This window comes from Nisaea sp. (assembly GCF_039990255.1).
Taxonomy (GTDB): domain Bacteria; phylum Pseudomonadota; class Alphaproteobacteria; order Thalassobaculales; family Thalassobaculaceae; genus Nisaea.
This window is the reverse complement of sequence record NZ_JBDXGG010000007.1, coordinates 55,750-113,420: the sequence shown is the minus strand read 5'-3', so window position 1 is coordinate 113,420 and position 57,671 is coordinate 55,750. Positions and strand designations below refer to the sequence as shown.

Here is a 57,671-nt window from a genome sequence, read left to right as displayed (position 1 = left end):
CTGATCGGCGAACTCGATCAGGTTCTGGCGGCGTTTGGGCTGCTTGATCTCCTCCGCCCGTGCCAGCAGCGTGTCAAGGTCGCCATACTCATTGATCAGCTGCGCCGCCGTCTTGATGCCGATGCCGGGAACACCCGGCACATTGTCCACCGAATCACCGGCCAACGATTGCACATCGACAACACGCTCCGGCCCGACACCGAATTTCTCGATCACCTCCGCGCGTCCAATCGCCCGGTTCTTCATCGGGTCATACATATCGACGCCATCGTCAACGAGCTGCATCAGATCCTTGTCAGAGGAGACGACGGTGACGCGCATGCCTTTGCGCTTGGCCTGCAATGCGTAAGTCGCAATCAAGTCGTCCGCTTCATAGCCTTCCATCTCCAGGCACGGCACGTTGAAAGCCCGGACGGCATCCCGGATCAGTGAGAATTGCGGACGCAGGTCTTCCGGCGGCTCGTCCCGGTTCGCCTTGTATTCCGGATAGATATCGTTCCGGAAGGTCAGCCGCTTGGTGTCGAAGATCACCGCGACATGATCCGCTTCCAGATCCTCGACCAGCTTCATCAGCATGTTGGTGAAACCGAAAACAGCGTTGGTCGGCGTTCCGTCGGACCGGCTCATCGGCGGCAGGGCATGGAACGCGCGGAAAATGTAGCCCGAACCGTCCACCAGATAGAGGTGGTTTTCAGTGCCGGAGATGGCGCCGGGAGTATCGGACGCGGCAATATCAGTCATCAAAGGATCCAGAGACGGGCTTCGGGAATCGGCATCGAGGCGAGTCTAGCGACGCTAGTTCCCATGACAAGCGAATTGGCGGGGCAGCTCCGTTGAACGCCCCGAAAAACCGCCCTATTCCTCAAGGGCCATCACGGCATTATGCGAACCACGAATAATGCTTACTGGAAAATTTCCGCCAGAACACCGGCGCCGCACAAAGGCAGCCGGCTCAGATTCTCAGGCGGCGCTTTCGCCAGCCACCGGCGCGCTGTAGACGAACTCGCGCGAACAATAGGGGCAAGTCACCTTGCCCTCGTCGCCGATAGTCAGGAAAACCTTCGGGTGGCCAAGCGCACCCTTGCCGCCGTCACAGGCGACGCGCTTCTGCGAAACGGTGATCACTTCGAACGGTTTTGCCATCTGACTGGTCCTTCCCCGCACCGGTACCTATACTGAGCGTAATCTCTGTTCCCGGAATGCCGGAAGATAATAGCCGCTCACCGCGTATTTTCAATCGCCTGTATAAGGTCTGCCCCAGTGTCGACACGTTCACAGCCGTCCCAGTCTGCCCCCGAGCTCGCGCTAGAGATCAAAGGCCTAGAGAAGATCTATGGAAAAGCCGGTGGATCGCAGCAAAAACATGCCCTGAAAGGCATCGACCTTGCCGTTCCGCGCGGCTCGATCTTTGCCCTGCTCGGCCCGAACGGGGCTGGCAAATCGACTATGATCAATATCCTTGCCGGCATGGTGAACAAGACTGCTGGAACAGCCAAAGTCTGGGGAATCGATATCGACGAGAATCCGCGCCAGGCGCGGGCTGCGATCGGCATCGTGCCGCAGGAGCTGAATATCGATGCCTTCTTTACCCCGCGCGAATTACTCGACCTGCAGGCCGGTCTTTATGGGGTACCTAAGTCAGAGCGACGCACGGATGAAATCCTCGATCTGGTGGAGCTCGGCGACAAGGGCGATGCCTATACCCGGTCGCTTTCCGGAGGCATGCGGCGGCGTCTGCTGGTCGCCAAGGCGATGGTGCACAACCCGCCGATCCTGGTGCTTGACGAACCGACGGCCGGTGTTGATATCGAGCTCCGCCGCAAGCTCTGGGACAATGTCCGGGAGCTTAACCGGCGCGGCGTCACCATATTGCTGACCACCCATTACCTGGAGGAAGCAGAAGAGCTTTGTGACCGCATCGCGATTATCAATCACGGTGAAGTCATTGCCTGCGAGACCAAGGAAAACCTGATGCGCCGGATTGACGTCAAATCCGTCACGGTCACGATTGCCGAAACTCTTCCAGAAAATGCCGACGCGCTGCCGCTGTCCCTCCGGCCGTTTGGTGTGGAAATCACCGGGCAAAACCGGCTGACATTCACGTTTCGCAAGAGTGAAGGTCCGATTGCAGGCATTCTGGGCGCCCTGGCCGCAGCCGGTTTTCATATCCAGGACATCAGCACCGACGAGAGCGACCTCGAGGACATCTTCCTCGCCCTCACCAGTGACAATCCGGAGACTGACCACTTTCATGCGGCGTAAATGGGCTGGTCAGGCGCAATGGGGCTGCCTTGCGCTCATGATTGCTCTGACCGGTTGCGCCCCAGGCATCGCGTCCCGGCTTGAAGAGCACAGACCGCCCGCCATCCTTGACGAAACCTTTGTCATGCAGGACGGCGCCCGATTGCCCTACCAGCGCTGGACACCGGAAGAAGCCCCCCGCGCCGCCGTCATCGCATTGCACGGCTTCAACGATTATTCCGGCGCCTATGGCGATCTCGGCCCTCTGCTCGCAAAACAAGGCCTGCTGGTCTATGCCTACGACCAACGCGGCTTCGGCGGCACGTCCATGCACGGGGACTGGCCCGGAACCGAAGCGATGACAGGCGATCTCGACACGGTCACCGAACTGCTCCGCGCGCGCCATCCGAAGCTTCCGATCTACGCTCTCGGCGAAAGCATGGGCGGGGCCGTGATCATGGCCGCCCTCGCCGGCGAGAGCCCGCCCCAGCTGGACGGCGCCGTACTCTCCGCGCCCGCCGTCTGGGGCCGCAGCACCTTGGCTCCCTGGAAACGCTTCATCCTGACCCTGGCCGCACATACCGTGCCGCGCATCCGGGTCCGGCCACAGACCCTGCCACGCCTTCCTTCCGACAATATCGAGATGCTGCGGCGGCTCTCACGCGATCCGATGATGATCAAGGAAACCCGGGTTGAGGTCGCCTGGGGACTGAGCGGCTTGATGGATGAGGCCTTGGCGTCAGCACCCGGCCTCTCCGTCCCGCTGCTGGTGCTCTATGGCGAACAGGACGGCATCATCCCGCGAGGACCGACCTGCCGCATGCTGGAGACCCTTCCCGATGGCGGCGCGGATGGGCGGCACTGGCGCCTCGCCCTTTATGAGGACGGCTATCATATGCTGTTCCGGGACCTGCAAGGCGACCGGGTCAGCGCCGACATAGCCGCCTGGCTCGGCGATCCCACGGCAGCTTTGCCGAGCGGGGCGGAAATTCCACACACGAACGACGCGCGCCCGCTGCCCGTATTCTGCCATCAGGACGATTGAAACAGACCCGCGCTTTCCCCCTTGCGCCCAAATGCGCCCGAGGGTAGTTTCCGGTCGCTCAGCCGTGCGGCTTCCGCCCGGCACACGTTAAGCACCCGTAGCTCAGCTGGATAGAGCGCTGCCCTCCGAAGGCAGAGGTCAGAGGTTCGAATCCTCTCGGGTGCGCCAATTTTCCGCAGTTTCGCCAAAAACCGCAGATTTCCTGATAGCCGACTGGGTTTTCACCGCTTTCGCCAGCCGATAATGGTACAAAGCGTGGTACAAAACCGATGCCGGTCTATCGAATTATGCATCTTTTCAAAGACAAGAACGGGAACTTCAGATACCGCCGAGGGGTACCTGCTCCCCTTCATCCGTATATAGGCAAAACGGAGATAAAACGTAGCCTCAAGACCAAGGATCGCGGAGAGGCCGAACGAAAGGCCGAGATACTGGACCGCGAGACGGAAGCCGAGTTCGAGATAGCGAGACGTGCCCTCGCCGGAGCGGTTATCCCCGTCACATCCGAACAGTTGCGTGAAATCCACGAGAAGCTCGAAAAGACCGAGGTCTTCGCAAAACGCCTAGCCGCTCTCTACACTCCCGAATTGGCACGAGAGGACGCAGCGAAAGATACGGCCGACAAGATCGCTTTCTCGCTCATCTCGCTGGACATGGGAGACACAGGGAAACACGACCTGGTCATCGACGATGTGCTTTCCCAGTATCGACTTTCGAACATTCCGGATAATCGACAGCAGGTGTTTCAGGTGATCTCCGAGGTCACATTGAAAGCCCTCGGCCAGCAGCTCAAAGTTCTTCGCGGCGAATCCATCACTCCTCAAACGACATCTCATTGGGCTCCCACCCCGGCACATGTTCATCCTGTTGCCTCTGTCGAGCCAACAGACCAAAGCCCGCCGATATCGGAGATGTCGGAGAGGTATATTCGCGAATCAGGTATGGCCGAGCAGACCGCAAACGAAACGCGGAGAATGATTGGCTGGTTCATCGAACTCAAAGGCGACAGGAGGATCAGATCGATCACGAGAAACGACATTCTGGATTTTCGTGACAGCATCGCCAAACGTCCCGGACGTGATGCAGGAAAACAGGTCTCCAGCGTCACAGTGCAAAAGTACCTGAACCTTCTGAGTTCCATGTTCAAAGTCGCCACCGAAGCCAGCGAGCTCGAACGAAACCCGGTGCAGGGGCTGAGGAAGCTGAAGGCCAATCGAACACCGAAAAAGCGGCAACCATTCACCACAGAAGAGCTAACAACCATCTTTAACGGTGACTGGTACCAACCTCATACTGAGCAAAACGCCCGCTTCTGGGTTCCTTTGCTATCGTTGTTCACGGGAGCCCGCCTGAATGAGCTCGCCCAACTTCGCGTTTCGGACATCACTGAAGAGGCAGGCATATGGTGCCTTTCCGTAGTCCGGGACGACGCGGCCGAGGAGGAAGACGACACTGAGGGGCATGTGGTGGGAGCGACATTCGTCAAGAATGACGGCTCAACGATCCGAACCGTGCCACTGCATCAAGAGCTGATCCGGATCGGCTTCATCGACTATGTGCTTAAGGTTCGACAGTCAGGCTCCATCCAGCTCTTCCCGGAACTGACTCCGGATAAATTCGGTAAGCTTGGCAAGACCCTGGGCGGGCAATTTGCGAAGTACAAGAAAGCCCTCGGCTTCGAATCACAAACCAAGGTCTTCCACAGCTTCCGCCACGGTTTCAAGCAACGCTGCCGCAGTGCACAGACGCCCGAGGACACGCACGACTACATTACCGGCCACACCAGTCAGGCAGTCGGGCGGAGCTACGGCTTTGAGGCGGATATCTCGGCGTTAAAGGAGTTCGTGGACCGAATCGAATATCCGGGTTTGGATTTGGGGCATCTGTATCGGCAATGATCAATCTGTGCCCTTTAAGCCGGCTCAATAAGGCACTCGCATTCGTTCCCTCCGAATAGCGACCAAGCTTGCAAGGCCTTCGGCTAATTAATTGATCCATGGGTCTGTTAAGCAAGGGTGTTCTTCACTAAGATCAACCGAAAGGCGAGCGTCGCAGACTGATTAAGCGTCACATTGGGGAAAATTGGTGGCCGATAAGTTCTATGAATCTCCGATCATCAATTCTCCCTATGCCGCACCGAATAGCCACTGGGAGCTCGATGAGGAGGGTCAGCCAACCAACGTGCTGCTCAGCACCCGCCGACCATCGAAACTGATCACTCCTGTTCCCAAGCCCAAAAAGACCAAAGGGAAGAGCAAGTCACAGCAAGGCGACCTGGGTCTCGGTGACGCAGAGGGCATCTCGACCGAGGATCAGGAATACAATCCGACTCCGATCATCAACGAAATTCGGAGCTACGTGGAAGGGTGGCGGCAGCTTCCGAATCCAAATCAATGGCAGGTAACACCGGAGACAGCCCGCCTGCTTCAACATTGGCGGAGCCACGAGTTTCAGGGTGTTCGTCCGTTCTTCTGCCAGGTCGAAGCTGTCGAAACGATCATCTGGCTCACAGAGGTCGCCCCGAAACTCGGCAAAAGAACAAGAAAGTTCCAAGCCCATCTTGACGGTGCGAACGCCATGTCGAACCCGGACCTGTTCCGGATGGCGATGAAGATGGCGACCGGGTCCGGAAAGACAACCGTCATGGCCATGTTGATCGCTTGGCAGACAGTCAACGCGGTTCGGCACCCGAACAGCAAGTCTTTTTCTCGCGGTTTCCTGATCGTGGCCCCAGGCATCACGATCAAGGATCGTCTTCGAGTACTCCAGCCAAACGACCCTGACAGCTACTATCGAGGTCGAGAAATCGTCCCCAGCGATATGCTGCCGGATATCGGCAAGGCAAAGATCGTCATCACCAACTATCACGCCTTCAAGCTCAGAGAACGAATTCAGCTCTCGAAGACAGGTCGGGCTTTCCTAAAGGGTCGCGGGCCGGACCTGCAAACGCTTGAGACCGAAGGTCAGATGCTTCAACGCGTCATGCCCGAACTGATGGGCGTGAAAGGTGTCGTGATCCTCAACGACGAAGCCCACCACTGCTACCGGGAGAGACCCGACAGCGATGATGTCGCAGAGGCTAAAGGCGAGGAAAAGGAAGAGGCCAAGAAAAACAACGAAGCAGCCCGACTCTGGATTTCGGGCCTTGAAGTCGTAAAGCGGAAGCTGGGCGTCAAGGCTGTGTATGATCTATCGGCAACCCCATTCTTCCTTCGGGGCTCTGGTTATGCGGAAGGCACGCTGTTTCCTTGGACCGTGACTGATTTCTCGCTGATGGATGCCATCGAATGCGGAATCGTCAAACTGCCGCGTGTACCCGTTGCGGATAACCTTCCCGGTACCGAAATGCCGATCTACCGCAACCTGTGGGATCATATCGGCAAAAAAATGCCGAAGAAGGGCCGAGGCAAAGCATCAAGCGTGCTTGATCCAATGAGTTTGCCCAGCCCTCTCTACAGTGCCTTGGAGGCACTCTACGGCCATTATGAGCAGACCTATGCGGCCTGGGCCGAGGCGGATATCAGCGTCCCGCCAGTCTTCATCGTCGTCTGCAATAACACTTCGACCTCGAAACTGGTCCACGACTACATCTCGGGCTTCCATCGAGAACGGGAAGACGGCTCGACGATTTTCGAACAGGGACGCCTTGCCTTGTTTCGGAATTACGACGAGAGCGGCAATCGTCTGGCCCAGCCCCGTACTCTCCTGATCGATAGTGAACAGTTGGAATCAGGTGAAGCTCTTGATGCTGAGTTCCGGTCAGCCGCCTCTGACGAGATCGACCGTTTCCGGCGAGAGGTCGTCGAACGCACGGGAGACGCGGAAGCTGGTCGCAACATCACCGATCAAGACCTGCTGCGGGAGGTCATGAATACGGTCGGAAAGGCCGGCCGACTTGGCGAAAGCATTCGCTGCGTCGTTTCCGTTTCGATGCTGACAGAGGGATGGGACACAAACACGGTAACCCACATCCTCGGTGTTCGGGCTTTCGGCACCCAGCTTCTTTGCGAGCAGGTCGTGGGTCGCGGGCTTCGGCGGCAATCCTACGACCTGAACGAACAAGGGCTGTTCAATGTAGAGTATGCGGATGTCTTAGGCATTCCGTTCGACTTCGCCGCGAAGCCGCAGGTCGTCAAACCCACACCGCCGAAAGAAACCGTCCAGGTAAGAGCTCTGCCCGAGCGGGCATCTCTTGAGATCACTTTCCCCCGCGTCGAGGGCTATCGGGTCGAGTTGCCGGACGAAAAGCTGACCGCGAGCTTCAACGAGAATGCACGACTTCCGCTGACCCCTGAATTGGTTGGCCCGTCGAAAGTTCTGGTGCAGGGAATCGTCGGCGAGGGGGTAACCCTCAGCATGGACCACCTCGCGGAGATGCGGACGAACAGCATCGTCTTCCATCTGACAAAACACCTAATCTTCAGGCAGTTTCGCGATCATGGTGACGAGCCGAAACTGCATCTCTTTGGCCAGTTGAAAGGGATCGTCCGGGATTGGGTGGAGAACTACCTCGACTGTAAAGGTGGCACCTTCCCCGCCCAGGTGCTCTATCAGGAAATCGCCGACATGGCGGCGGAGAGAATCAAGGCAGCAATCACCGCCTCGCTGGTCGGAGACCGTCCGGTCAAAGCCATCCTCGATCCGTACAACCCGGCCGGCTCGACCCGGTTCGTAAATTTCAATACCAGCAAGGAACTCCGCTGGAAGACATCCCCGAACCATTGCCACGTCAATCTCGTGATCTGCGACAGTGAATGGGAAGCACAGTTCTGCATGGTGGCCGAGGAGCACCCTCGCGTCCTCGCCTATGTGAAAAATCAGAACCTGGGCTTCGAAGTCCCCTACCTACTCGGCTCGACACCGCATCGTTACCTGCCCGATTTCATTCTGCGAATTGATGACGGCCACCCCGATCCTCTGAACCTCATCGTCGAGGTTAAGGGGCTCCGCGGAGAAGACGCGAAGGTGAAAGCAGAGACGATGAATGCCTACTGGGTTCCGGGGGTGAACAATCTTGGCAGCTTCGGACGTTGGGCCTTCACCGAGTTCACCTCCGTCTTCGAGATGGAGAAGGAGTTCGCAGAATTGATCGAGGGGCTCGTTCGGAGGCCGGCGGCTTGACCATGGCTGAATTTGGCACCCTCGATGAAGTCCCCCTTCGCCAGGCTTGGCCGCATGAGGCCCACGCTTTCACACCATGGCTGGCAGAGCACCTTGACAGACTTTCGCGTGAGGTTGGGATCGAGTTGGAGCTTGAAGGTCAGGAGGTCGCAGTCGAGAGCTTTTCTGCTGACATTCTGGCCCGGAACCTGGGAGACGGATCGCTTGTCCTGATCGAGAACCAGCTTGAGCAAACCGACCACACCCATCTTGGGCAAATCCTGACCTATCTCGCCGGCCTCGAAGCGAAGACCGTAATCTGGATCGCATCTCGATTTAGGGAGGCACATCTCTCTGCCATAGCTTGGCTCAACGAGAACACGACGGAATCGTTCGCCTTCTTCGCGGTGCGTTTGAAGGTCGTTCGCATTGGCGATTCGCCATTTGCACCGGTCTTCGAGGTACTTGCGAGACCGAACGAATGGGATCGACGGGTCAAGTCTATGGCACGCGAAAGCGGTGCTGGGCCGATGTCGGCAACGACCCAGTTTCGCGGGGCTTACTGGTCACATTTAATCGAACGCCATCCAAGCGAGGCCGAACTCGGGTACGCAAAGACCAGCAGTCGGTGGTTGGAATTTCCAAGCCTAGGCCTGGTCATCACCCAATTTGTCGGATTGGACAAGATTGGGGTCTTCATACGTGGCCCCAGAGGAGCCATTCGGGAAGATCTGGTCGAAACACTGGAAAGTCACCGTGCGTCCCTCAATGCCAACCTCGGCGTTCCCTTCGAGGACGATGGTAAGTCAGATCATTTCTACACACAGACCCTCGTGATCGACGGTCGGAACCGAGACAACTGGGATCGGATGGCCGATTGGCACCACGAGATGACGGATCGATATCGAGGAGCACTCACGAAAATCAAGGATGGGAGGAAATAGTGCCCACACTTGATCAATTAACTCCGATGACGCGGCGAGCAAATATCTATTACGCAGTTATCGAACATTGCCGGTCCCATCATTCAGATGATGTGGCCGGTCACAATAGAATTGCTGCGATAGGTGGCGTCCTGGATGCTCAAGGATTCAGGACAATAGGAGGAAAATATTGGATATCCAGACGCTTTGAGACCGTTAGCCGGCATGGCGTAATCGATGCGAACGCTGTTGATACAGCAACATATCTCAGCACAATTGTTTTGCCTCTTTGGCCGTTCGGCCTCGTCCCCCGCTCAACGTTGTGCAGCTACACGGTTATGCACGTGAAAGCTCAAGGCTGGAGTCGGGAGCGTGAATTCTCGGCGATCAGCAAATTCATGTGGTTCTTACGCCCCAAGGGGTGGACGCCCTTCGACACTTATTCGTCCACATCCCTCGGGGTCGGCACAACACATGGAGACCCTCCAATTCGCTTCGCAGACTTCTATGCAAAACTGCATCGACGGAATTTCTCCGGGGTGTCCGTCGCGATCCAATCGGCTTTGAACAACGCTGGTTTTAGCTATCTCTATGGCGAGCGTGTCATCGACAAGGCTCTCTTGCTCGCGGGAGCTCCCGGGACCCGTTGGCGGTCCAACATCATCCGGAAAGGGCGGTCCTTCCTACGGAGCCTCCCACGGAATGCAGCCATAGATCTACAAGCCCTTGCTCGCCGGATCGCTGTCAGCTTCGACCATGACCCGTTTTTCACGGCCCCCGTCTAGGCCTAACCCGTAAGAGAATCGAATGGCCCGCTCACCGAAGAAGCCCATAGACGTCGAAACCCTCACGCATGACGAGGCGAGGCGACGGAACATTCCGACTGCTGAGTTGCAGGGGGTTATGGAGGAGGAAGATCGGAAGCCGATCCCGCTCGCTTACGAGCGTCAGGCTCGCAATACCGATCTCGATCCGCAGTTGGTCTGGCGGGGGAAGGATGAGCAGGACTGGTCCGATCTAATCGTTCAGGCTCCGCCGCTCTATATCCAGGAGAAGGTCCACCCCAAGGTCCTGATCGACGACCTGATCCAACGCACCAAGGAGGCTCGGGCGGAGGAGCAGGAAGACACGCCCGATCTGTTTGCCGATTTCAATGGCATCGATCCCGATGCAAAGGCGGAATTCTATTCTCACGATCAGAACTGGACCAACCGGATGATCCTGGGGGACAGCCTCCAGGTCATGGCCAGTCTGGCGGAACGGGAAGGGCTACGTGGACAGGTGCAATGCATCTATCTGGACCCGCCCTACGGAATCAAATTCAACTCGAACTTCCAATGGTCCACCACCAGCCGGGATGTGAAGGACGGAAACGCAGCCCACATCACCCGCGAACCGGAACAGGTGAAAGCCTTCCGCGATACGTGGCGAGACGGGATTCATTCGTACCTGACCTATCTCAGAGATCGACTGACGGTTGCCCGCGATCTTCTGACTGACAGCGGGTCAATCTTCGTTCAAATCGGAGATGAGAACGTGCACCGAGTTCGAGCCGTTATGGATGAAGTATTCGGAGAGGATAATTTCGTTTCCCAAATCTTTTTTTTGAGACAACATCCAACCTTGGCGGGCAATATCTTGGTGGAACAGGTGACTTCATCATCTGGTATGGAAAATCATCTCAATCTCTGAAGTTTAGACGACTATTTCGTTTAAGCGGAATTGAAGAAGACGCGGGAAATCGCTTTACTCGTGTGCAGGAGCCAAACCTTGTACGCAGGCCAATGTATCGAGGTGAGAAGCAAGACATCGCATCGCAAGAGAGCGACTTAAAGGTATATCGGCACGACAACCTAAAATCCCAGAGTGGCGGCGGAACAACTGACTTTGATTACGAGCATGAAGGAATACTATTCAAGAAGGGAAAGGGATTTTGGAAGACGAATTTGCAGGGCATGGATCGTCTCGCAAAGTCGTGGCGATTGGGTTATCCGACGCCAAACTCCTTAGCATACGTCCGATTCATCGATGACTTTCCCGTCTCTCCGATTTCCGATCTTTGGACAGATACTCAAACTGGAGCATTCACTGATGAGAAAGTTTATGTCGTTCAGACAAACACAAAAGTAATAGAACGCTGCCTTCTGATGGCTTCTGACCCAGGGGATCTTGTACTAGACCCCACATGCGGTTCCGGAACTACGGCTTTTGTTGCAGAACAGTGGGGTCGTCGCTGGATCACAATCGACACGTCACGGGTCTCTCTAGCGTTAGCACGTGCCCGAATAATGGGTGCTCGCTATCAATACTATCTTCTGGCGGACAGCCCAGAGGGCCAGCAGAAAGAAGCAGAAGTTAGCCGGACGACACCTTCAATGAGCTTGAGCCGAAGAGATATTCGGCAGGGGTTCGTTTATGAACGCGTCCCGCACATTATGTTAAATTCTATCACTCGAAACTCTGAAATCGACGTAATCTGGAATCGCTTTCAAGAAGCATTAGACCCACTTAGGGACAACCTGAACGCCGAGCTTCGTGAGAACTGGGAAGAGTGGGAAATTCCCCGTGAAGCGGGGAAGGACTGGCCGGAATCCGCGAAGACGGCTCATGCAAAGTGGTGGGAAGCCCGAATTGAGCGGCAGAAGGAGATCGATGCGTCCATCGCCACCAAGGCCGACCAGGAATTTCTCTACGACAAGCCCTATAGCGACAATTCCCGCGTTCGGGTTGCCGGGCCTTTCACTGTCGAGAGTCTCTCACCACACCGCACCCTGGCCATGGACCAGGATGACAGCCTGATCGACACGACGACCGCATCGGAGGGCAAACATGTCCCGGAGGGAATGGGCGAAGCCGATTTCGCGGCAATGATTCTGGAGAATCTGCGAACGTCCGGAGTGCAGCAGGCCCATAAAGAGGATCGTATCAGCTTCACCTCCCTCAACGGATGGCCGGGAGAATTCATCGCCGCCGAAGGTCGCTTCATGGAAGGCGACACCGAACGCAAGGCTGGCGTGCTCATCGGCCCAGAATTCGGCACCGTATCCCGAGCTGATCTGGTCGCAGCGGCCCGCGAGGCGGGGGATGCGGGGTTCGACGTGCTCATCGCCTGCGGCTTCAATTTCGATGCCCATTCGGAGGAGTTCTCCAAGCTCGGCCGGATACAAATCCTGAAGGCTCGGATGAACCCGGATTTGCATATGGCCGACGAGTTGAAGAACACGGGCTCCGGCAACCTCTTCGTCGTGTTCGGCGAACCGGATATCGAGATCGAGCCGGTCGAGGGGGACAAAATTCAGGTGAGGATCAAAGGGGTGGATGTATTCCACCCGCAAAGCGGCGAGATCACCTCAAGCGGTCCCGATGGGATCGCCTGCTGGTTCATAGACACCGACTATAACGAAGAAAGCTTCTTTGTCCGCCACGCCTACTTCCTCGGGGCCGCCGATCCCTACAAGTCGCTCAAGACCACGCTCAAGGCCGAGATCGACGCAGACGCCTGGGCGACGCTGAACAGCGATACCTCCCGCCCGTTCCCGAAACCTTCGTCGGGGCGTATCGCGGTGAAGGTCATCAATCATCTCGGGGACGAGGTGATGAAGGTGTTTGAGGTATCGAAATGGAATTAAAAAATATTCGAATTGAGAAATTCAAAAAAGCACGAGATGTGAGTCTCGATTTAGGTCGAGTAAACTATCTCGTTGGCGGAAATAATAGTGGTAAAAGCAGCATTCTTCAGGCGATTCATTGCTCTATCACTGCCGCCCAATCTCAAGTTAGAAACGAAGGCGCAACAGTCCTCGCCGAAGAAAGCCTCATATATGCACCTTCGAGCGATTTCAGTCTTCTTGGATATCGCCGTCCCTTTGAAAACCGAGCGGACGGCCACCGAGCAAAAATTACATTTAGTGGTGAGGCAGATGATGGTGCAGAGAGTACGTATTCTATCCAACTATATAAAGGTCGAAATAATAAAAATGTAGGCATCGAACGAAGTGGAAGGGTTGGAGGATTCGGACTGCATATATACTCAAATCTGACGCCATTCTCCGTTTTTGTCCCAGGACTCGCGGGAGTTTCTCATTTTGAAGAATTTAAGACGGAAGCTTATGTATTTCGTAGAATTGCTGGAGGAGAATCAAATTTATACCTGCGAAATGTACTTCTAATATTAAAAGAAAATGGACAATTAAATCAATTAACATCACTTTTAAGGGAATTATTTCCAGAATTAAAATTACTGGTTAATTTCGAATCAAAACGTGATCTATATATTGATGTCAAAGTTCAAACTGACAACACAGCGACCATGATCCCAATTGATTTAGTTGGAACTGGCGTGCTTCAGGCGATTCAAATTTTCGCATATGCCACGTTAGCTAATCCTACATTGCTTCTACTCGACGAACCGGATTCACACCTGCACCCATCCAATCAAACGCTTTTATCGAAGGCTTTCGAAATTTTAACCGAAAGAACCGGAACAAAAATCATACTTGCCACTCACAGCCGACACTTAATAAATGCAGCACCAGAGGATGCAAAGTTTTTTTGGGTAGATAATGGCACAATAAAACAAAATGACAATTCTGAGCTAATAAAGCTTTTAATGGAAATAGGAATCTTAGACGACGCTGATTCTATAATATACGATAATAATTCGTTAATTATCGCAACAGAAGATGAAAAATCAAATCCTCTTCGAATACTAATAAAAAAAGCAACTAACAGAGAATTCAATATTATAAAATTAAAAGGTGTTACGAATTCGGAAATTGCACAGAAAATTTTCGAGCAATTGATCCCATATATTCCTGGAAATCCAAAATTTATTTTTCATCGTGATAGAGATTTTATGACCGACGATGAAGTTAACAATTGGAAAGAAAGATTCGAGAGCGACGACATAAGGTGCTTCGTGACGGCTGGCTCTGATGTCGAATCATATTACTTGAATTTAGAGCATTTAGCCGAAATTAGTAACTTGGCCGAAGCGGATATTACAAATTTTATAAACGATATTTTACAAGAGAATGCGGATGAAATCCGCTCGAAATTCAGAAACAAAAGACAAGATATAAATCTAAAATTTCATCGTGACGGTGGTGGGCCACACACCAATGATTTGTTAGCTATTAACGATCTAACTACAAATCATGCTGTTGGAAAATTCTTAATTAAAAAGATAAGGGCTAATTCTGCAGAAGCTCTAGGAATTCATATTGACCCGATCTGTCCCTCTAATATTGAACTTGCTCCAGATTTGAGGGAATTAATCGATTCTATCTTCGAGAATAATTGATTGGTTAAATTTGGGTGATCGGGCATCACGACAATGTTTATCGCTGATCTGAGAGTTGATTTCCGGGCATCCTATCCGTTCTTGTTTTCGTATCTCAAAAACGAACGTTTCTGAGACATCTCGTCGTGACCCCGACAGCGACCTCGAAACGGACGGTCTACAGTTCTCATAACTGTATCTCGAAACTCGGCCTCTCGATCCCATGCCATTTGACGTTTTCGAGAATCGCTATGTCCCTTCGTGCAGCAGGGCCAGGTATCGGTGGTAGGCATAAACCCGGCCTCGTCGTTTACCGGTGATCTCCTCGACGATGCCCATCTTCTCCAGGTCAGCCAACGCGGCGTTCACCGTTGGTGTCGTCAGACCGGTGGCTGCTCTTGTGGCGGGGCCGGAGATAAACGGACGGGTCTGCATCGCCTCATGCACTCGTAAAGTTGACCCAGCTCGAACGCTCTCTGTTGAGATGCGGTCCCGATCCGTCCGAAAGAGCTCGTCGATACCCGTAGCGGTCTCGAATGCCTGATTCGCTATCTCGATGACACCATCCAGGAAGAACTCGATCCAAGCCTCCCACGACCCTCGTTCCCGTACCTCCTGGAGGAGGCGATAGTAGTCAGCTCGATGGGTTTTCAGGTAGAGGCTGAGATACAGCAGTGGCTGACGGATCACACCCGTCACGATGAGAAACAAGGTCACGAGCAAGCGACCGATACGTCCGTTGCCGTCCAGGAAGGGATGGATGCTCTCGAACTGGACATGCAGGAGTCCGGCTTTGATCAGTGCCGGGAGATTCGGCGTCTCGTCGTGCATGAAGCGTTCGAACTGATCGAGGCACAGAATCATCTCTGCCACCGGTGGCGGGACATAGATGGCGTTTCCGGGACGTGTTCCACCGATCCAGTTCTGAGTGGTTCGGAATTCTCCAGGCATCTTCGATCCGCCGCGTCCCTCACGTAGCAATCGCTCGTGCATCTCCCGAATCAACCGAAGGGAAAGCGGCAATGAGGACAAGCGGTCGAGCCCGTACATCATCGCGTCCACGTAGTTCGACACTTCTCGGATATCGTCGACCGGCTGGCCCGCCTCGGCATTCATTTCGAACAGAAGCAGATCGTCGAGGGTCGATTGGGTGCCTTCGATCTGCGAGGAAAGAACCGCCTCTTTGCGAACATACATGTACAGGAACAGCGGCTGATCAGGCAGTCTGGCCGCAACGCCGTCGAGGCGACCCAATGCCCTCTCCGCCTCAGCAAGTCGGGTCACGATAGCCGGGGTAAGCGTGAGCGGAGGCTCCGGAGGGAGCGACGGTGGAATGAACGACCGAACGATCTCGCCCCCCACCGGCGTTTCCACGTATTTGCCCAGGCGTGAGCTGGGTTGATTATCGCTGCTCATGCAGGCCATTTTACCAACCGCCCCTCGTTAGTAAAGCGAAGCGTGTTTTATTTTACTAACGAGGGGCGGTTGGTAAAATTGTGCTCTGATCCATTATTCAAATAAAAACTCCTATAAACACCCTGTATTATTTCCTCATTATAAATTTCATCAAGAATACACCGTAAAAATATTGACTTTATCTAGAAAATATACAATAATATACACTGAATTAATAAACACAGTATGTCGGTATGCAGATCGGATACTGTCGTGTTTCCACCATTGATCAGAATCCGAATCTTCAGCGAGACACCCTAAGCAACGCAGGTTGTGAACGGTTGTTCGAAGACCGCATGACCGGTACCAAGAAGGATCGACCAGGTCTGACCGAAGCCCTCGCGTTCGCCCGTCCCGGGGACACGATCACGGTTTGGCGGCTCGACCGCCTGGGTCGATCCCTCAAAGACCTCCTCGAAATCGTTGCCGACCTTGAAGGACGCGGTGTCGGGCTCCGCTCCCTCACCGAATCCATCGATACGTCGAGCAGTGGCGGTCGATTGATCTTCTCCATCTTCGGTGCCATCGGCGAGTTCGAGCGGAATCTGATTCGCGAACGAACTCTTGCCGGGCTGGACGCAGCACGTCGTCGAGGTCGAACGGGAGGGCGACCCAAGGCACTCTCCGAACGCGATGTCCTGGCCGCAAAGGCGATACTCAACGAAGACAACCTTACAGTCGCCGAGGTAGCCGGTCGCTTGGGTGTCAGCGTACCCACACTCTATAGACATGTTCCCGGTGGGCGTGCCGCATTGACGATATCGTTGGCCGACTAATTAAGCCAGAATCACAACCAAAGAGAGGTTGAAGCGGAGGATACCCACAGGGTCACCATACTGTCGCGGGCAAGCCAAGATCGAACACAACACCACCAAACAGGTATTCACGATCTCTCGCGGCGACAGCCAGTGGGCACATGTATCGTCGACGCCACGACAGATGAGGGCAGAAAACCACTACGAGTTCACCGCAGAGCACGACGCACTCGGCACGCTCACGTGGTCCGTTTGGAAATACCCGGAAGACGTCTACAACGAACAAGAAACCGATTCGGGTCCCCATAAGGTCATCGAAAACCTGGGCGTCGGCATCAATCCCTAGAACGACGTGATCATTGACGAACAGTCGGCTTCGCGGCTGACCGCCACGAATCCACGGATGGTTGATCTACTAATCGAATGGGATCAGGCGGCACGAGTTCGTAGCGAAGGCTTGGTTCGAGGCCGAGTTTCTGGCGAAGCCCTTTCGAGAGAGACATTATTTAGAAACCATCAGCGGGTGAAACGCAGTTTCTCGCGACGATGATTTTATCCATATTGAGGTAGAGGGTTTGCGTGAGACGCTTGCGTCGGGAGCGAATGCTCTACCTCGACATGGAGAAAGGCAGGAACCACTAGCATAGTACCTACCTACTGGAGCATCTCGGCTCCATTCGCGAGAGCGATCCCTACTCAACTCATTGAATTTTAGTAATTTCGATAGTCAAAATACGTCCAGAGAGCGTCGGGCGTTCCCTTGGTGGAGACTTCGCCCGGACCTTTATTGGACTTTTTCAGATATCTCCATACATATCGAGAAACACGACCAAATGGAGAATATCGCGTATGTCCCGAACGATCACCCACAAAGACAAGCACTACGTTTCAATGACCAAAACCGAGCTGAAGGCAATCATCTCAGCCATGGCGGAGATGGCATCGATAGATGACCTCGACGACCGAACCAGCCGTAATCTCCAACTAATGCAAAAGGCAGTTCTCGTTCGAGGAAAGAATCCGAGCCGGGACACCCTCTACTACTTTTTAAAGAATTGCCATACGCTCGAAATCGATACCCGGTACCTCAAACGTGATTCCTCCAACAAGGGAGAGCGTTCGAGATTGGTGATGAAAATGGAAGCCAGTGGGCACCAAAGCGGAAGGACGACCGCGTCGCGTTCTACAACGCCCGTCGCGAGTTCTGCCTCCATCTCTATCAGAAGTCATTAGAAGCTCTCGGCTTCAACGAAACGACCGTCCCGAATCCGATACCGGGTGCGATGAATGAGGCGTTCGAGGAGGTCGCCGAGCCATATTTTCGAGCCCTCGCAGTCATGCAGGACGAAGCAACACAGGATCGCATTGAATACAGGGACCTCATCGTGGGGGTGCGACAGACGCATTCCGAATTGGCCAAACTGGCGAACGATGTACGAGAGAAATGGTACGAGAAATTCGATAAACGCCTCACAAGAGTTGAAGAAAACATCAACCTGCTGTTCTCGAAGCTAGGGGAACTAGATCAACCCCAAGCCGCCTAGAAGGCCATCCCTCGCGTCGACATGGGCGAACACTCACCAAGCTCGACAGCCCTCCCCAGCCATTGCGAATGGAGCCTGGATCGCTTCGTCGAGAGGATTTCGAAGTCCAGCGACTGCTCATCGAACACACCGCACTGGTGCCCGAGTGTGCTGTACTCGAACGACGTGGCGATGACCTTCTGTGGCCATCCTCGACCCCAGGTCCGGAAGTGATCCCAGAACAAGCGGAACGCCTTCTTGTCCATCTTGGTGAGATCGCCACGCAGCTCGGCATGGGCATCGCAGAACCGGGTCAGCATCGGCTCGCGTTCCTCCTCTGCCGCCGCGATGATCATCCAGGACAGAATCAACCCGCACATGGCGATCTGACCCGGACGCGGTGCGATGGTGAACCGGTAGTCTCGCAACCACTCCTCTTGAGCCGTCTCGATGGCCCATGACGCCCGGTCACCTTCAATCAACTGAAGACGACCGAGGATCGAGAACGCCATCATACCGTCGTCGTTCGGATGTCCTCGTCCGATCAGAATTTCCCCGGTGATCGTGCCCATGTTGGTCCTCCGCAGTCGGTGTCACCAAAAAGGGGTGACGCCACGCGGCATCACCCCTTGATCGAAAGGCGGAGCACCGACGCCGGTGTCCGCTATGATTCCTGTCAGGACCCGATATGGGTGGCGAAGAATTCGACCGTCCGGGTCAGGCCGTCCGTCGCGGCATGCCCATTGCGGCCGATGTGAGCACCTCGCTTGGCACAACCCTTCACCATTTCGCCGACAAACTTGGTCCACGACTTGCCGACCGAGACGTACTCACCGGCCCGCTCCTCGCCGTCATCGCCGATCACCTGCTGCGGACACTCGTTGAACTGCCAGGCCTGTTCGTACCACCACACATCCCGGTCGCTGATGAAGCCGTGACGGGCGTTGTCATACTTCACGATCTCGACCGTGGCACCGTTGTTCCGCATGCCCTCGGCGTTGATGTCGCAGAATGCAGGATCGGTATAGTCGTCAGCGGCACCGACCAACATCAGCACCGGAGCACCGGTCGCCACGTGATTCTCGAACTTCGATCCGCATCCCGGATAGATCGGCACATGTGCGGCGAATCTCGGTCCACCCGGCAACACCTTCGAGGTGAAGGCTTCGTTCGCCGTGAGATTGGACACCGTGCCGCCGAACGAGAATCCGGTGACGCCGATCTTCGCCGGATCGACATCCGGACACTTGGCGAGGGCGTCGAGAGCCATCAGAGCATCGACGACACGCGAGGCACGAGAAAGCTGACCCTGATTCCGCGTCGTCTCGCTGATGCCGCGACCCGAATAGCTGTCGGCGAAGAAGCTGCCGATACCCTTCGCCAGGAGTGCGTCGCGGAGATCGTCCTTCCAGGGCTGATAGTTCGGATGATCCGGCTGGCCGGACCCGTGCTGCACCACCACGACCGGATGACGGCCTTCGATCTTCGGCAGGTAGAGGGTGCCGGTCAGCGTGTGCGAGGTCTTCTTCCAGGAGCCCTGGTACACGTTCCGCATGAAGTCCATGTCGTAGCCGACATACGAGACATCGGTCTTCGTGTACGGCAGCTCGACCTTCGCGGTCTGCTCGGTCGCGACCGGCGGCGAGGACGCGGTCGATCCGCCGTTCGCCGTGGTCTGACCCGTGGTCTGACATCCGGCCAACGCCAGCATTCCGGCAACGACGACGCCCGCACCCAATCTCGATCTCAACGATACTCCGTTCATGCATTTCCTCCTGTGGTCATGACGACTGTTCGGTCCCGCCGAAGCACCCTGGCGAAGCCGGTTTAGTTGGTGATGGAAGGGAAGGACCGGCATCAGGACGACGCCGGGAATCAGAAGGAAACTCAGCCTCCAGCTTGCTTGCGAGGCAGGTACTTGCGGGGAACGCCGTCGACATAGCGATCCGGCCACAGCGTCTCCGGCTTCTCGTCGAGGGCATCGGCGATGATGCGTTCCATCTCCGGCCAGGAGACCCGCAACGCCCGAGCAGCAGAGTTCGCGTGATAACCATGGCGACGCGACAACTCGGCCAGGGACAGGCCCCGACGCTGAAGCTCGCCTTTGATCCGGATCGAATCCCAAGCATCGTCAGTTTGTTCTTGACGAAGAACATCCATTAATGCACGTTTCCCCGTATATTGAGCATCTACAAGATAGTTCGCTCATATACACGAAATTTCGTACTATGTCCATGCTCTGGGCTGGACGAGGTGTGTCCTCATGGAAGGCTTGGCTGAGCGGTTGAGAGAGGCGAGGCAACGACTGGGTCTCACTCAAGCGAAACTCGCGGAAGAATTCGGCATACCCTACAGAACCGTCCAGGATGGCGAGCTGGGCCACTCCATGCCTGGAGCAAAGGTCTTGGAGGTTTACGCACGGCACAACGTGGATGTGAACTGGCTGCTGACCGGAAAACAGGTCAACCCGGCGGACGGGGAATCAGAAACACCGACAGAGAGGCTGACGCGTCCGATCAAGGGCAAGCGCTTTCGCATCCGAAGCAGAAAACTGGTCCGAATTCCCCACTATGACCCGCTCGACCCAGACAGCTTCAATCCAGAGAACCCGGATAGTGTGCTCTCCATCGATCCATCGAGGCTGACGGCTTACAACGTCGATTATGCTCTCCTGGGACGCGAAGACGCGGAACTCGCCACCACAACGGTGATCGACGAACGAGCCAGCAATGGTCTCAAGAAGGGCACACTGGTGCTGTTCGATACGTCGGAACGCGGTTCGTTTCTAGCAGATCGCCTTGTTCTTCGCGATGGTAAGTCTCTAGCCGTATCGACGATGGAGCTTGTGCGTCAGAAGCAAACAATTCTCGGAAGAATTGCGTACGCCTTTACCCCACAGTCACAACCATCTTTACGTTAGCCTTCCGACGACACGTCAGCCTGTGGCTTGGTACATGCAGGTGGTACAAGCTCGACATACAACACGATATCCCATGTCATTTCAGTAATCCTGAAATGCGTTGATATTCATGAAGTTACAGGAAAATCAGCGCTCGATGAGACATGCTGTCTGACTAATCCTCTCGGGTGCGCCATTAAATCAAAGCATTTAAGCGGTTAACTTAAACGTTGTGGGCTACAGGTCTCGATTCCGGATGGCGCAGCTCTGCTTGAGTGATCGGATTGAGGAGAGATCAAGGGGCTTTACTCAGGCCAGAGGGCCGTGCCCGGATAGAACTGGGACCAGGCAAACCAGAAGGCTTGATGGCTGCCGAGGTCGGATCCGTCCGAACCCACGGCCTTGACACCACCGCCGTCCAGCTGCAGTCGGATATTCTCGAAAACGATCTTCTCACCCTTCGTCAGCGCAGCGACCGCTTTGCTCCGTTGAAATGCCACAGGTTGTCCGGAGGCAGTGACGGCACCGATGATATCCTCGTGCACTGGAAGCTGCGGATCGACATCGCCGACCGGAAATATCGGACCATCTTTATCCCGGCCACTGCGGAAATCGAAGTTCCGGCCAAGCGCCAACGCTTCGACCAATACCGTCGTTTCCGGGTGCGCTTTCTTCCAGGCGCCCCACTCAGCCGTGACGACACTCACCTGTTTCAGCTGCAGATTCCTCTTATGAAGCCGGCCTGTAACCGCCCTTCCGAAAAATGTGTCGAATACCGAGTATGTATTGACGTCATACATCACTTTGTTGGAACGGATCAGCAGCCCGGAAGTGCGAAGGACCGGCCGCTCGATACCGGTGGGCAAACCGTCGGTGAAATAGGCCTGGGCGGCTCCGCAGAGGGTGCAATAGGGAATGCCGAGATGCCGTCCGCCCAGGATATCGTTCACCATTTCGCGGACTTCCATGATGCGCCTTGGATAAGCTCTGTACTCGCCGTTGACCGCAATGCCGAAGACGATGTCATCATCCTTCAACCAGGTAGCATCTTCGGCGCTGCTCACCTCGGGATTGTCCGCAGCGGGGATGCAGTTGCACGGCTCATCAGTTGTATCGTAGGCGCGGTCGTCGATCTTCACTCCGCCCCAGGAGACGTGCCGCCAGTCGATATCGCCCTCAACAAAGATCTTTTCCCAGCCCGGCACAAAGCTGGTGAAAATCGCGCGTTTGGCGTCGAGATAGCCAGGCGGTGCCTGAATGTCCCAAGCGATGAGATGATCGGTTACTACTCCCCAGTGGTTCTCCTGAATTTGACCTATCCCCAGCAAACTGGACGCGACATCGGAGAAGAGCACACTGAGAGCAGGGTCATGGACGAAACGCATAAGGTCGCTGACGATCCAGGCGATCCGGGGGTCTCCCGAGACAAGTATCACTTTGAGGGCTGCAACCTGTTCCGGTCCCCAAGTTCCCTTAATGACACTGTCGATGAAGACTACCTTCACAGCGGCTTTCAGCTCTTTGGAGAAAGGCCCCTCCGGTATCACTGGGGGCATACCGAATTTCTCGATTACATGGTCAGGTAGAGTCCTTGTTTCCTGACCTGCGCTCTGCGCGCCCGACGCCTCGCCACAGAACAGAGACGGCACCACCGCCAGCAAAATCAAGAAGGCGCTAATCCGAAGCCTGATCACCGGTCGCGCTCCCAAAGTCACAAACAGTTTCATGAACAGCCCATTCCATTACCTGCTTTTCAGCGGACACCGGTTAACAATGCCGCCCCAGTTGGCGGCGTCATGAGTAGCGGCGCCAGGCCGACACGGGCTTTCGCCATTCGTGGCGAGCCAAATACTATTGGGCGGCCGTGTCGCGGCGACGGCCAATCACGATAGATCAGTAATCTGCGAGGCTGCCAGCATGGCCGCCGGGATGTTTAGACGCGTTCGATCAACTCGAACACATCGTCCATATCCTGGTCGCAGGTGCATTAGGATTTGTTCTGGGCGCGCTTGATCTTAGGCTATGAGAAGAAGCTTTTCATGTCCGCTAAACATTAAAGGCGCAATTGCTTACCCTTGGCAGCAAGGCCAATATCAGTGCGGGAGAGACTTCCAGATGCGTTTTGCGTTCTTCGTTGCGATTGTCGCGGCGGCTTTCATCTCGTTCGGCCTCGGACTTGCCGGCTTTTTTTGGGGATGGATCGTTCTCGCCATTGCCGGGCCGCTGACACTTCTCGGCATGTGGGACCTGAGCCAGAGCCGGCACAGCCTGTTGCGCAACTACCCCGTGATCGCCCATATGCGCTGGCTGTTCGAGGGCATTCGCCCGGAAATTCGCCAGTATCTGATCGAAAGCGACGCCGATGCCTTCCCTTTCAACCGGGAGCAAAGGTCTCTCGTCTATCAACGCGCCAAGCAGGCGCAGGAAACGGTTCCTTTTGGCACACAGCTGGACGTCTACAAGGCGGGGTACGGGTATTTCATGCACTCCCTCGCACCGGTGCATCCAAGGAACAACAATTTCCGCCGCCGCGTCGGCGGGCCGGATTGCACGCAGCCCTATGATATTTCCCTCCTCAATATCTCGGGAATGAGCTTCGGCGCCCTCAGTGCCAACGCGATAGCAGCGCTCAACCGGGGCGCCGCCACCGGTGGCTTCGCGCACGACACGGGCGAGGGTTCGATCTCGCCGCATCACCGGCGTTTTGGCGGCGATCTGATCTGGCAGATCGGCTCGGGTTATTTCGGCTGCCGCACCGCGGACGGCATGTTCGATGCGGAAAAATTCGCCGCGACGGCTGCCGACCCTCAGGTCAAGATGGTGGAGCTCAAGCTTTCCCAGGGCGCGAAACCCGGCCATGGCGGCGTTCTGCCGGCCTCCAAGATCACACCCGAAATCGCCGAGACACGCGGCATCCCGATGGAACAGGATTGTGTTTCACCGGCCGCGCATCCCGCTTTCTCGACCCCGCACGGACTTGTCGCCTTCCTCGGCGAGCTGCGCCGGCTGTCAGGCGGCAAGCCGGTCGGCTTCAAGCTCTGCGTCGGCCATCCGCACGAGTTCATGGCGATCTGCAAGGCGATGATCGCGCAAGAAACCTATCCCGACTTCATCGTGGTCGACGGTAAGGAAGGCGGTACCGGTGCGGCTCCCGTGGAGTTCACCAACAGTCTCGGCATGCCGTTACGCGAAGGGCTGCATCTCGTGCATATGACGCTCGTTGGCGCTGGAATTCGGGAACATATCCGGATCGGTGCCAGCGGAAAGATCATCTCCGGCGCGGACATTGCCACCGCCATCGCGCTCGGCGCCGACTGGTGCAACGCGGCCCGCGGTTTCATGTTCTCGATCGGCTGCATCCAGGCCCGCGCCTGCCATACCAACCGCTGCCCGACCGGCGTGGCAACTCAGGACCCGTCACGCCAGCGCGGCCTCTCCGTCGAGGACAAGTACATGAGGGTCGCGAACTTCCATCGCAACACACTGCGCGGCTTCGCCGAGATGCTTGGAGCGATGGGCCTGGACGAGCCAAGCCAGATACGGCCAGAAACGCTGCACATCCGCGCAACCGACCCCGCAAGCATCCTGCACCACCGGCTGGCACCGGGGCAGCTCTTCGAGGAGAATTGCCCGGACGCCTTCGCTGCCCCGTGGAACCTCGCCCGGGCCGACGATTTCCGTCCGGCTGACGTGATGGAATTCAGAGAGTCCGGCGCTCATGCGGCGACCGGGAAACAACCATAAGCACTCTTCGGCCTGCGTCGCGCAGATGATCCTTCTGGTTTAATCCGAACGATGGAGATTATCGATCGGACCGATGCCCCGTAACCGAAGCAAAATATTCCGGAGACCACGCAGCGCTCTGTAAACACAAGCCGAAAGTCCGGATGAGCGGTGCAGCATCAAACCAGCCCTTGTCAGCAGACTTGCAGGTGCACCGAACGTCGCCAGAAAAGAAATCGCTCCTGCACCGTGATAAATCGCACCGTCAGCGAAAATCACCATCCCCTCATCAAGATCAAGCCCCTCTGTCCGCGCTCTCTTGCACGCTTGATGATCTGGCGCGGCGCGGGCATTCACAAGGTTCAAAAACCCATATTCTTTCTTGATGGCGAATGCATGAGCGGTTGAACGGCAGACAGGACAGTCGCCGTCATAGATCAACCAGAAACCTTCAAGATCGGAACTCATTCTAACTGTGCGGCCATCAGCGCAAAACCAACTGGAAAGGCGACTATAGGCCAGCCCACGGAAAACAGCGTCAGGTGAATTGTCTCCGCATTGCAACGGAACGGCGAGAATTACCTGCGTCAAGCTCAACCCGCCCCATACATTGCGCCGTTCAGCCTTCGCTTTCCGGATCACATCTGTTGACCCGTCCGCAAATTCGGATATGAAACGTGCCGAATTCCATTCTACAGAATGCGACCGTTTCCCAGACGGGATGCAAATTGAACAAACATTTCGATAAGCCACAGAAAAACAATTTCCAGGAGGACACCATGAAGCGTTGGATTTTGGGTGCCGTTGCCGCGGCTGCTCTCGTTGCCGCGCCGATCCAGGCCTTTGCCGAGACGACCATCCGGGTCACGCTGCAGCTGCCGGAGAAGCACTCCCTCGGCCAGAACTGGCTTGAATTCAAGCGCATCGTCGAAGAAAAGTCCAGCGGTGACATGCAGATCCAGCTGTTCCCGTCGGCCCAGCTTTTCAAGGACAAAGAAGTGCCCGGCGCCGTCGGCTCCGGTGCGGTCGAGGCAGGCTCCGCGTTCATTGGCCGGTTCGCCGGTTCCGTCCCGACAGTCGACGTGGTTTCCATCCCGTTCATCTTCGAGAGCGAGGCGCATGTCCGCGCCGCGGTCGCACCGGGTTCCGCGATGCGCAAAGAGCTCGATGCCTCGATCCTGAAGGAGACCAACAACAAGATTCTCTGGTGGCAGGCTTTCGGTCTGAACATCTATCTCGGCAAGGATGCGCCGATCGTCGAGCCGTCCGACCTGAAGGGCAAGAAAGTCCGGACCTATGGCAAGATCCAGGGCTGGACCGTCGAGGCCCTTGGCGGCGCGCCGACCCTAATGTCCGGCTCCAAACAGTTCCTGGCCTACCAGCAGGGTGCGGTCGATGTCGGCATGACCGGCGCCTCCGCCGTGAAGTCGCGCAAGCTTTACGAAGTCATGGATCACATGACCCTGACCTATGACACCGCAATCGAGTTCGTCGCCGTGATGAACAAGGACTTCTACGAAGGCCTGACCGACGCCCAGAAGAAGATCATCGACGATGCCTCCCGCGAGGTTGAACAGAAGCTGCGCGACGAAATCTTCGCCCAGCAGGCCGCCGCCGTCGACGAAGCCCGCAGCAAGATGAATGTCGTCGCGCTGACCGACGCACAGCGCGCCGCCTGGGCACAAGCCACCGCCGGCATCGTCGACCGCTTCGTCAAGGAGAACGGCGACAAGGGTGCCGCAGCCGTGAAGGCCGTCAAGGCCGCGGCCAGCCACTAAATCGAGCGATACCGGGGGCTGGACTGGCCTGCCTCCGGCACCTCATTCCGCAACACCATCCGAAGAAAGAAGCCGGTATGTTTGTGCGCTGGGTAGACGCCCTTTCCGAGTTCGTCGGCAAGATCTGCGCCTGGAGCCTGGTCGCCGTCGGCTTCTTCATCACCTTCGAGATCGTGATGCGTTACGTTTTTAATGCGCCGACCATCTGGGTCGACGAGGTCAGTCGCATCCTGCAGATCTGGGTAGTCTACCTCGCTGCCGCCTTCGTGCTGAAACACCGCGAGATGGTCACCATTGAGCTGATCCTGCGCAATCCGAACACAGTCTGGCGCAGGCTTGCCGAAACCTTCGCCATCCTGGTCATGTTCCTGTTTGCCGGGGTCGCGATCTATTACGGATTCTCGCTCTGGCTGCACGACACGCTGGCCGGGCACACCACCGACACATATCTCGCCCCGCCGAAATGGTTCACCCAGGCACCGGTCTGGCTCGGCAACTCCCTGCTTGTCCTGCAGAGTTTCGCCCAACTCGTCCGTGTCTGGACCGAAGAGCTGCCTGAAGACGATGTGCTGGAAGGCGCGCACTGATGGAAGCCTTCCTGATCCTGACAGCACTGGTCGCCCTGCTGCTGCTGCGCACACCCGTCGCCTTCGCTCTCGGTGGGCTTGGCGTTATCCTGCTCGCCCTCAAAGGCTTGCCCATGGTGGCGGTGCCGCAGCGCCTGCACGGCTCCATGGACAGTTTCGAGCTGCTGGCCGTGCCGATGTTCCTCTTAATGTCGAACGTACTGCTGAAGGGTGGCGTCGGCCGCGATCTTTATGCCGCCGTGCAGAGCTGGGTCGGTCACTGGCCAGGCGGCCTCGGCGTTGCGACCATCCTGTCCTGCACCTTGTTCTCAGCCATCTCCGGCTCGTCCGTCGCGACGGCCGCGACGATCGGAACAGTTGCCATCCCGGAGATGGTGGCGCGCGGCTACGACCGGCGTTTCGTTTTCGGCATGCTGGCCGCCGGCGGCACGCTTGGTATTCTAATCCCGCCATCGATCCCGCTCATCATCTACGGCGTGATCTCGGAAACCTCCATTCCAACCCTTTTCCTGGCCGGGATCGGCCCCGGCCTCTTCCTGGCCGGCGTCTTCACGCTCTACGGCATGGCCTATGCACGCTTCTCAGGCTCTTACGAGCCGGTGGACCGGGCGAGCTGGAGCGAACGGGGCATCGCCACCCTGGGCGCCCTTCCGACCATCCTGCTGGCCGCCGCTGTGGTTGGCTCGATCTATCTCGGTATCGCCACCCCATCGGAAAGCGCCGGGCTCGGTTTCGTGGTCGCCCTCATAATCACGTTCGCCATGGGCCGGATGGACTGGCCAAAGCTCAAGGAAGCGGTGGAAGCCTCGCTCAGGACCTCCGTGATGGTGCTGATCATCGTTGCCGGCGCCAAGGTGTTCTCGTACGCCATCACACTTTACCTGATCCCGCAGTCGATCTCGGCGCTGCTGACCGAGAGCATCTCGACGCCGGGCCTCTTCATGCTCGCCGTCGGAGCTGTGCTGCTGATCATGGGCTTCTTCCTGGAAAGCCTGTCGATGCTACTGATCATGGTGCCGGTCATGCTGCCCGCCGTGCTCAACATGAACATCGACCCGATCTGGTTCGGCATCTTCTTCGTTGTGCTGATCGAGACCGCACTGATCACGCCGCCGGTCGGGATGAACCTGTTTGTCATCCAGGCCGTCGGCAAGGCGAGCCTGCAGGATGTCGCGCGCGGCGCTGTTCCGTTTGCCGTCATCATGCTGGCAACAGCTGTGTTGCTCTGGTTCTGGCAGGATCTGGCGCTCTATATCCCGTATCAGCTGATGCGCTAGGCCCCATCAAAACAGAACAAGCACTACGCGTCTCGGTCCGATGCGAGCCACTCGAGTGCATCTTCGAGGTGCAGAAATCCCCGTCGCTGCATGGGCACATGATCGACACCATAGACCGACCAAAGACGGGCAATGAGCATTGCTCCGCGATCAGGCAACAGACTTGCCGATCTTGTGTTCCTCCGCCCTGAGTGGCGCGCGATAAAACGGTTGGTGATTTCCATTTCCGCTATCGTGTACTGCGACAGATCGGCCTCCCGAAGATCCCATAGAACGGGAATTCCAGCAGCATACTCCTCATATTCATTAAGCGCTTCCATACCAGCCCCGACAACCGCGCCGGTCAGAACTCCCTGAACCTTGATTGTCAGGAAATGAATGCCGTTTTGATAGATGAGGTCTGTCTCTATCACCCGATTCATTAATCCATGTATTTTTTACCAGAATATGCGCGTAACATAATATGCGCAATGCCATTCCCTCTAACGAGACTTAAATTTAATTGAAAAATGAACTTCCATAGCTCTGGGGTATCTGCAGAAAGGAAATTTCTTTCTCCAGAATGGCTTTCCCGATCTTTCTTTCGCAGCCTGCCATATCACTCAGCTCTTACTCGTGACGACCGGAAACCGGATCACAATCTCAATCCCCTTGTCTGGTTCGCTTTTGCACCGAACGTTGCCCCGGAGAATCTTTGATACGAGATTGAACAGAATGTGCATGCCAAGGCCACTGCCACCCTGTCCGCGCTTCGTTGTGAAAAACGGATCAAAGATCCTCTTCACCGTTTCCTCTTCCATGCCGACACCATCATCCGCATAACGCAACTCGGCGACACCATTCGCCTCAGTGACCTCGATGACAATGCTGCCCCCGTCCCGCCCAACAAAACCGTGCAACATGGAATTCATCACCAGATTAGTGATGATCTGCGCAAAAGCTCCGGGGTAACTCTTCAGTTCGAGGTCATTCGGGCCCGAAATATCGACTGAGACCTTCTTGGGCTTCAGATTCGGACTAAGGCTGTCCGCTATCTCCTGCAGATACGCGACAAGATGGAATGTTCGCTCGGCTTCGCTGGCTTGATCCACGGCGATACTCTTGAAGCTCGATATCAGTTTGGCCGCCCTGGCCAGATTGGAATCGACAAGCGTCATTCCTTCACTGATTTTTGTCAGCGCGGCCTCGAACTCACTCCGCTTGAGGCTCCCGCCCGCAATCCCGTCCCGTAACGTTTGAGCCGCCCCCAGCACGGTCGTCCCGGCTGTGACGCAGATCCCGACCGGTGTGTTTATCTCGTGAGCGACGCCCGCGACCATTGAGCCCAGCGATGCAAGACGTTCGGATTCGACGAGGCTTTCACGGGCCTGATACAATTCCGATATATCGGTCGTCGCTCCGGCGTAACCTTCGAAAACGCCATTTTCGAAAAGTGGAATCGCATTTAGACGGTAGTACCTTTCTGTACCCGTCACATTTCGAAGAGCCTCGAAATCGCGAACCTGTTCCCGCGCTTCGTACATTGAGAGCAATGCCTGGCTGATAGTCGGCCTCTCGTTTGTTAGCTGATGATACTCCCGAAGGCTGACCCCAATCAGTTTGGACACAGGACCACCACCGGGAACCGGGAAGTTCTCGGAAAGATAGGTAAACCGAAAATCCGCATCACACTCCCAGAACCAATCCGCTGAAGCATGCGCCAAAATTCGAAAGCGGCGCTCGCTGACACGAATTTCTTCAGTTTGATCGAAAATCTCTTTCTCAAGATTGGCCTTGGCGGCTTCCAGCGCCCTTTGGGTCTCGATCAGCTCCGTGACGTCGTAGCGCAAAACGCCCAGCCCTTTGACCTCGTCATTCCGGCCGATCAGCGGAAACCTACTAAGCAAAACATATTGCTGAGCACCGTCAGGGCCAGCCCGTGCGATCAGACCTTCATCGGTCTCGCCCCGGTCCATCATCCTGATTTCCTGCGCGGTCAAATCGCCAGCATCATCCTCCATGCCAATCATCGCCAGCATTTCCGACGTAGTCTTGCCTACGGCCTGATCAGCGGGAAGCCCTATCTGCTCGAGTGCCGCCTTGTTTGCACGAACCAAACGGGTATCGCGGTCCCGAATCATGATCCCGTGACCAAAATTGTCGAACAGATTACGCAGCAGATCTTCAGCATCTTGATGCTTCTGCTCAAGCTTCCGCTGCTCCGTCACATCCTGACGCAACACAATGATACCGCCATGCGGCATTTTACTCTCGATTGTCTGGCAAACCCGGTCGCCCAGCAGTTGCTGGAACGGCACACCCGCGGCCTCTCTGTGCCGCAGCATCCGGTCCTCGGTAAATGCCTCGTACTGGTCAGGCGTAACACCGATGACCATGCCGCTCTCCAGGGTCTCTGACATCACCTGACGAAAGCTCAATCCGGCGGCGAGGCCTGGGTCGTTTCGAAAAGACGGGTTGAATTGAGCATATTGCTTGTTGCAGATGACCAGACGGTCGGACTCGTCAAACACAGCGAAGCCGGCAGGCATCGCCATGATGGCTTCCCTGAGAGTTGCCTCAAGCCGGGATGCCCGGTCACGCTCTGCAGAGAGTGCAGCTTCGGCAGCTTTTTGATCCGTCTTGTCGAAGGCTATTGTGCCGAGACCAACAGTCTTTCCTTCATCGTTAATCGCCGGAAATTTCAGGAGAAAGCGCTGGTGCGTTTTACCTGCGCGGACGATCTGAACTTCCCGCGTTACAACACGGCCGGTTTCGACGACAAGAGCCTCCATAGACTGAATATCGTTTGAGATCTCCTGCGAACTCAGCCAGCCAAAAGCCCCGCTTTTGCCAACAATTTCCCTTGAGGGTTTACCGAACCAGTCGCAATAGGCCTCGTTCACCATCAGGTAACGGCCGTCCGGATCTTTCAGATTCATGCAGATGGGCGAGTGTTCGAAGAGTGCGCCAAGCTGAAATCTTGAATTACGCAACTCCCCAAGAAGACTTTCAGCGCGTCTTGTCTTGATGAGAAGGATCAGCGCGCAAACCAATGCTGCGGCCGCCAAGCCCAAAGCGATGGTCGAATAGCTTGTGCCCGGATACCCGCTATCTACCCACTCGAGCGCGAGGGCGCCTACTAACGCAAAATTGAGACCTCCAAGCAAGATCGACAATCTGTGCATCGCGTATGCCCTTGTGAATTGCCGGAATTCAATCGCCTGAACGGCGGCGACGGTAAAACTGAATCATTGATGACCAGAAGAACCCTACCCCGCAGCCTGGGCAGCCTCAACCCGCTATAGGAAAGCTAAAGACCTGCATTCCTTTTGGTTTTTATGAGCTGCTTGTTCTGCAAACTGCGCAGAATGGCTCTGTAACAGAGCGCGGCAAAAATCTTTCACAGCGCTTTTGACGAAAATCTCAGACGAGGCCATGACATCAAATCAGCATTATGAAATCTCTAGGTCTTCCCGATTTACCCAACGATCACCGTAAGGTTGTGCTCACATCGGACAGGAAACACGGGCTCTCGATCACCTTCCGTCCATAATGTGCGCCATGTGGCCGGTCCGCCAATAATCGAGTCTCATTTCCCTTGTTCACCGCGCTCTGGCCGACTTTTACACCCATAAAGCGGTCGCAAATCGAGAGACACGATCAGTCCTGTGACGATGGGAAAGCGTAATTGGGGTCAGCTTTCGCCGAAGAGAAAACCGAGAAGCGCGAAGCGGCGCCCTTGGCGCATATGCAACACCTCGTGCAGCAATGAGCATGAGAACACAATGGCGGCGCCTGCCGGAGGCTTGTAGGACTGCTGGCTAAACTCCGGGAACCAGATCTCACCGCCTTCATACTGATCGGAGTTCAGATTAATGGTCACCGCAAATCGCCGATAGGCGACCGCTGCATCCGTATTGTCCCGGTGACCGTGCAGATGACCACCCCGGTCGCCTTCATAGCAGGCGATACGATAGCGTTCATGGCGGCTGACCTTGTAGTGGAACGATTTCTGAATTTCCGGCAACAGCCGGCCGGCGATTCGCTCGTCAATATAGTTCTGCGTTTCGGGGTTGATAACCCAGTGGTCAATCCGGTCGCCGCGGCCATATTCCGGAATGCGCATTTTGCAGTCCGTCGTGCGGTTCTTAAGCATGTTGTGCCCCGGCTCGACATATTCCTGCCCCTGCATGGCATAAACACTCATCAGATGGGCGCAGTCAGCCGGGCTGAAGACATCCGGCACGAGCAACACCGGCGGATGCATGCGGTATGGCTGCTCCGCCCGAAGCGCGGACTGAGCCTCAAGCACACTTCCCACAGTCTCCGGATGATCAGGCTTGTCCGCATCGAGCATTCTGAGGATGTGCCGGTTCGGCGCGATCAGCACAGTGGTAGGGCCCGCGTCAAGCGGCCGCCCGAACGGCGCCTGCTGACCAAAAGCCGCAAAGGTCTTGCCGTCGACATCAATCAGGATTGAGGCGTCAGTCACCGGCTTCGGCAGAACCGGTTTCTTCTTCCCCGGCGCCACATAATAAATCTGTGCGCCATGCCCGGCGAACCGATCCCGCGCGGTTTCATAAGCCTCCGCAACCGCCTTGTTCGCCTCAGCATCGTGACCCAGCAAGACCAATATATTGAAATCTCCGGACACATCGTCCGCGATCAGGTTGAACTCTTCCCCGGCGCTTCTTGGAAGCTTCACGGGTGCTGCGATGTCGCCCTGTTCGATTTTGCGGATTGCACTTCCGGCCTGCATGGACATTGTCCAACCCCATAGTTATTCCCAGCCGGAAGTGTGCCGATTCAAGCTCGGAAAGCAAGCTTCCAGACACGATATTCCGGAACGCAAACGGGCCCGCCGATGGCGAGCCCGTCACAATTCAGTGGTTGGTTCTGCCGGATCAGCTCGCCTTGGCGAACAGCTCCCCGACATAGTCCCAGTTCACCATGTTTTCGATGAAGGCCTTCACGTAGTCCGGACGACGGTTGCGGTAATCGATGTAGTAGGAATGCTCCCACACGTCACAACCGAGCAGAACGGTCTCGCCATAGGCCATCGGGCTTTCGCCATTCGGGGTCTTGGTGACCTTGAGCTTGCCGTCGCTGCCCATGGCCAGCCAGCACCAGCCGGAGCCGAACTGGGTAACACCGGCCTCAATGAACGCAGCCTGAAAATCAGCGACAGAACCGAGGTCAGCGATGATCTTCTTTTCCAGCGCGCCGGGGATCGCACCGCCACCGTCTTTCTTCATCATCTGCCAGAACTGCAGGTGATTCCAATGCTGGCTCGCATTGTTAAGCAGGCCGGCCATCTTGTTCTTGTAGGCAGTCTGCACGATCTCTTCGAGGGACTTGTCCTCAAGACCGGTGCCTTCCAGCAGCTTGTTGCCGTTGGTGACATAAGCCTGATGGTGCTTGTCGTGGTGAAACTCGAGGGTTTCCTTCGACATGTACGGCTGAAGCGCTTCGTAATCGTAGGGAAGGGCTGGCAGTTCGAGGGCCATTTCGCTCTCCTGTTCTCGCTTGTTAATCTCGCAGGAACCCGACAGCAGGACGTGCGAATGACATGCCATCCACCTATAAACACCGGATCCCTTGATATGGTGACTTAAGTCACATTTAACGAAATGCAAAGGGAAAGAAACTGGACAAGCGGGGAATAGACCCGTGCAATTGCTTCAGAAATGAGAGGGCACGGGCATGCTTCTGGCCGAGATTACCGATACACATTTGATGGATGGCGGCGTCCCGGCCTACGGCAGCATAGACACCAAGGCCTATCTTGCAGCAGCCGTCGCCACGATTGCCGCCCTGACGCCGAAGCCGGACGCCCTGCTGGTGGCTGGCGACATCTCGGAAGATGGCACTGCTGGATCATATGCGCTGTTCCGCGACATGGTCGCTCCTCTTGGCATGCCTACCTACGTGGTCCCAGGAAACCATGATGCGCGTGAGCTCATGCGCAGGGCCTTTGCCGCAGACGGATACATGCCAAACACCGGGCCACTCGACTATGTCGTCGATCTCGGCGCCGTCACGCTTGTCGCTTTGGACACTCTCGAAGAGGGAGAGCCTTTCGGTACTTTCAGTGCGGAACAATGCACCTGGCTAGGTGACACGCTCGCTTCTCGTTCCGGAAAGCCTGCGATCGTAATGCTACACCACCCACCGTTCCCAACCAGCATGAAAATGGATGAAATAGGCTGCCGCGACGGCGATGCCATTGGCGCAGTTATCGAACAATTCAGCAATGTCGAGATCATCCTGTCGGGCCATTTCCATCGCTCGATGCACCGCAACTGGGCGGGGACAACAGCCAATATATGCTCATCAACCGCCCACCAGATGGGCCTCGATCTGGCTCATCGGCCGGGTTTCAAGGTCTTCATGGAACCGCCGCAGATCCAGCTCCTGCACTGGCATGAAAAAACCGGTCTCTCTGTGCATCAGGTCCCGATAGGTCCCTTCGAATGTGTGCATGAGAGCACGTAGTGTTTCAGATTTTGCATGCACGACCGTCTACCCGTGACAAGCACCGGCCCCAATGATAATGAACAACTAGTAATAGATTAACGGCGTTGATATGGCCCCTCTCATTCAACATGATCGCCAGCGTGGCCCTGTTCATGCCCTGCAAATGCGTTTGCAGGGCTGACCGAGACACACTTCTAGCACCCTCTTCTTGGTCTGCCCTTGAGAGAGCGTGATCTTGCCGGATTCATCATCCGCAAGACACGTATTCTGAAGAAATACCTGGCTGAATGCCGGACCCGCCCTGAGCGGCATTCCGTTTCGCGTTCGCCCGGCGGACCGGAAGATATCCCATGACTTTGATCACACTGCGCGGCCTTGGCTTTGCCTATGGCGAGCCCCTGTTCAACAACGTTGACTTTACTCTTTCCAAAGGCGAGCGCGTCGGCCTCGTTGCCGCTAACGGGCGTGGAAAATCCACGCTTCTTCGTTGCATCGCAGGCACATTGGAGCCGACGTCGGGCGACGTGCTGCGCGCGCGGGGGCTGACGCTCGGCTATGTTGAACAGCATCTTTCTCCCGCTCTGGCGGACATGACGTTCAGGGAAGCTGTCTGCGATGCCATGAGCCCCGCCGAGGCGGAAGCAGAATCCTGGCGGGCGGACGTCTTGCTGGAGACGCTGGAAGTCCCGGATCTGTTCCGGAAAAGGAAACTGAAGGAACTCAGCGGGGGCTGGCAACGGGCCGCACTCCTGGCCCGGGCGGCCGTTACCGATCCGGATGTCCTGCTGCTGGATGAGCCGACAAACCATCTCGATATCGCCCGCATCGCCAGCCTTGAGACCTGGCTGGACGCCTTGCCACGCGATACCGGCATTCTCGTCAGCAGCCACGACCGGGCGTTCCTCGACGCCGTAACAAGCCGCACGCTGTTTCTCCGCCCGGACCGCTCGGAGGCTTTCTCCCTGCCTTATTCGGCTGCGAGAGCGGCACTGGATGATCTAGACCAGGCGATGGAACGGCGCTTTCAGGAGGATCAGAAGACCGCGCGAAAGCTCCGCCAACAAGCTGCGAAGCTCAAGAACATCGGCATCAATTCCGGCAGTGATCTGCTGCTGACAAAGACCAAACAGCTCAAGCAGCGTGCGGACGAGCTGGAAGTTGCCTCACGTCCGGCACACCAGGAGAGATCGGCCGGGCGCATCCGCCTCGGCAGCCGAGGCAGCCATGCCACCGTTCTTCTGACCCTGGACAACCTGTCAGTGACGACACCTGACGGTGCCCCGCTCATGAAAACCGGGTTGTGTCGGATCCATCGTGGGGACCGCATCGCCCTTCTCGGACCAAATGGATGCGGCAAATCGCAATTGCTGACGAGGATGCATGCGGCTCTTGCCACCCCGGACACTCCCGAGCCCGGCATCAAAGCAACGCCGTCTCTCGCCCTTGGTTATCTCGATCAGGCCCTGTCCCATCTTCCGGATGAAGTCGGACCGCTCTCGATCATCTGCGACCGGTTCGATATCGGCGATCAGCGCGCCCGGACCATGCTGGCCGGAGCAGGGATCGCCATCGACCGGCAGGCAAAACCGTCCAGTCTGTTGTCGGGGGGACAGAAAGCCCGTCTGGCAATGCTTATCCTGCACCTCACGTATCCGAATTTCTATCTGTTGGACGAGCCGACAAATCATCTCGATATCGAAGGCCAGTTGGCCCTCGAAAATGAGCTGACGGCGCATGAAGCAACCAGCTTGTTCGTCTCGCATGACCGGACTTTTGTTCGCTCAGTGGCTACGCGCTATTGGCGGATTGGAGGTGGCCAACTGATAGAGAGCGATGATGCGGATGCATTTTTCGAGGCGGCGCTCGACGATTAAGACGCGCGGACGGCGCGGCGGTCACCATCCCATGATTGCCGCGCCCGCAGGAGCGTGTAAACTCCGGCGCCATGTCTGATCAATATCCCCTCGACCTCACCCGCCGCCAGCCGAACATCTACGGCTTCAGTGGCCTCGACCGCAGCGCCCACCTCCGCGAGGAAGAGGGCTGGCTTGAACGGCTTGTCGGTGACGCGACGACCCGGCTGGTACCGGTTTGGCGCAGCCGATCACTTGTCTTCGGTGCGGACAGCGAAACCCCGGCTGCCTCGCTTCTGAGCGCACGGGAGTTCACTGTCCTGGTCGAACAATCTGAAACCGTCATCTTCCTCGGCAACCGGAACGGAGAGGCGCATGTCGCGGTCGATCTCTCCCACCTGGAAGAGGAAGAAGCGGCAGCAGCCGTTGACGGTGCTGGTGAGTTCATGGATCTGCGCCAGGTCGGCCCGGTGCTGGAGCGTTTCGAGGGTTCCGTCCTCGCCTATGCCCGGGGTCTGATGTACTGGCATCAACGCCATCGTTACTGCGGCGTCTGCGGATCACCCACCCGGATCATGAAAGGCGGGCATCAGCGTAGTTGCACAAACGAGGCATGCAAAACCCCCGCATTCCCGCGTACCGACCCCGCCGTCATCATGCTGGTGCATGATTCAGCCGGAGAAAAAGCCCTGCTGGGGCGTCAGGCAGTCTGGCCTGAAGGACGCTACTCCACCCTCGCCGGCTTTGTTGAGCCGGGCGAAACACTGGAAGAAGCCGTCGCCCGCGAGGTTTATGAAGAGACCGGCGTGGAAGTCTGTGACGTGCGCTATCACTCATCGCAGCCTTGGCCGTTCCCGGCCTCGATCATGCTCGGATTCCACGCCGAGGCAAAAACCAGCGAAATCATCCGCCGCGATGACGAACTGGAAGACGCGCAATGGTTCAGCCGCGATGAGCTGATGAACTTCCGTGCCCTGGGCAAAGGCCTGCCAAGCAAGGATTCCATCGCCCGCCGCCTGATAGAGGACTGGCTCGCGGGAGATGCGTGACTTTCAAGCCCCGAATTCTGCGGCTGTCGCATCCATCCGCGCCGCGAGATCGGTATCGAGACGAGTCAGACCGCCCGCATCGTGAGTGGTGAGAGTGACGTCCAGCCGGTTGTAGACGTTGAACCATTCGGGGTGATGATCCATCTCCTCGGCGATATCGGCGACCGCACTCATGAATCCGAACGCGGCTTTGAAATCGGGGAACTTGTAGCTGCGCCGGATTGCATCCCGGCCAGCCACCGCATTCCAGGCCGTGAGCGCGGCCATCGCCAGTTCCCGTTCCTGCTCGGTGAGTTTGTCTGCCAAGGCAACCTCCCTGTCCGTCCCTGGATACACTAGCGGAAAAGACACGCGGCGTTTATAGCGGAAGCATGAACCAACCTATCGAACCACCGAGCCTCGACGATATCGGAGCCCTCGCCCGGGATGCTTTCAGGACGATCCCGGAAGTGCTGCGAGCCCAGACCGGCGACGTGACATTCCTCGTCACCGACTTTGCCGAACAGGAGGTGCTGGACGAACTTGGCGCCGAAAGCCCGTTCGAGATACTCGGCCTTTATGCCGGCATTCCGTTCGGAGAGGCCGGGACACTTGCCAGTCCGTCCGACCTCAACCGGATCTTCCTCTACCGCCGACCGATCCTCGATTACTGGTGCGAGACCGGCGAAGACCTGAGTGACATTGTCCGGCATGTCCTGATCCACGAGATCGGCCACCATTACGGCTTCTCCGACGATGACATGGAAAATATCGAGGCCAACGCCGACTGACCTGCAGGCCAATCTATTCATTTTCGCAGAGCATTGCACCTCGCGCGGCCGTCTCGTGGTACTCACCTTAAGATGAATATTGATCGCACCCTCTAGAACGGGAGTTCGGGACATGACCTCCGCCCCGATCCGCAGCAGGCCTGGCTCACGGGATGATCTTCGTGCAGATGCGGCGGCAATGGGTATTACAGATACCTATATCTCAACCCTCGTTGACAGCTTCTACACGCGCATTCGTGCGGACGCCGTACTTGGTCCGATTTTCGAGCGCCGCATTGGCGATGACTGGGACCCACACCTCGCCCGGATGAAAGCCTTCTGGGGGTCGGTCGCCCTTTATACCGGGCAATATTCAGGCAAACCGGTTCCGGTGCATTATGCCATCACGGAAATCGAGGCCGGTCATTTCGATCACTGGCTCGTGCTCTTCGAACAGACACTGGAAGAAACGGCGCCAACACCCGGCGTTGTGCCCTATTTCATGGAACGTGCCCGGCGCATCGCCGAGAGCCTGAAGCTGGCGATCTTCGGTGTACCGGAACTACAGCGCGCTCGGAACCCGACGCCGTAACCGTGTTGATATCCAGTAAGTAACCACGACAAGTCAAACAGACTGTGCCGTCGAGCCTGATCACGGCACGGGCCTGCCTAGCCAGACGGCCCGTGCCGAGTCTCCTCCTTCGGGAAGATTTATCCGCTCGAACCCGGCCCGCAGCCAAAAGGCGAGACCGCCCGTGTTGCCGGGATTGACACCAACGTGGACCCGTTCTGCCCCAGCCTCCCGCGCCACCGAAAACCAGCGTTCGAGAAGCCTGGTTCCGATGCCTTGACGTTGCAGACGTGGCAACAGGTTCATGTGAAGGTGACCCGGGCATGCCGCGACAACGGCATCGGGGATCACCGCCGTATAGTGCATCCGGTGCGCCCGCTTCGTGTCAGCATCACAGTCCGGCGGCAACTCCGCCCCCGGGTCCGGGTAGCGCGCACGCAAAGACGGCCACCATGCGCGCTCAAGCAGCGCCTCGAACGGACGGGTATCAACTGTTCCGACGATGTAACCGGCAGGACCGAGATCGTCCTCGGCGACGAAGCAGAGATCCGGCGCGCATTCCGCATAGGGCCCGACATAAATATGCCCCATGAGATCCGGGTCCTGATAGAGATGCCGTGCGTCTCCGCCGCCGTCGCCGGTCATCACGGAGACCTGGTAGAGAGCGGGAAGATCCGCTTTGCGATATTCCCTGATGCGGATCACGGAGGCTCCCTCAGCGCCGGCCGAACAGCTTCTCGATATCGTTGAGGCCAAGAGCAACATAGGTCGGACGGCCGTGGTTGCATTGCCCGGAATGGGGGGTGACTTCCATCTCGCGCAGAAGCGCATTCATTTCCTCAACGGTCAGCCGCCGTCCGGAACGGACCGAGCCGTGGCAGGCGATGGTGCCGCAGATATGCGCCAACTTGTCCTTCAGGGCCATGGCCTCGCCGAACTCGGTCAGTTCCTCGGCCAAATCGCGCACCAGCCCGGCCACATCCGCTTCGCCCATCAGCGCCGGCACTTCGCGAACCACAACTGCACCGCCACCGAACGGCTCCAGCACAAGGCCCAGTTCGGCAAACTCCTCCGCCCGCGCGGCAAGCCGCTCAACCGAGGCCTCATCAAGGTCAACAACTTCGGGTATCAACAGCATCTGCCGCTTGATACCATCCGCCTCCAGCGCCTTTTTCATACGCTCATAGACCAACCGCTCATGGGCCGCATGCTGATCGACGATCACCATGCCCTCGCCGGTCTGGGCGACGATGTAATTCTCGTGCAACTGGGCGCGGGCCGCGCCGAGCGGGTGGGTCTCCAGCGCCACACTTTCCGGCGTGGGGACTTCCGACCGTGCCTGTGGCGCCTCGTCCTGCCACATGCCACCTGAAGGTTGGTCTCCGCCCCTTTGGTCTCCGTGGTATTGGCCAATGGGGGCCTGATACGCCATACCCGACTCGGCCATGCCGCGCGAGACCGTGCTGCCGTACCCCGACCGGTTCTGCGGCTGCCAGGCATAGCTTGTCTGCGGCATCTGATTTTCGACCGACCGACCGAGCGCGCCCAGCGTCGCATTAGCGACCGTGGTCGAGGCCCGGTGCCCGGCACCGACCAGTGCATGCTTCAGCGCCCCGACGATCAGCCCGCGCACCAGTCCCGGCTCGCGGAACCGGACCTCGGTCTTGGCCGGATGCACATTCACATCGACCATCTCCGGTGGCACGTCGAGGAACAGCGCCAGCAGCGGATGCCGGTCGTGCGAGATGAAGTCCATATAAGCGCCCCGCACGGCGCCATAGAGTAGCTTGTCCCGCACCGGCCTGCCGTTGACGAACAGGAACTGATGGCTGGTGGTGCGCTTGTTGATGGTCGGCAGGCCCGCATAGCCGGACAGCCGGATGCCCTCACGCTCTGCCTCGATGGGCAAAGCATTGTCCTCGAAATCCCGCCCCATGACGGCGCCGAGCCGGACGAGCCGGGCCTGGAACAGATCGCCTTCCGCCTCGTTCAGCCGGATCGTTGTGCGGCCGCCGTCGCCAAGCGTGAAGGCGACGTGTGGGTGCGCCATGGCCAGCCGCTCAATGACATCGACGGCGTGACTGTATTCCGTGCGCGGCGCTTTCAGGAACTTGAGGCGCGCGGGCGTGGCATAGAACAGATCCCGAACCTCGATCCGCGTGCCCTGGCCGAGCGCGGCCGGCTCCGGCGGCACCACCCTGCCACCCTCAACAGAGAGGCTCCAGGCGCTCTCCTCAGGCCCGGCAGAGGCTGCGCGGCTGGTGATGGACATCCGGCTGACCGCACCGATGGACGGCAGTGCCTCGCCGCGGAAACCGAGACTGGTGATGTGGGTAAGGTCTTCGCCCTTGAGCTTGGAGGTGGCGTGCCGCTCGACCGCGACTTCCAGCTCCTCCCGGCTCATGCCCATACCGTTATCGGTCACGGTGATCGCCGTACGACCTCCATCGCGCATGACCACATCAATGCGCGTTGCACCGGCATCCAGCGCGTTCTCGATCAGCTCCTTGGCGGCGCTGGCCGGACGTTCGACCACCTCGCCAGCGGCGATCCGGTTGACCAGCCCGTCCGGCAGACGGCGTATGCGTCCGACGGTTTCTTCTATTCTGGAAGCGTTATCGCTCACCCGGCCATCTCCGCCAAATAGCGCCGCGCCAGAACTTTGCCGTCCTCTACGGCTGGCTGGTCAAACGCATCGACACCGATCAGATCGGCCGCCACCATGGTCTCCAGAAAGAAATGCATCATCAGCGCGCCGACACTTTCCTCGTCGATGGCATCTGTATTGATGATCCGTGTGGGCCGCTTGTTGGCAATCAGGGTTTCCGCTGTCGCCCGCTGCTCGGCATCCATGAGATCGCCCATGGTCCGTCCGGAGAGATAGGAGAGCCCGTCGCCCATCAGCGCCGTTGCATTCGCACCAACCGTACCGCCCGAACCAGCAACCGCGCTCTGGACCAAAGTCACCAGCTTGTCGCGTGGGCCGTCGAGGAAGAGCTGAAGGCTGCTATGCTGATCGACCGCGCCCAGCGCGCCAATCGGCGTCGTGCCGTTGCCGTGCTTGCCGAGGCTTTCCGCCCAGAGCTGAGTGAACCAGTCTCCCATCCGATCCAACCGGTCGCTGTAGGGCATCAGCACGGTCTGGCTGATACCACGCTCCCGGCCGAGACCGATATTGACCATCGCACCGAGCGCCGGAGCGCTTTCCAGTGGGTCCGCCGGAGCAAGAGCAGCATCTGTCACTGCCGCCGCGCCGCGCCGGATAGCCTCCGCATCAAGCCCGACGATCATGGCCGGCAGCAGCCCGTTCAGGGTCAGGCCGGAATAGCGCCCGCCGATATCGGGGTCGTGCTCGAGGCAGCGGCATCCTGTTGTCTCCGCAAACTGGCGGAGCGCGCGCGGGCCCGGTTCAGTCACGGTGATAAAATGTCTCGCCGGGTCCAGCCCAGCTGCAACGAAAGCATCATGGCAGATCAAGGTCTGACACAGCGTCTCGGCCGTGCCGCCGGATTTGGAGATGGCAAGGACAGCCGTCTTCTCCAACGCGATCCGTTTGAAGATCGAGGTGAAGGTAGCCGGGTCGATATTATCAAGGAAATGAAGTTTCGGTGTGTCCGGAGAGAAAACCGTGCCTTTCTCCGCAAGCCGGCAGATCGTTGCCCCGCCGAGGCTGGAGCCACCGATGCCAAGCACCAGCACATGCCGGGTCCAGCCGCGCAACTCGGCTGCAAGCGCCGCACCCTCTTCCAGATCGTCCCGCCGCCAAGGTAGCGAGAGCAACGGCAAAGCGCCGCTCTGCTTCTTTGCCCGCAGCCCTTCAAGGGAACCGGTTGCTGCTGGAGCCAGCGCCTCTAGAGCGGCAGCCGTGATACCAGCCTCGCCCATCCGGCTCTCGAATGTCGCGGATAAATCATGCCGGAGCGGGCCGGCCACCAGGGGACACGTCTTCATGATGCAGGAATCTAGCAGATGCCCCGAGCGGGAACCACCATCGGAACGACGCTATTAATCATATAAATGCAGCGCGCCCTCGCCAGAAGTTTCGCCAACAGACAAACTTCAGGAACGCGGTTCAGGTGCCGGAGCCGTTGCCGTCAGACCTTTCGGTTGTCCGACGACCGAAAATGTCAGCTCATCGGTCAGAAACAGGCGCTTCGCAACCCGTTTCAGATCAGCCATGGTGACCGCGTTAATCCGTTCCTCACGATGGTCGAGATAATCGATAGGCCGCCCATTCCGCTGTAACGAGACCAGCAGTCCGGCAATCGGCCGGGAGCTGGTCAGACGCATCGGGAAGGAACCGTTGATATAAGTCTTGGCGTCCCGTACCTCTTCCTCGGTCGGACCGCTTAGTGCCATCTCCTCCCAGATTTCACGGACCAGTCTCACCGTCTCGGCAACCCTGTCGTTCCGCGTTGAGACCCCACCCATGATCATCTGCGCATCCTCAAGCGGCAAAGCGTAGGCATAGATCCCATATGTGAGGCCGCGCTTCTCGCGGATCTCCTCGGTCAGGCGCGAGCCGAACCCACCCGCCATGATCTCCATCAGAATGGAGGCCGCGAATCTGTCCGGATCATCCCGTGTAATACCCCGGTGGCCGAACACGACGACCGATTGCGGCACCGAACTCTGGACCACGAATGTCTCGCCGATGGCCGCAAGTTTGGCCGGTACAGGCTGTGTCGCGACACGGCTCTCCGGCAGTGTGCCAAAGGTTTTGTCCAGCAGCGTTCCCAAACGTGCAGGCGTGATATCGCCAACGATACCGAGTTTCAGACTGCCCCTGGTCAGCACCCGTTCAGCAAAAGTTTTCATGTCCGCCGTGGTAACGCGCCCGACACTCTCCACCGTGCCCCGGGACGGGCGGCCATAAGAATGATCCGGGAAAGCCGCCCTCCACCATACCCGGCTGGCAATGGTTTGCGGCCGATTCTCGCTGCGCTTCAGCCCGGCGGCGATCTGCGCCCGGATACGCTCCACCGGCTCGATATCGAACCGCGCCTCGGTCATGGCCAGACGCAGCAGATCGAAGGCCTCGCCCGAATTCTCCGTCAGGGTTTGCAGGCTGGCGCTAAAACTGTCAGTGCGGGCACTGAAGCTGAGACCGATGACCATGTCTTCCAGCTTACGGCGGAAGGCATCGCTGTCATAGGGGCCGGCCCCTTCATCCAGAAGGCTCGCGGTCAGGACAGCCAGCCCTTCCTTGCCATCCGGATCGGCCGCAGCCCCTCCCTCGAAACTGGCAGAGAGGGTAATGATCGGATTCTTGTGGTCCTCAACCAGCCAGGCCTCGATACCGCCGGGGCTGACAACGCGCTGGATCTCGATGGCCTCCGCCATGTCCGGCCGGGCAAGAAAAAGGGCGGCGAAAACCAGAAACGGGACGGAAGCCCGCGCAATAACGTTTCGCATCATTCTCTCCTCAGCTTGCCGGTTTCGGGCGCAGGATGCTGGTGACATGCGCAGGCGTCTCGAGAATTGCCCGTGCCGCATCCATGACCTGTTCCTGTGTCACCGCACCCACCTGATCCGGCCAGCTCTCGATATCCTCGATGGTTCGTCCGATGGCGAGCGCCTGCCCAACCGCACGGGCCGGGGCCGTCACACTGTCCCGGGCATAGACTGCGCTGGCCTTCATAGACTTGATCGCGCGCGCGACTTCCTGCGAATCAACACCATCTCGCAGAATGGCCGCGAGTTCCGCCTCGAAGGCCGTTTCAAGCGCCTCGACACTCGTCCCTTCGACCGGCACGGCGTAGAAGGAGAAAGTGCCGGGACCGATGCTACTGCCGCTGAAGGAGGCTCCGGCCGAAAGCGCGATCTTCCGGTCAATGACCAGGGATTTGTAGAGCCGACTGGTGGCACCACCACCGATCACTTCCGCCAGCACAGTGAGCGGCATAACCCGCTCACTCTCTCCGTAAAAGCGGCTTGGCGCCAGATAGCGGCGGCTCCAGCTCACCTGCCCAACCTGTGGATGCGCGAACTCAACCCGGCGGGCGCTGATCTGTTCAGGCTCCAGCGGCCGACTGCGATCAGGCAAGGCGCGCGCCGGAATGACCCCATAATATTTCTCTGCCAGCGGCTTCAGCTCATCCATGGTGATGTCGCCCGCTACGACCAGCACAGCGTTATTCGGAGCATACCATTTGCGATAGAAGGCCAGCGCGTTTTCGCGGGTCAGTGCCTTGATCTCGTGTGCCCAGCCAATCAGCGGACGTCGATAGGGATAGTTGAGATAGAGCGCCGCGCTGGTCCGCTCGCCCAGGAGTCCTCCCGGGCTGTTGTCGATCCGGGAGCGGCGTTCTTCCAGTACAACCTCACGCTCCGACTCAACCTCGGTCGGGTCCAGCGTCAGGTTCACCATGCGGTCCGCTTCCATCTCCATGACCAGTGACAACTTGTCCGATGCGATGGTCTGGAAATAAGCGGTGTAATCATATCCGGTGAAGGCATTGCCATCCCCGCCATTGCGGGAAACCGTGCGGGAAAACTGGCCGGACGGCACTTTGTCCGTCCCCTTGAACAGAAGGTGCTCAAGGAAGTGGGCAAGACCGGTCTCGCCCGGCGCCTCATCAGCACCGCCGACCTTGTACCAGACCATATGGGTCACCACGGGCACCCTTTGATCGGTAATGGCGACCACCTGCATGCCATTCGCCAACGTGATGCTCTCGGGCTCATAAACTTTGGCATCCGCCCGCCCGGCGGTCATGACGGCGCATAGAGTCGCCAGGACCAGCATCGTGCGTTCCGGGATCGTCCTTGATCTCACAATCAGTCTCCTGTCTCCGGTGACGCTTTGTCCCGGGTATCCGACATTACGAGATATGGAAAAATTTACGGCAGGAACAAGGCGCCCTCGCCGGATCACGGCCAATCATGGATTACAAAACGAAAAAGGCGCGGTCCACGGCACCGCGCCTTTCATTTCTTATCGACGTTCCTGTCGTCCAGCCTAGAACAGACCACTCCTTTTGCGCTGAATGGTCGGCGTATCGCCAGTTGTCGGAGCGTTGCCGAGCGCGGCATTTTCCTGCAAGCGCTTCTGTTCCGCCTGTGCATCGACAACAACGCCCCGCGGCGCCTTTTCGCGCCAGAAGAGCAGGTTGTCGATCAGGTATTCCTCTTCATAGACGAAAGCGCCGGTTTCCTGATTAACCGTTTGGCGGATACCCGGCTCGGCATTGGCTGTGTTCAGCAATTGCCGCATCCTAGACTCGCCCGGAGTTTGTCTGGAAACAGCTGTGCTCGGCGCCGAAGACGGGACTTTACCAGCAGTTCCAGAAACGGTGCTTTGGCTGCCGCTTCCCAGCACCAACCGCTCGGCACTCTTCGTCACGTCGCGTTCCTGCGGCCGCGGCTCTCCCGGGGTCGGCGGGCGAAGGGCGAAATTCGGCGGCACACTGAGCGGCGGACGGGCGACAACCGCAAACTCATCCGGCGCCTGTTTCGTGTTGCCGATCGCTCTCTGAATATCGCCGCACCCCTGCAAGCCGATTACCACGGCGCAAAGGGCAAAGCCGACAGTACGACTGACCCTGATCATTCCATGCTACTCCGGTCCATGACTTTCCCGCTCATTCTCCACTGCCCTTCGATATCTGGGTATCGGAGCGCTCCGAGTCACCAAGAAAGCTATCAAACAAAAGAAATACTACGCCAACCGATATCGCGCTATCGGCAAGATTAAAGGCCGGCCAATGATACCCGAACACATGCCAATCAATGAAATCGACGACCGCATTATAGCGCAATCGGTCAATCACGTTCCCGATTGCCCCACCTATGATCAGCCCCAGCGAAATACGCAGAAGCTGGCTGGGCGCCCGGGCCAGCCAGACAGTGAGTCCGATCACCACGGCAACGGCGAAACCGGACAAGTAATAGGGCGTCATAGGATTGTCGCTCGCAAGGAGGCCGAAGCTGACCCCCCGGTTCCAGACAGCAACCAGATTGAAGAACGGGGTCACTTCAACGAGAGCCCCGTCGCGAAACAGGGTCGCCAGTGCCCACTCCTTGGTCGCCTGGTCGGCGAGCACAACGAGAAACGCCAGCAGACCGCCGGTCACGAGGTTGCGTTTTGGCGAAACAATCACCTGACTATTCAGCCGCAGTTTCGAGAGAGCCGACCGCGTCCGCGCAGCGTTTGCAGACTGGCTGTTCGACAACTTCCGGCAGGACTTTCCAACAACGCTCGCACTTACCGCCACCCGCAAGAGCGGGGACCGCCGCGACACCCTCCACGTCTTCAAGTCGGAAGGCCTCTTCCGGACCTTCACCGGCAATCAATTCGGCATCCGACGTGATGAAAATCTCGGCCGGGTCCAACCCCTCGAAAGCCTTCAATGCGGCGTCGCTGACATAGACCTGCGGTGCGGCCTGCAGGGACGAGCCGATCCGCTTGGCATTGCGTTCCAGCTCCAGTGCGCCGGTGACGACACGGCGGACATTCCGAATTTCGGCCCAGCGTGCCGCGACCGCATCATCGCGCCAGCTGTCCGGTGTTTCAGGGAAGGTCCGCAGATGCACGGATTCTTCAGCGCCCAAGCCACGTGTCGTCCAGGCCTCTTCCGCCGTGAAGCAGAGCACCGGCGCGAGCCAGGCAGTCAGACGGTTGAAGATCTCGTCCAGCACTGTGCGCGCGGCCCGGCGACGAATCGAGTCCGGCCGGTCGCAATAGAAGCTGTCCTTGCGGATATCGAAATAGAAGGCGGAAAGATCGACGGCGCAGAAATTGTGCAACTGGGTGAACAGCGCATGGAAATCGAATGCCTCGATTTTCTCGCGGATCATCGTGTCCAGCTCCCAGAGCCGGTGCAGGACCCAGCGCTCCAACTCGGGCATCTCGGCGACCGGCAGCCGTTCTGCCTCGGTAAACCCGTCGAGATTACCAAGCAGATAACGCAGCGTGTTACGCAGGCGGCGATACTGGTCTGCCTGATGCTTCAGGATCTCCTTACCAACGCGCAGATCCTCGGAATAGTCCGAATTCACCACCCAGAGGCGCAGGATATCGGCACCACTCTGGCCGATGATGTCCTGCGGCGCGGTGATGTTGCCGAGAGACTTGGACATCTTGCGGCCATTCTCGTCCAGCACGAAACCGTGCGTCAGGACCGCGTTGTACGGTGCCCGGCCACGCGTGCCGCAGCTTTCCAGCAGCGAGGAATGGAACCAGCCGCGATGCTGGTCAGAGCCTTCGAGATAAAGATCAGCCGGCCAATGCAGGTCGGGACGTTGCTCAAGCACAAAAGAGTGGGTCGAGCCGCTCTCGAACCAGACTTCGACGATATCCTTGTTCTGCTCGTAATCGTCAGCGCTGTACTCGTTGCCAAGGAAGCGGGACGGTTCGCTGGTGAACCAGGCGTCAGAACCTTCCTTCTCGAACACATTGGCAATGCGATCGATCACCGCCTGATCGCGGAGCATTTCACCGGTCTTCTTCTCAACAAAAACCGGGATCGGAACGCCCCAGGTACGCTGACGGCTGATGCACCAGTCCGGCCGCTGCTCGATCATCGAGCGCAGGCGGGTCTGGCCTGCCTGTGGCACAAAGCGGGTCTCGTCGATCGCCTTCAGCGCCGTGTCCCGCAGATCGTTCGACTCCATGGAGATGAACCATTGCGGTGTGTTGCGGAAGATCAACGGTGCTTTGGAGCGCCAGGAATGCGGATATGAGTGGGTGATGCTACCCCGCGCCAGAAGACCGCCCGCATCACGCAGGATGGCAGAGATCTTCAAGTTGTCTTCCAACACATGCATGCCGGCAAAGACCGGGACGTGATCGTAGAAATAACCGTCATCGGCGACCGTCTGCGGAATTTCCAGGCCGTTCTCTTGCCCCAGCACAAAGTCATCCGCGCCATGACCCGGCGCGATATGCACGAAGCCGGTACCGGCCTCCGTTGTTACGAAATCAGCCAGCAACAGCGGGACATCGTAATCATAGCCCTCGCCGCGCAGCGGGTGCGCTAGGATGGAGCCTGAGATCTCGGCACCTGTAAGCCGCGCCAGTTCCTTGACTGCTTCGATCTTGCCAGCCTGCTTGACCGAGTCGAGCAGGTCCAGGCCGACCACCAGCTTTTCGCCGACTTTCGCCAAGCTGTTCTCAGCAACCTCAGTCACCTCAATCACGACATAGGTAAACTCCTCGCCAGCGGCGACCCCGCGATTGCCCGCCATGGTCCAGGGAGTGGTCGTCCAGATAACGACCGCCGCACCTTCCAGCGCCGGGTGCTTTGCCTCGACCACCGGGAAGCGGACATGGATCGTGGTGGACTTGTGATCGTGATATTCGACCTCAGCATCGGCCAGCGCAGTCTTCTCCACCACGGACCACATGACCGGCTTGGCGCCCTTGTAGAGCCCGCCATTCATGATGAACTTGCCGATTTCGCGGGCGATCTGCGCTTCCGCCGGGAAGGTCATTGTCAGATATGGCTGTTCCCAGTCGCCGGAGACGCCAAGACGCTTGAATTCCTCGGTCTGGACATCGACCCATTTCTGGGCGAACTCACGGCACTCCTTGCGGAACTCGATGACCGGGACAGTGTCCTTGTCGAGACCCTTCTCGCGATATTGTTCCTCGATCTTCCACTCGATCGGCAGACCGTGACAGTCCCAGCCCGGAACATAGTTCGCGTCCTTGCCCAGCATCTGCTGCGAGCGATTGATAACGTCCTTCAGCACCTTGTTGAGCGCGTGGCCCATATGCAGGTTGCCGTTTGCGTAGGGCGGGCCGTCATGCAGGATGAACTTCTCGGCACCGGCGCGGCTTTCGCGCAGCTTCTTCCGAAGGCCGATCTCTTCCCAGTGCGCCAGAATTTCCGGCTCACGGGTCGGCAGGTTGCCGCGCATCGGGAAGTCGGTCTTCGGCAGAAAGACGGTCGTCTTATAGTCCACGCTCATCGGTTTTCTCTCTTGGCGGGCACTCTTCGGCCCGCGCCTTTTATTCGGACAGTGTCTGGCGCGCGGCATCCGCGTCGCGCGCGATCTGCGCCTTTAGCTCATCAAGGCCGCTAAATTTCATTTCCGGGCGGATAAAGTCAATAAATTGCACACGGAGTTTTCGCCCATAGAGATCTGGCGAGACGTCAAACAGGTTCACTTCCAGCAATGGCCCCCGGTCATTTACGGTTGGCCGTCGCCCGAAATTTGCCACCCCGGACCACCAGAGATCGCTCTCCTCGTCCCGTGCCCGAACCGCGTAAACGCCATGCGCCGGATGCATGATGTCCTCAAGCTGCAGGTTCGCCGTCGGAAACCCGATCGTGCGGCCGCGTTGGTCACCCCGGATCACTGTCGCCGCCACTTCCCATGGCCTGCCGAGCAAGGCAGCCGCCCCGCGTGGATCGCCTTCCGTCAGGCACTGGCGGATCCGGCTGGAAGAATAGACCGCGCCGTCCTGCTCCGTCACGGGGTCGATGACGCTGACCCCGAAACCGAGCCGGATACCATATTCCTGCAGCATTTCCGGCGTGCCGCGGCGGCGGTGGCCAAAAAAGAAATCATGCCCGATAACCACATGTCGCAACCCGAGGCCGCGATGCAGGATGGCAGTGATGAAATCCTCTGCCGAGACGTGGGAGAATTCCGTGTCAAAGCCCAGTTCGAACAGAATGTTCGTGCCAAGCGCGGCGATAGCCTCCGCCCGCGCTCCGGCGGACGTCAGTCGAAAGGCCGGAGAATCCGGCTGAAACAGCATGCGGGGGTGAGGCTCGAAAGTGAGCACCGCAGAGGGTGCACCGGCGAGTTGCGCCGCATGCTGGGCCTGAGCGATGACCGCCTTGTGCCCGAGATGGACACCGTCGAAATTGCCGACCGCTGCGATTGCGCCCCGGTCATCAGTGGTTACGTCCGCAAGGCTACGTATGATCCGCATGATCCCGCCATCCTAGAGAGGACGGCTGGGTACCATGATCAGCGCATCCCCGTCGATCACCATCTGTTCGTCCACAAGGCAGCGCGTGGAGAAAAGAACCCGGCTTTTCTCGGGCTCGATCTTCACCACCTCGATCACAGCCTTCACCAAATCGCCGTAGCGGACGGGAGCCGTGAATTTCAAATTCTGTTTCAAGTAAATACTTCCCTGGCCCGGCATCACAACGCCAAACAGCGTGGAAAAGAACCCGGCCGAGATCATTCCATGCGCAATTCGGTCCTTGAAAATGGTCCCGCGTGCATAGTCCTTGTCGAAATGCAGTGGATTTCGATCCCCCGTGACTTCCGCGAATTCCTCGCCCATCGGTTCGGTCACCTGGCGCTCGAATTCGGCACGCATGCCGATCTCCAGATCTTCCAGAAAATAGCGTCCGATCTTATCTGGAGCGTGGGAAACAACAGGTGACATTAGACCTCCCAACATGATTTTTTGCACCGCAGCAGACCAACATATCCATGGAGTACGCCCCCCTCAACTGCTTAGATGAATGCGAGGAACGGGAGGAAACCAACCACATGATGGATATGGACAAATTGGCGGAATGCATTCTGGCCGCCCGGCTGGATGGGAAAATGCCCGCAGAGACCGAAGACTGGTTCGGTAGCGCCGATATCGACGATGCCTACAGCGTTCAGAAAACCGTACTCGGCGAGATGGAACGCCGCCGAGGCGGCAAGATCATTGGCCGGAAGGTTGGCTGCACCAATCAATCCGCCCGCGACCTGCTCGGTCTCGGCGGGCCGTTCCATGGTGCGCTGTTGTCGGACACCGCAATGGCAAGCCCGGCCCGGATCGCGCGCAGCGACTATCCCTTCATTGTGCTGGAGCCGGAATTCGCGCTGAGGCTCGGCAAACCGATCGGGCCGGAAGGCGCACCGCACACGGCCGAGAACGTTGCAAGCGCCGTGGACGCGGTGCTTCCGGCGCTTGAGATTGTTTCCTCCTGTCACAAGGACTGGACCCGCACCGGTCCGGCCCTCGTGATCGCGGACAACGGGTCGTCCTACGGCTGGGTGCACGGCGAAGCGATCACGGATTGGAATGTCGATACCCTGATGAATGCCGAAGTCAGCTTGCATGTCGATGGTGACCAGGTCGCGACTGGCAACGCCGGTAACGTCGATGGCGGCCCCCTTGGCGTGCTGGCATGGCTCGCCAACCGTGTATCCCTGCCTGCCGGTGTTTTCGTCAGCACCGGAACAACGACAAGTGTTCATTTCGGCGACAAGGGAGAGCGGGTGAATGCAAAGTTCGGGAATTTCGGGGAGGTCTCGGTCGAGATCGTCTAACCGTGGTGTTCTGTTCTAACCCGAACGTCCTTCCAGCAAACCCTCCGGTTGGAAAACGAGCGCAATGCCACTCAAGCTACAGGACAGAATGACATCCGGCTCGGCGCCATATCCCGGACAAGGCAGCTTGATCACACTCCATTCTGATGCACGGCCGTAGCTGGTGACGAGCCCGGAATTGGTACCGATAGCCGGAATTGAGAGGATATCCTGATAAAATGGGATCAGATTCCGCTCGACTATCGCTGGCGAGCGGCTGAGCAACTTACCTGTCTCGTCAATACCAAGGCGATCGACGAGTGCAGAGCCCCAAAGTCGGCAGCGCATTTCGAAAGGCGAGGCCGAAATGACTTCGTCGATATGGATCCAGCCATGCCAGCCGCCGAAATCATAGAAATCGAAATCCGACCAGGACGGCAACTTGCCGTCACGCCACTTATCCCGCCAGACCTGAACGAACGAGCCCAGAGCACCGAACCGCTCCAACTGCACATCAATGTCGTGCAGGCAAAACTGACGCCCCGGCGAAGGCAGTGGAGAGACAAAGGATTTCCAAGGCTTCGGCGTCACGATCATCCTGCACGCTGAACTGGGGCCTTATATACCTTACTCCAGCCGTCGCCTTCCGAACAGGACTCACCCCGAACTGGCGTCAGATCGGATCAATCGGCACCGCTGCCCCGTGACCGAGAACAGTCTCGAGCAAAGCGGAGGCCGAGAGCAAAGCTGCCTCGCCGCGCGGGCCGGCCACAACCTGCAGGCCAACCGGAAGCCCCTCCGACGTGAACCCGGCCGGCATCGAAAGTGCCGGAAAGGTTGTCAGCGTGATCGCATAGGCCATGGTCAGCCATTCGACATAATTGTCGAACGTGTGCCCGTCACATTCCGCGACATAACGTTGCTCGACCGGGTATGGCGCTACGCAGGTCGCCGGGGACAGCAGCAGATCGTAGGTCTCGAAGAAGTCCACGGCGCGCTGGATATACGCACCGCGCGCCAACTGGACGCGGGTGAAATCCTCAATGCTGTAATCGAGCGCCTTCTCGATATTCCAGACGACTTCAGGCTTCAGCTTGTCGCGATGCTCCTCCAGAAGCTTCCGCTTGGTCATGTAGAAACCTTCCGCGCGCAAAGCCTGGAAGATGTCCTGAACATCATGGAAGTCCGGATGCGCTTCCTCGACTTTCACACCGAGAGATTCAAACCGCAGCGCGGCCTCCTCACAAATCTTCGCGACTTCCGGGTCCACCGGTGTGCAGCCGAGATCCCGCGAGAACGCTACCCGCTTCGGCAGCCGTTGGGCCTTTACCGCATCGCTGAAGCTCTCAAGCGGGGAGGCCAGCGAAATCGGATCTCGTGGATGCTCGCCCGACATTGCATCCAGCATCATTGCAACGTCGGTCATATTCCGTGCCATCGGCCCCGCGACCGGCAGGTTTGAGAACGGCAGACCGCCCGGGCCACGTGCGACCCGCCCCGGGCTCGGACGCATACCGACAATGGAGCAGAAGCTTGCCGGGTTACGCAGAGATCCGCCGGTGTCCGAGCCTTGCGCCAGCCAGGCGGTGCCGGAAGCCAGTGCGGCAGCGGACCCGCCGGAAGACCCGGCAACGCTGCGCTTCTGGTTCCATGGGTTCAGCGTGGTGCCCAACACTTCGTTGAACGTATTACCCCCGGCGCCAAATTCAGGTGTGTTCGATTTCGCATAAACAACACCGCCATTCTTCTCCAGCGTCTCCACAACAAGATCGGAATGGTCAGGAATATGGTTCTCGAAGATCTGCGAGCCGAAGGTCGTACGTACTCCCTTCACTTCTTCCAGATCCTTGATTGCGACCGGTAGCCCCATCAGCGTGCCGCGTTCTTCCTTTGGCTTCTCCATCAAGCTCTTGGCCGCGTCACGGGCCCGCTCGAAGCAGAGAGTCGGCAGCGCATTGATCTTCGGCTCGACCTCCGCAACCCGCGTCTCGAGAGCATCCAGCAGATCAAGAGGCGAAACCTCGTCCTTTGCCAGCAGGTCTCGGATTTCGGTCGCTGTTTTCCAGATGAGGGTATTGTCTGACATAAGGACTCCAGTCAGGAAGATACAGTTTGGCGCATGGCGGGAGCGCAAGAGTACTCCAAACCGAGCCGGCTGCAAGCCAAAGCCAAGACAGAGTCTGTTGCCAATGGCGACCGGTCGCCATGCCGGCAAGGTCGCGTTGACAAGACCGGAGGCCCGTCGCAAGTTCGTGCACGCCTTGGCTCCCCTGGACGAACCTCACCGGAGAACGCCCCATGCAGATTTCGCTCGACGCGCTGCAGACTCTGATCGCGAAAGCTTTCGAGAACAGCAAAGTCGCTCCGGAGATGGCGCAGATCGTAGCGAAAGCTCTGGTCCGAGCCGAGGCGGATGGTATTTCCTCTCACGGTGTCGCCCGTGTCCCGCCATATGCGGAACAGGCGAAATGCGGAAAAGTCGACGGCTTCGCCAAGCCGACAGTCACCCGCGCACGGCCCGGCGTGATCAATGTGGACAGCCATATCGGGTTCGCTTTCCCGGCCGTCGAACTCGGCCTGCGCGAAGGCATAAAAGCGGCGCGAGAAACAGGCATGGCGGCCATCGGGATAGCCCATTCACATCATTTCGGTGCCGCCGGCCACCATGTCGAGGATGCGGCGGATGCCGGACTGGTTGCGCTGGCGTTTTCCAACACTCCTTCAGCCATCGCCCCCTGGGGTGGATCGCGTGCGCTTTACGGCACAAACCCGATCGCTTTCGCCTGGCCACGTACCGGAGGCACGCCGATGGTAATCGATCTGTCCGTCTCCACCGTTGCCCGCGGCAAGGTGACACTTGCGGCACAAGCGGGAGAGCCGATCCCCTCCGACTGGGCCCTGGATGCGGATGGCAATCCGACGACCGACGCCAAGGCAGCCCTTGCCGGCTCCATGGCGCCGCTCGGTGGTGCCGGCGCCGGCGCGAAGGGAGCGGCTCTTGCGCTCATGATCGAGCTGCTGTGCGGTGCGCTCACCGGCTCGAACTTCGGCTACGAGGGCACGTCATTCTTCGAGCCGACCGGAGCCCCGCCCTCCGTCGGACACATGATCCTGCTGTTCGATCCTGCCGCGTTCGGCGGTGCCGAAAGCTTCGGTGACCGGGCCGAGGAATTGTTCGGCGAGATCGTCGCACAGGATGGTGCCCGGCTCCCCGGCGATCGCCGTCTGAAGCTCCGTGAGGCTGCGGCGCGCGACGGCGTCGATATTCCCGACGATCTGCTCGACGACATCAAATCCCGTGCCTCCTGACCTGATTTATCGGAACAGACCATGACCGACTCCATCACCATTCGCCGCGCCGCCCGCGAAGACGTTCACCAGATGTTCGCGATGGTGCGCGGGCTTGCGGACTATGTGAAGGAAACCCACCTGTTGCGCGCATCCGAAGAGGACCTGCTGCGGGACGGATTTGGCCCCGAGCCGCGCTTCAAGGCTTTCGTCGCCGATGACGGCACTGGCTCGCTCCTGGGCAGCGTGATCTATTCTGCCAACTACTCGACCTGGGTCGGCCGGTCCGCCTGTTATATCGACGATCTTTTCGTCACGGAGGCCGCGCGCGGTAAAGGTGTGGGCCGCCGACTCGTGGCAGCAGTCGCGGCCGATGCGGTGGCCGAAGGGCATGGCCGGATATCGCTCACCGTGCTGGACTGGAACCCGGCGCGCGAAGCCTATCGCAGCCTTGGATTCGAGCATGAAGAAAATGCCCTCCGCTACACGGTTTCGGGCGAAGCCCTTAAAAAACTTGCGGTTTCAGCGGACTGACTTGTTCATTGGAATGCTTGACAGCGCTCGCTGCTTCGAGAACCTATTCAATCTACAGTTTTCGACAAATGGAGAGTTCGGCTCATGGAAATCGATGTTGCCGGTGAAGTGAATGTTCTCTGGGATGAAACCCAGGCCATGCTGACCACCTACGGCTTCGATGTCTTGGGTGCCATTCTGATTCTGCTGTTCGGCTGGATCGTTGCCGGCTGGGCCGGACGGGCCACCCGCAAAGCAGTGGACCGGATCGCATGGATGGACGGCACGATCAAACCGTTGATCTCCTCCATCGTACGCTATCTCATCGTCATCATTACCATTGTCGCAGTGCTGAACCGCTTCGGGGTACAAACCACAAGCATCATCGCCGTTCTCGGCGCCGCAGGCCTGGCCGTCGGGCTGGCATTGCAGGGCACCCTGAGCAATGTTGCAGCCGGCGTGATGATCCTTTTCCTGCGTCCCTTCAAGGTCGGCGATTACGTGACCGCTGGCGGCAATGGCGGCACCGTGGCCGAGGTCGGGCTCTTCACTACGGAGCTGACCACACCAGACAATGTCTTCATTTCAGTGCCGAACAGCCAGATCATCAACAGTGCTGTCAGCAACTTTTCGCGCCACGCGACCCGGCGCATCGATATCGTCGTCGGCATTGGATATGGCAGTAATATCGACACGGCCTTCGACGCCCTGACGAAGCTGGCGGAGAATGATGAGCGGGTCCTCGCCGATCCGAAGCCGGAGGTGACCGTGCGCGAGTTGGCCGACAGCTCAGTCAATATCGGTCTCAGGTTCTGGGTGAATGCATCGGATTACTGGCCGGCCCTGTTCGCCTTCAACAAAGCCGTGAAGGAAACTCTCGACGCCAATGGCATCGAGATTCCATTCCCGCAGCGCGTGGTCGAAATGCGCAACACGAACTAAGCCTGAAGACTGCGGGTCAGTAACGGGATGCGCGGACCGATCCGATCTATGCTATTGTATAGGAACGGATTTGGTCCGCGATCTGGCAGGTGACGAATGGCTAAAGACTACGCTCGTACAAAAGCCCTCGAAGCTCTGGAGGCAACCGGCAGCAATCGTCATGAGGCTGCCTTGCTGCTCAGGGTGTGGGCGGAGAGCGACGACAAGCTGAAATCCGCGCTGGTCGGACCGTTTCTGAACAATCTCTGCGCCCTTGCAGTTCAGCGGGCCATGTCAAGCAGCGCCGCGCGCCGAAAGCCTTCCAGCAAACGCGCCCGCCCCAAGGATAATGCCGCAACGCTTCTGGAGGCGATCAGCAAGGGCGGCGCTCAGACAATGTCGAGCACACGCAGCTCCGCGCCTCCGCCACCGGCCGGCAGCGCCCGCCACAAAAAGGCGGTTACTCTTC

At 57.9% G+C, this 57,671-nt stretch carries 51 protein-coding genes and 1 tRNA gene (2 of these 52 only partly in view); 27 read left to right on the top strand and 25 right to left on the bottom strand.

The features are described from left to right. Together polA and ABJ076_RS05260 are read right to left on the bottom strand one after the other, a co-directional pair. Positions 1-741: the 5' end (the start) of a DNA polymerase I gene (gene polA / locus ABJ076_RS05265; RefSeq protein WP_348187153.1), read on the bottom strand. The gene continues 2,103 nt to the left of window position 1, outside the view; the window shows 741 of its 2,844 coding nt (coding positions 1-741); the start codon lies at positions 739-741; its stop codon lies off the left edge, out of view. 219 nt (positions 742-960) lie between these two features. After that, positions 961-1,143, bottom strand: a complete 183-nt coding sequence (locus ABJ076_RS05260; protein WP_193173474.1) for a zinc-finger domain-containing protein — start codon at positions 1,141-1,143, stop codon at positions 961-963. A gap of 117 nt (positions 1,144-1,260) precedes the next feature. Here ABJ076_RS05260 and ABJ076_RS05255 point away from each other — a divergent pair, with 117 nt between their 5' ends. The 9 genes from ABJ076_RS05255 (at position 1,261) to ABJ076_RS05215 (ending at position 14,611) form a co-directional block, all read left to right on the top strand. Then, complete coding sequence (locus ABJ076_RS05255) at positions 1,261-2,262, top strand: ABC transporter ATP-binding protein (RefSeq protein ID WP_348187155.1); 1,002 nt, start codon at positions 1,261-1,263, stop codon at positions 2,260-2,262. Further along, the gene (locus ABJ076_RS05250) at positions 2,252-3,286 is read left to right on the top strand and encodes a lysophospholipase (RefSeq protein WP_348187157.1); all 1,035 of its coding nucleotides are present in this window, start codon (positions 2,252-2,254) and stop codon (positions 3,284-3,286) included. Before ABJ076_RS05255 ends, ABJ076_RS05250 begins: the two co-directional genes overlap by 11 nt. Positions 3,287-3,377: 91 nt before the next feature. Continuing rightward, a tRNA-Arg gene (locus ABJ076_RS05245) sits at positions 3,378-3,454 on the top strand. Between the two features lie 101 nt (positions 3,455-3,555). Further along, positions 3,556-5,184, top strand: a complete 1,629-nt coding sequence (locus ABJ076_RS05240; RefSeq protein ID WP_348202629.1) for a site-specific integrase — start codon at positions 3,556-3,558, stop codon at positions 5,182-5,184. Positions 5,185-5,371: 187 nt separating this feature from the next. After that, the gene (locus ABJ076_RS05235) at positions 5,372-8,407 is read left to right on the top strand and encodes a DEAD/DEAH box helicase family protein (protein ID WP_348187163.1); all 3,036 of its coding nucleotides are present in this window, start codon (positions 5,372-5,374) and stop codon (positions 8,405-8,407) included. 2 nt (positions 8,408-8,409) lie between these two features. Beyond that, positions 8,410-9,330 (top strand): hypothetical protein, encoded by a 921-nt coding sequence (locus ABJ076_RS05230; RefSeq protein WP_348187165.1) that lies wholly within the window; start codon positions 8,410-8,412, stop codon positions 9,328-9,330. 786 nt (positions 9,331-10,116) lie between these two features. Next, positions 10,117-11,001, top strand: coding sequence for a DNA methyltransferase (locus tag ABJ076_RS05225; RefSeq protein ID WP_348187169.1), 885 nt, complete (start codon positions 10,117-10,119; stop codon positions 10,999-11,001). A gap of 92 nt (positions 11,002-11,093) precedes the next feature. Beyond that, complete coding sequence (locus ABJ076_RS05220; protein WP_348187171.1) at positions 11,094-12,938, top strand: DNA methyltransferase; 1,845 nt, start codon at positions 11,094-11,096, stop codon at positions 12,936-12,938. Further along, positions 12,929-14,611, top strand: a complete 1,683-nt coding sequence (locus ABJ076_RS05215) for an AAA family ATPase (RefSeq protein WP_348187173.1) — start codon at positions 12,929-12,931, stop codon at positions 14,609-14,611. Before ABJ076_RS05220 ends, ABJ076_RS05215 begins: the two co-directional genes overlap by 10 nt. A 228-nt stretch (positions 14,612-14,839) precedes the next feature. Here the strand turns inward: ABJ076_RS05215 and ABJ076_RS05210 are convergent, their stop codons facing one another. Continuing rightward, positions 14,840-15,952, bottom strand: coding sequence for a Fic family protein (locus tag ABJ076_RS05210; protein WP_348187175.1), 1,113 nt, complete (start codon positions 15,950-15,952; stop codon positions 14,840-14,842). Positions 15,953-16,239: 287 nt separating this feature from the next. On the opposite strand from ABJ076_RS05210, the gene ABJ076_RS05205 reads away from it, so the two are divergent. The 3 genes from ABJ076_RS05205 to ABJ076_RS05195 all read left to right on the top strand — a co-directional run bounded on the left by ABJ076_RS05205 (position 16,240) and on the right by ABJ076_RS05195 (position 18,344). Continuing rightward, positions 16,240-16,821 carry a recombinase family protein gene (locus ABJ076_RS05205; protein ID WP_348187177.1) on the top strand — a complete coding sequence of 194 codons (582 nt, stop codon included), beginning with the start codon at positions 16,240-16,242 and terminating at the stop codon, positions 16,819-16,821. A gap of 828 nt (positions 16,822-17,649) precedes the next feature. Then, entirely contained in the window at positions 17,650-18,033 is a 384-nt protein-coding gene (locus ABJ076_RS05200; protein WP_348187179.1) for a hypothetical protein, read from the top strand. A gap of 104 nt (positions 18,034-18,137) precedes the next feature. Then, positions 18,138-18,344 carry a hypothetical protein gene (locus ABJ076_RS05195; protein WP_348198852.1) on the top strand — a complete coding sequence of 69 codons (207 nt, stop codon included), beginning with the start codon at positions 18,138-18,140 and terminating at the stop codon, positions 18,342-18,344. Here the strand turns inward: ABJ076_RS05195 and ABJ076_RS05190 are convergent. The 3 genes from ABJ076_RS05190 to ABJ076_RS05180 all read right to left on the bottom strand — a co-directional run bounded on the left by ABJ076_RS05190 (position 18,341) and on the right by ABJ076_RS05180 (position 20,483). After that, positions 18,341-18,895 carry a hypothetical protein gene (locus tag ABJ076_RS05190; protein ID WP_348187183.1) on the bottom strand — a complete coding sequence of 185 codons (555 nt, stop codon included), beginning with the start codon at positions 18,893-18,895 and terminating at the stop codon, positions 18,341-18,343. The two genes, ABJ076_RS05195 and ABJ076_RS05190, sit on opposite strands and share 4 nt — an antisense overlap. A gap of 104 nt (positions 18,896-18,999) precedes the next feature. Continuing rightward, positions 19,000-20,088, bottom strand: coding sequence for a dienelactone hydrolase family protein (locus ABJ076_RS05185; protein WP_348187185.1), 1,089 nt, complete (start codon positions 20,086-20,088; stop codon positions 19,000-19,002). Positions 20,089-20,210: 122 nt separating this feature from the next. Continuing rightward, complete coding sequence (locus ABJ076_RS05180; protein WP_257771579.1) at positions 20,211-20,483, bottom strand: helix-turn-helix domain-containing protein; 273 nt, start codon at positions 20,481-20,483, stop codon at positions 20,211-20,213. A gap of 103 nt (positions 20,484-20,586) precedes the next feature. Between ABJ076_RS05180 and ABJ076_RS05175 the strand changes: the two genes are divergently transcribed. Beyond that, positions 20,587-21,243, top strand: a complete 657-nt coding sequence (locus ABJ076_RS05175) for a helix-turn-helix transcriptional regulator (RefSeq protein ID WP_348187187.1) — start codon at positions 20,587-20,589, stop codon at positions 21,241-21,243. A gap of 284 nt (positions 21,244-21,527) precedes the next feature. Here the strand turns inward: ABJ076_RS05175 and ABJ076_RS05170 are convergent, their stop codons facing one another. Continuing rightward, positions 21,528-22,949 carry a DUF3179 domain-containing (seleno)protein gene (locus ABJ076_RS05170; RefSeq protein ID WP_348187188.1) on the bottom strand — a complete coding sequence of 474 codons (1,422 nt, stop codon included), beginning with the start codon at positions 22,947-22,949 and terminating at the stop codon, positions 21,528-21,530. Between the two features lie 388 nt (positions 22,950-23,337). Here ABJ076_RS05170 and ABJ076_RS05165 point away from each other — a divergent pair, with 388 nt between their 5' ends. Continuing rightward, a complete protein-coding gene (locus ABJ076_RS05165) occupies positions 23,338-24,966 on the top strand; it encodes an FMN-binding glutamate synthase family protein (RefSeq protein WP_348187189.1) in 1,629 nt (542 codons plus the stop codon). Positions 24,967-25,005: 39 nt separating this feature from the next. Here the strand turns inward: ABJ076_RS05165 and ABJ076_RS05160 are convergent, their stop codons facing one another. Continuing rightward, positions 25,006-25,698: a DCC1-like thiol-disulfide oxidoreductase family protein gene (locus ABJ076_RS05160; RefSeq protein ID WP_348198851.1), complete on the bottom strand. Its 693-nt coding sequence runs from the start codon at positions 25,696-25,698 to the stop codon at positions 25,006-25,008. Between the two features lie 26 nt (positions 25,699-25,724). Between ABJ076_RS05160 and dctP the strand changes: the two genes are divergently transcribed. The 3 genes from dctP to ABJ076_RS05145 all read left to right on the top strand — a co-directional run bounded on the left by dctP (position 25,725) and on the right by ABJ076_RS05145 (position 28,587). After that, positions 25,725-26,723 (top strand): TRAP transporter substrate-binding protein DctP, encoded by a 999-nt coding sequence (dctP, locus tag ABJ076_RS05155; RefSeq protein WP_348187191.1) that lies wholly within the window; start codon positions 25,725-25,727, stop codon positions 26,721-26,723. Between the two features lie 77 nt (positions 26,724-26,800). Beyond that, positions 26,801-27,310, top strand: a complete 510-nt coding sequence (locus ABJ076_RS05150; protein ID WP_348187193.1) for a TRAP transporter small permease — start codon at positions 26,801-26,803, stop codon at positions 27,308-27,310. Further along, a complete protein-coding gene (locus ABJ076_RS05145; protein ID WP_348187195.1) occupies positions 27,310-28,587 on the top strand; it encodes a TRAP transporter large permease subunit in 1,278 nt (425 codons plus the stop codon). The genes ABJ076_RS05150 and ABJ076_RS05145 overlap by 1 nt, the downstream gene beginning before the upstream one ends. 23 nt (positions 28,588-28,610) lie before the next feature. On the opposite strand, the gene ABJ076_RS05140 is transcribed toward ABJ076_RS05145, so the two are convergent. The 4 genes from ABJ076_RS05140 to ABJ076_RS05125 all read right to left on the bottom strand — a co-directional run bounded on the left by ABJ076_RS05140 (position 28,611) and on the right by ABJ076_RS05125 (position 34,073). Further along, positions 28,611-29,000 (bottom strand): hypothetical protein, encoded by a 390-nt coding sequence (locus ABJ076_RS05140; protein WP_348510423.1) that lies wholly within the window; start codon positions 28,998-29,000, stop codon positions 28,611-28,613. A gap of 189 nt (positions 29,001-29,189) precedes the next feature. After that, complete coding sequence (locus ABJ076_RS05135) at positions 29,190-31,751, bottom strand: PAS domain-containing protein (protein WP_348187199.1); 2,562 nt, start codon at positions 31,749-31,751, stop codon at positions 29,190-29,192. A gap of 509 nt (positions 31,752-32,260) precedes the next feature. Next, entirely contained in the window at positions 32,261-33,325 is a 1,065-nt protein-coding gene (locus ABJ076_RS05130; RefSeq protein ID WP_348187201.1) for a 2OG-Fe(II) oxygenase, read from the bottom strand. Between the two features lie 145 nt (positions 33,326-33,470). Then, the gene (locus tag ABJ076_RS05125; RefSeq protein WP_348187203.1) at positions 33,471-34,073 is read right to left on the bottom strand and encodes a superoxide dismutase; all 603 of its coding nucleotides are present in this window, start codon (positions 34,071-34,073) and stop codon (positions 33,471-33,473) included. 196 nt (positions 34,074-34,269) lie between these two features. Between ABJ076_RS05125 and ABJ076_RS05120 the strand changes: the two genes are divergently transcribed. The 3 genes from ABJ076_RS05120 to nudC all read left to right on the top strand — a co-directional run bounded on the left by ABJ076_RS05120 (position 34,270) and on the right by nudC (position 37,945). Continuing rightward, positions 34,270-35,061 carry a phosphodiesterase gene (locus ABJ076_RS05120; RefSeq protein ID WP_348187205.1) on the top strand — a complete coding sequence of 264 codons (792 nt, stop codon included), beginning with the start codon at positions 34,270-34,272 and terminating at the stop codon, positions 35,059-35,061. Between the two features lie 332 nt (positions 35,062-35,393). Then, the gene (locus ABJ076_RS05115) at positions 35,394-36,917 is read left to right on the top strand and encodes an ABC-F family ATP-binding cassette domain-containing protein (protein ID WP_348187207.1); all 1,524 of its coding nucleotides are present in this window, start codon (positions 35,394-35,396) and stop codon (positions 36,915-36,917) included. A gap of 71 nt (positions 36,918-36,988) precedes the next feature. Beyond that, complete coding sequence (gene nudC, locus ABJ076_RS05110; protein WP_348187209.1) at positions 36,989-37,945, top strand: NAD(+) diphosphatase; 957 nt, start codon at positions 36,989-36,991, stop codon at positions 37,943-37,945. Positions 37,946-37,948: 3 nt separating this feature from the next. Here nudC and ABJ076_RS05105 read toward each other — a convergent pair whose 3' ends face one another. Then, on the bottom strand, positions 37,949-38,251 hold the full coding sequence (locus ABJ076_RS05105; RefSeq protein ID WP_348187211.1) for a 4a-hydroxytetrahydrobiopterin dehydratase: 303 nt from the start codon (positions 38,249-38,251) through the stop codon (positions 37,949-37,951). A 65-nt stretch (positions 38,252-38,316) separates the two neighbouring features. Here ABJ076_RS05105 and ABJ076_RS05100 point away from each other — a divergent pair, with 65 nt between their 5' ends. Both ABJ076_RS05100 and ABJ076_RS05095 read left to right on the top strand, forming a co-directional pair. Next, entirely contained in the window at positions 38,317-38,715 is a 399-nt protein-coding gene (locus ABJ076_RS05100; protein ID WP_348187213.1) for a metallopeptidase family protein, read from the top strand. Between the two features lie 112 nt (positions 38,716-38,827). Continuing rightward, positions 38,828-39,286 (top strand): group III truncated hemoglobin, encoded by a 459-nt coding sequence (locus ABJ076_RS05095; RefSeq protein WP_348187215.1) that lies wholly within the window; start codon positions 38,828-38,830, stop codon positions 39,284-39,286. A 60-nt stretch (positions 39,287-39,346) separates the two neighbouring features. Here the strand turns inward: ABJ076_RS05095 and ABJ076_RS05090 are convergent, their stop codons facing one another. From ABJ076_RS05090 to ABJ076_RS05045, 10 genes are all read right to left on the bottom strand, one after another. Beyond that, on the bottom strand, positions 39,347-39,970 hold the full coding sequence (locus ABJ076_RS05090) for a GNAT family N-acetyltransferase (protein WP_348187217.1): 624 nt from the start codon (positions 39,968-39,970) through the stop codon (positions 39,347-39,349). Between the two features lie 10 nt (positions 39,971-39,980). After that, entirely contained in the window at positions 39,981-41,849 is a 1,869-nt protein-coding gene (gene mutL, locus ABJ076_RS05085) for a DNA mismatch repair endonuclease MutL (protein WP_348187290.1), read from the bottom strand. 38 nt (positions 41,850-41,887) lie between these two features. Then, positions 41,888-43,216, bottom strand: coding sequence for a glucose-6-phosphate isomerase (locus ABJ076_RS05080; protein WP_348187219.1), 1,329 nt, complete (start codon positions 43,214-43,216; stop codon positions 41,888-41,890). 108 nt (positions 43,217-43,324) lie between these two features. Continuing rightward, complete coding sequence (locus ABJ076_RS05075; RefSeq protein WP_348510422.1) at positions 43,325-44,680, bottom strand: pitrilysin family protein; 1,356 nt, start codon at positions 44,678-44,680, stop codon at positions 43,325-43,327. Positions 44,681-44,690: 10 nt separating this feature from the next. Next, complete coding sequence (locus ABJ076_RS05070; RefSeq protein ID WP_348187223.1) at positions 44,691-46,043, bottom strand: pitrilysin family protein; 1,353 nt, start codon at positions 46,041-46,043, stop codon at positions 44,691-44,693. 183 nt (positions 46,044-46,226) lie between these two features. Next, complete coding sequence (locus ABJ076_RS05065) at positions 46,227-46,817, bottom strand: DUF3035 domain-containing protein (RefSeq protein ID WP_348187225.1); 591 nt, start codon at positions 46,815-46,817, stop codon at positions 46,227-46,229. A gap of 31 nt (positions 46,818-46,848) precedes the next feature. After that, positions 46,849-47,367, bottom strand: a complete 519-nt coding sequence (gene lspA / locus ABJ076_RS05060) for a signal peptidase II (RefSeq protein WP_348187227.1) — start codon at positions 47,365-47,367, stop codon at positions 46,849-46,851. Positions 47,368-47,371: 4 nt separating this feature from the next. Next, complete coding sequence (gene ileS / locus ABJ076_RS05055; RefSeq protein ID WP_348187229.1) at positions 47,372-50,179, bottom strand: isoleucine--tRNA ligase; 2,808 nt, start codon at positions 50,177-50,179, stop codon at positions 47,372-47,374. A gap of 40 nt (positions 50,180-50,219) precedes the next feature. Then, complete coding sequence (locus tag ABJ076_RS05050; protein ID WP_348187231.1) at positions 50,220-51,152, bottom strand: bifunctional riboflavin kinase/FAD synthetase; 933 nt, start codon at positions 51,150-51,152, stop codon at positions 50,220-50,222. Between the two features lie 12 nt (positions 51,153-51,164). Next, positions 51,165-51,620, bottom strand: a complete 456-nt coding sequence (locus ABJ076_RS05045; RefSeq protein WP_348187233.1) for a MaoC family dehydratase — start codon at positions 51,618-51,620, stop codon at positions 51,165-51,167. A 107-nt stretch (positions 51,621-51,727) separates the two neighbouring features. On the opposite strand from ABJ076_RS05045, the gene ABJ076_RS05040 reads away from it, so the two are divergent. Continuing rightward, a complete protein-coding gene (locus tag ABJ076_RS05040; protein WP_348199625.1) occupies positions 51,728-52,501 on the top strand; it encodes a fumarylacetoacetate hydrolase family protein in 774 nt (257 codons plus the stop codon). Between the two features lie 15 nt (positions 52,502-52,516). On the opposite strand, the gene ABJ076_RS05035 is transcribed toward ABJ076_RS05040, so the two are convergent. Continuing rightward, the gene (locus ABJ076_RS05035; protein ID WP_348187237.1) at positions 52,517-53,071 is read right to left on the bottom strand and encodes a hypothetical protein; all 555 of its coding nucleotides are present in this window, start codon (positions 53,069-53,071) and stop codon (positions 52,517-52,519) included. A gap of 82 nt (positions 53,072-53,153) precedes the next feature. Continuing rightward, entirely contained in the window at positions 53,154-54,566 is a 1,413-nt protein-coding gene (locus ABJ076_RS05030) for an amidase family protein (RefSeq protein WP_348187239.1), read from the bottom strand. Positions 54,567-54,778: 212 nt separating this feature from the next. Here ABJ076_RS05030 and ABJ076_RS05025 point away from each other — a divergent pair, with 212 nt between their 5' ends. The 4 genes from ABJ076_RS05025 to ABJ076_RS05010 form a co-directional block, all read left to right on the top strand. Then, positions 54,779-55,789 carry an Ldh family oxidoreductase gene (locus tag ABJ076_RS05025; RefSeq protein ID WP_348187241.1) on the top strand — a complete coding sequence of 337 codons (1,011 nt, stop codon included), beginning with the start codon at positions 54,779-54,781 and terminating at the stop codon, positions 55,787-55,789. Positions 55,790-55,810: 21 nt separating this feature from the next. Further along, a complete protein-coding gene (locus ABJ076_RS05020; RefSeq protein WP_348187243.1) occupies positions 55,811-56,302 on the top strand; it encodes a GNAT family N-acetyltransferase in 492 nt (163 codons plus the stop codon). An 84-nt stretch (positions 56,303-56,386) separates the two neighbouring features. Further along, positions 56,387-57,223 carry a mechanosensitive ion channel domain-containing protein gene (locus tag ABJ076_RS05015; protein ID WP_348187245.1) on the top strand — a complete coding sequence of 279 codons (837 nt, stop codon included), beginning with the start codon at positions 56,387-56,389 and terminating at the stop codon, positions 57,221-57,223. Positions 57,224-57,319: 96 nt separating this feature from the next. Further along, positions 57,320-57,671, top strand: partial view of a hypothetical protein gene (locus ABJ076_RS05010; protein ID WP_348187247.1) — the 5' portion only. Its footprint extends 35 nt past the window's final position; the window shows 352 of its 387 coding nt (coding positions 1-352); the start codon lies at positions 57,320-57,322; its stop codon lies off the right edge, out of view.

Excerpts from the sequence above, each read along its gene's own strand:
- ABJ076_RS05025 (WP_348187241.1), top strand. The coding sequence starts at position 54,779 with ATGCAGATTTCGCTCGACGCGCTGCAGACTCTGATCGCGAAAGCTTTC.
- ABJ076_RS05145 (WP_348187195.1), top strand. The coding sequence starts at position 27,310 with ATGGAAGCCTTCCTGATCCTGACAGCACTGGTCGCCCTGCTGCTGCTG.
- ABJ076_RS05250 (WP_348187157.1), top strand. The coding sequence starts at position 2,252 with ATGCGGCGTAAATGGGCTGGTCAGGCGCAATGGGGCTGCCTTGCGCTC.
- ABJ076_RS05175 (WP_348187187.1), top strand. The coding sequence starts at position 20,587 with ATGGAAGGCTTGGCTGAGCGGTTGAGAGAGGCGAGGCAACGACTGGGT.
- ABJ076_RS05180 (WP_257771579.1), bottom strand. The coding sequence starts at position 20,483 with ATGGATGTTCTTCGTCAAGAACAAACTGACGATGCTTGGGATTCGATC.
- ABJ076_RS05020 (WP_348187243.1), top strand. The coding sequence starts at position 55,811 with ATGACCGACTCCATCACCATTCGCCGCGCCGCCCGCGAAGACGTTCAC.
- ABJ076_RS05190 (WP_348187183.1), bottom strand. The coding sequence starts at position 18,895 with ATGGGCACGATCACCGGGGAAATTCTGATCGGACGAGGACATCCGAAC.
- ABJ076_RS05080 (WP_348187219.1), bottom strand. The coding sequence starts at position 43,216 with ATGAAGACGTGTCCCCTGGTGGCCGGCCCGCTCCGGCATGATTTATCC.
- ABJ076_RS05075 (WP_348510422.1), bottom strand. The coding sequence starts at position 44,680 with ATGCGAAACGTTATTGCGCGGGCTTCCGTCCCGTTTCTGGTTTTCGCC.
- ileS (WP_348187229.1), bottom strand. The coding sequence starts at position 50,179 with ATGAGCGTGGACTATAAGACGACCGTCTTTCTGCCGAAGACCGACTTC.
- ABJ076_RS05185 (WP_348187185.1), bottom strand. The coding sequence starts at position 20,088 with ATGAACGGAGTATCGTTGAGATCGAGATTGGGTGCGGGCGTCGTCGTT.
- ABJ076_RS05125 (WP_348187203.1), bottom strand. The coding sequence starts at position 34,073 with ATGGCCCTCGAACTGCCAGCCCTTCCCTACGATTACGAAGCGCTTCAG.
- ABJ076_RS05220 (WP_348187171.1), top strand. The coding sequence starts at position 11,094 with ATGTATCGAGGTGAGAAGCAAGACATCGCATCGCAAGAGAGCGACTTA.
- ABJ076_RS05200 (WP_348187179.1), top strand. The coding sequence starts at position 17,650 with ATGTCCCGAACGATCACCCACAAAGACAAGCACTACGTTTCAATGACC.
- ABJ076_RS05215 (WP_348187173.1), top strand. The coding sequence starts at position 12,929 with ATGGAATTAAAAAATATTCGAATTGAGAAATTCAAAAAAGCACGAGAT.
- ABJ076_RS05230 (WP_348187165.1), top strand. The coding sequence starts at position 8,410 with ATGGCTGAATTTGGCACCCTCGATGAAGTCCCCCTTCGCCAGGCTTGG.
- ABJ076_RS05260 (WP_193173474.1), bottom strand. The coding sequence starts at position 1,143 with ATGGCAAAACCGTTCGAAGTGATCACCGTTTCGCAGAAGCGCGTCGCC.
- ABJ076_RS05135 (WP_348187199.1), bottom strand. The coding sequence starts at position 31,751 with ATGCACAGATTGTCGATCTTGCTTGGAGGTCTCAATTTTGCGTTAGTA.
- ABJ076_RS05195 (WP_348198852.1), top strand. The coding sequence starts at position 18,138 with ATGCAGGACGAAGCAACACAGGATCGCATTGAATACAGGGACCTCATC.
- ABJ076_RS05040 (WP_348199625.1), top strand. The coding sequence starts at position 51,728 with ATGATGGATATGGACAAATTGGCGGAATGCATTCTGGCCGCCCGGCTG.
- ABJ076_RS05095 (WP_348187215.1), top strand. The coding sequence starts at position 38,828 with ATGACCTCCGCCCCGATCCGCAGCAGGCCTGGCTCACGGGATGATCTT.
- ABJ076_RS05240 (WP_348202629.1), top strand. The coding sequence starts at position 3,556 with ATGCCGGTCTATCGAATTATGCATCTTTTCAAAGACAAGAACGGGAAC.
- ABJ076_RS05065 (WP_348187225.1), bottom strand. The coding sequence starts at position 46,817 with ATGATCAGGGTCAGTCGTACTGTCGGCTTTGCCCTTTGCGCCGTGGTA.
- dctP (WP_348187191.1), top strand. The coding sequence starts at position 25,725 with ATGAAGCGTTGGATTTTGGGTGCCGTTGCCGCGGCTGCTCTCGTTGCC.
- ABJ076_RS05120 (WP_348187205.1), top strand. The coding sequence starts at position 34,270 with ATGCTTCTGGCCGAGATTACCGATACACATTTGATGGATGGCGGCGTC.
- ABJ076_RS05205 (WP_348187177.1), top strand. The coding sequence starts at position 16,240 with ATGCAGATCGGATACTGTCGTGTTTCCACCATTGATCAGAATCCGAAT.
- ABJ076_RS05050 (WP_348187231.1), bottom strand. The coding sequence starts at position 51,152 with ATGCGGATCATACGTAGCCTTGCGGACGTAACCACTGATGACCGGGGC.
- ABJ076_RS05015 (WP_348187245.1), top strand. The coding sequence starts at position 56,387 with ATGGAAATCGATGTTGCCGGTGAAGTGAATGTTCTCTGGGATGAAACC.
- ABJ076_RS05115 (WP_348187207.1), top strand. The coding sequence starts at position 35,394 with ATGACTTTGATCACACTGCGCGGCCTTGGCTTTGCCTATGGCGAGCCC.
- ABJ076_RS05170 (WP_348187188.1), bottom strand. The coding sequence starts at position 22,949 with ATGAAACTGTTTGTGACTTTGGGAGCGCGACCGGTGATCAGGCTTCGG.
- nudC (WP_348187209.1), top strand. The coding sequence starts at position 36,989 with ATGTCTGATCAATATCCCCTCGACCTCACCCGCCGCCAGCCGAACATC.
- ABJ076_RS05165 (WP_348187189.1), top strand. The coding sequence starts at position 23,338 with ATGCGTTTTGCGTTCTTCGTTGCGATTGTCGCGGCGGCTTTCATCTCG.
- ABJ076_RS05030 (WP_348187239.1), bottom strand. The coding sequence starts at position 54,566 with ATGTCAGACAATACCCTCATCTGGAAAACAGCGACCGAAATCCGAGAC.
- ABJ076_RS05150 (WP_348187193.1), top strand. The coding sequence starts at position 26,801 with ATGTTTGTGCGCTGGGTAGACGCCCTTTCCGAGTTCGTCGGCAAGATC.
- ABJ076_RS05100 (WP_348187213.1), top strand. The coding sequence starts at position 38,317 with ATGAACCAACCTATCGAACCACCGAGCCTCGACGATATCGGAGCCCTC.
- ABJ076_RS05130 (WP_348187201.1), bottom strand. The coding sequence starts at position 33,325 with ATGCAGGCCGGAAGTGCAATCCGCAAAATCGAACAGGGCGACATCGCA.
- ABJ076_RS05225 (WP_348187169.1), top strand. The coding sequence starts at position 10,117 with ATGGCCCGCTCACCGAAGAAGCCCATAGACGTCGAAACCCTCACGCAT.
- ABJ076_RS05045 (WP_348187233.1), bottom strand. The coding sequence starts at position 51,620 with ATGTCACCTGTTGTTTCCCACGCTCCAGATAAGATCGGACGCTATTTT.